Source organism: Bacillus cereus group sp. N12 (genome assembly GCF_016483575.1).
In the GTDB taxonomy this organism is placed as follows: domain Bacteria; phylum Bacillota; class Bacilli; order Bacillales; family Bacillaceae_G; genus Bacillus_A; species Bacillus_A toyonensis.
This window is the reverse complement of sequence record NZ_JAEHBO010000009.1, coordinates 57,672-115,342: the sequence shown is the minus strand read 5'-3', so window position 1 is coordinate 115,342 and position 57,671 is coordinate 57,672. Positions and strand designations below refer to the sequence as shown.

The following is a 57,671-nucleotide window of genomic DNA, read 5'->3' as shown; positions in this document are numbered from 1 at the left end:
AAAACAACTTCAGCAGCCCACAATTCTACACCTAGCTGGCCGCTTATAATAACCCACTCCAAACCATCTTCTACAAAAGCAGTTAATTTACGATGCAGCGCTTTTTTTATGCAGTCTACTCCTGGATGATCCTTTTTAAATATTCCAAGTTCAAATGGCTTATATCCTGTTACAGCAACAACTTTCATATCAACACTCCAATTACAAAAAAAGAACTAGCATTTTGCTAGTTCTAACATATCATTTACTTTTTAAATATTCCACCAACGTTTGGTCCAACATTTGGTCCTACATTCGGTCCTGGTCCAAATGGGGATACATTCGGTCCTGGTCCAAATGGAGATACATTCGGTCCTGGTCCAAATGGAGATACATTCGGCCCTGGTCCAAATGGAGATATTTGATGACCGTGGTGATGGTGACCATGACCACATGGTCCACATCCACCGCCAAATCCTGGATCGATTGGATCTACAACATTTACATTTGAGTTTGTTTGCGGGAAGAAGTTTTGGTTTTTAATTTGTTGATGGTGTACATGTGTCGTATGCGTTGGGAAAATGTGTGGCACCACCGTTGTTGAAAAAGAATGTGTTACACACTGTTTCGTCGGATGAATGACAGGAGCAGTCGTACAAATAGGTCCTACAGGCTTATGCCCTCCAAAACAAGGATGACAATGATGCATAGTTTTTTCTCTCCTCTCTCGTTAAGAAAATCTGATTACACTTTACAATATGAGAAAAGAGGTGAAGCCGTTTGTTATATATACCCATTTGTTTCATGGAAATTTGTCTAGTGCTACACTTCATTCATACTATTTCATTATGGACAACAATCCATCATCACTTACCAAAGAACCCTCCAACCTGCTTAACAATCCCCGTCACTTGATTCATCGCATTCATCATTTGTCCAGCTGTATTCATCATTTTATTCACATCATAGTTACCATCTGAATTTTTAAATTGGGAAACAAAGCTCGAAAACTGACTTGGTTGCTGTTGTTGCTTTTGTTTATTCATCGTCGGATACGGTTGTTTTGGCGGATAAAACATCGCTTGTTGATTTCCATAGGGAGATGGTGGTGGTGGCATATAATATTGTGAGTTCATATAAGGTTGCTGCTGATTCATATAGGATTGTTGCTCTTGTTGCGATTGATTCATATAGGGTTGCTGCTGCTGCTGTTGTTGCTGTTGATTCATAAACGATACTTCAAATGGCTGGTAATAATTTTGATTTCCATAATGAGGCTCGAAAGGATACATATTATACCGTAAATATGTATCCGTATTATATTGGTACATATTTTGCTGTGCATATGGATTTGGTTGCTGATATACGTTAGATTGTTGAAACATGCATTCTCTCCTCCTTCACATAAGTTTCTACATATATAATATGTACTTGTAAAATAATTTGTGTGACGGAGTATCTGTCTATTTTTGTCGGAAGTTTAAATTTTTAAAAAATTAAAAAAGAAAACCCTTCCATGCTATGATAATTAAGAAGAAGATTCTCATGGGGGAGGAATCAACATGGTATTAGGGGATTTAAAACAAGCGTTTTCTCAAAAGAAGGGGTATTACACAGAGAATGTAAATGAATTATTAGACTTTGCGAGACATTGTTATCTCGAAGGAAAAATATGTATAGCGGATTACCGAACATTAATAAAAGAATTAGAAATAAACGGTGCAACAAAACCTACAACAATGACAGAAGCTTAAAAAAACAAGAGGGTTTCCCCTCTTGTTATTTACATTGCTCAACTATATTTTGCAAAGTATACGAAATGGCTTGATGTGTTTCAAAAAAACGTTTACCTTTTCCTTTATTTACAAAACATTGTAACACATTCGTTTGTAAATTATCGTACACTTGATCAATTTGCTGTACATGTATATACTTCGGTTTTTCTTCCTTAATCCACGTATAAGCTAATTCTTTCCACACCTTTAATTCCTCATCTACTATGTCTACAAACGGCTTCATATCCTTATAAAAGTCATATTCAATTATTTCTCTTTTTTTTACATTCGCTTCATTATTATACTGCATGAGTTTTTCTGAAGACTGTATTAATGCTTCATACTCCATTTCATTCCCACCTTATTATGCACTCACTACGATGTTTTGAAACGTCTTCACCCAATTCCCTTTTTCTTCGTGATGCACTAATTTATTTTCCATATGCTCAATATGCATTTCTGTTATTTCTATCTTATTACATATTTTTTCGCTCTTATCCTTCAATGCATGATTTATTCTAATTCCTATATTCATTTCCAGCAAATCGAGAGAACTTAACATTTGATCCATTTTTTTCATTACATCTACTTTCTGAACCATCGCCATATACAAAACGCCCCCTTCTTTGCTTTTCCTTTGTCATGTAATTTCGCCGGATAATTCTTCACTCCTGCACACATGACAAAACTAGTTGTTATTCGTCAAAGAAATCATTTTGAATGTCATTTATAGAAATGGTAACAATACAAAAAGGAGGTGTATGAAGATGGCAAAGAACAAAAACGAAAAAAAGAAAAAACAAAACAAACAACAAAATAAACCCGAGACTGGTAATCCAAAGCTTGATGGCCCAAACTTCCCTGCTACATAAAGTGAAAGTTTAATTAATGGGGCTTTTCCAAACTACTAATTTCTAAATCCCCCTTAATCTTCTACTTTCATTCAGTTTTGAGATTAAAATCTTAACACACTTAGCAGGATTTCTTCACATTAAGAAGTCCCATCTTCATTTATAAAGATGGGACTTCTTTTTTATTATATCATGAACTCGTCTATTCTTTTAACAAAACGATTCACGATAGAAACAGCATAGATCTGCTCCCTCTTTCTTCTATACCATTCCTTTATATTAACTTCATCCTTCGGTTCTTCAAATAAAAACAATGCATTCATTTTCGAATCTTCACAAAACCAATCCCTCATTGTTATTTCCTCATGTGCAACAAGAGAATACACATCTCTTAGTGCTGGTGTATAGGATTTTCTAGTTCCCCTTAAGTAATATTCATAATCTTCTCTAGAGCCAGTATGTGTAGTTTGTAGTGCAAACTTATAAAATAAACGTTTATAAGTCGGATGAAACAATAACCACGCTAATTTTTTTCCAAGCTCTATACGCTTTTGCAACGTTTCAAATTGATAAACTGAAAACCCATACATCCCCCCTTCAATGGTTGGAAAAATAACTGCACTAATATGCAACATGTCTTGAACTTTAAAAAGCGCCGTATGAAATACATGTTTTTTAAAGTAGCTATTCTCAATAACTGGTTTTTGAATTTTATTTTGCTCATTTATAATAAGCGCTGTCATAAGCCTATTCATATCTTTTTTCTCCCAGAAAAATGTCCATTCTTTTTCCATGAAAAGTGATACGTTGAAAAATTGCAACAAATGAAAGAGAGGTATACGTCTCCTCTTGCTTTCTTCATATAGTAGTAACTGAGGAAATGCATCTAAGAAAATAATCCAATTAGCCTGTTCATATATGAGAAACAAATGTTTTTTTACTAATCGAGGCAAAACAGTAGCATAATATCTTCCTTCTAAATCAGTCATATTCCAGCCTGCATTTCTCGAAACCATACTCGCTAAAAAAGACCACCTGATTTCACTATTTCTTACATAAAATTTTTGATACGATTGTGTCCGAGAAATGTTGTCCATATTAGCTATTTCTGTTTTCTTTTTAATAGTGTGAATGATTGCTTTTTCTTCTTTTGTACAAACCATATTTTTACGATATTGTTTCATTTTTTCGTAATCATTCCATGTAAACATAAATAAGTCATCATACCTTTCTTCAAAAAGGTCACATCTTTTTTCATTTTTTGATATAATCACCTTTGTAAGTAATTCTTAACAAGTTGGGAGTGGACACACTATGACCATTCGTTACCCAAATGGAAAAAGGTACAATCAAGCTTCACTACCTCCTAAAACACCAATAAAAAAACATACTTATAGTAATAGAGGTATGTCCCTTGAAGAGGAATTGAATGAAACAAATCAATATTACTTAACCCATAATATTGCATGTGTACATAAAAAACCTACACCTCTTCAAATTGTAAAAGTAGATTACCCCGCTCGAAGTGCTGCAGTGGTAAAAGAAGCGTATTTTAAACAACCTTCTACAACGGATTACAACGGTGTATACAAAGGGAAATACATCGATTTTGAAGCGAAGGAAACAAAAAACAAAACTAGTTTCCCACTTCAAAACTTCCACCTTCATCAAATTGAACATATGAAGCAAGTAATTGCTCATAATGGAGTTGCATTTGTTATTATTAAATTTACACTTTTTGATGAATTTTATTTACTCGATGCGAAACATATTATTGCATTTTGGAACCGTCAAAATAATGGTGGGCGTAAGTCAATTACTAAAGAAGAAATAGAAGCGCATGGATCATTGTTATCATGCGGTTATCACCCTCGGATTGATTATATCCGTGTACTAGACACGGTTTATTTTTCGTGATAGAGTCATCACTAAGGCTCTTTTTTCGACTTTTGAGGGAGAGAATGAAAGGTAGGAGAAAGTATAATGTCAGATAATTATCGTTCTCGTACAGAACGAAATCATGCGAAAAATCAAACGGAAGAAACAAATAAAGAAAAAAAACCAAAGAAAAAAGGCTCCTTTTTTAAGAAGTTCCTTATAGGTTGTCTACTTCTTGGTATCGTTGGTCTCGTAGCTGGCGTTTCCGCTTTCTTTGTTATGGTAAAGGACGCTCCAAAATTAGACAAATCAAAACTTGTTAATCCTTTATCAACAAAGTTCCTTGATAAGGATGGGAAGTTTTTCTATGAATACGGTGCGGAAAAACGAACCCATGTTACTTACGATCAAATTCCAAAAGTAGTTGAAAATGCATTCCTTGCAACTGAGGATTCACGTTTCTATGACCATAATGGAATTGATTTTAAACGAACTACAAAAGCAGTTATGGAAAATGTCACTGGTGGTTTCGGTTCCCAAGGTGGTAGTACGATTACACAACAAGTAGTTAAAAACTATTTTCTAACGATGGAAAAAACCGCAAAACGAAAAGTGCAAGAATGGTACTTATCTTACAAATTAGAGCAACAATACTCTAAACATGAGATTTTAGAAATGTACTTAAATAAGATTAATCTAGGTAATCGCTCTTACGGTATTGCAACAGCGGCTCAAAAATATTATCAAAAAGATTTAAAGGACTTACAATTACATGAAGCTGCTATGCTCGCTGGCTTACCTCAAGGTCCTAACATTTATGATCCAACAAAACCAGAAAATGTTGAACGAGCAACAAATCGTCGTAATATTGTATTAACATTAATGAATCGACACGGCTATATAACAAAAGAAGAAATGAATAACGCAATAAAGATCCCTGTAACTGAGGGTCTAAAAAAATCAGAACTAACTGAAATGAAGTTTCAAGCATTTTTAGATGCTGTCGTAAAAGAAGTTGAAAAAGAATACCCTGATGTAAATATCGGTTCAGATGGTTTAACGATTCATACAACCCTTGATCAAGGTGCTCAAGAGTACGCTGAACAAATTATGGATGGCAATCTCATTAAGTATCCAAACGATCAGTTCCAAGGATCATTTGTATTTATGGATACACAGTCTGGAGAAGTTCGAGCAATTGGTGCTGGGCGTAAAGAAAGTAAGTCTACTTTCAAAGGTCATAATATGGCTGTTGATTTAAAACGCCAAGTTGGTTCAACAATGAAACCAATTTTCGATTATGGTCCTGCAATTGAAAACCTTCAATGGTCTACTTATCATCAATTAAATGACTCTGAATATACTTACTCTGATGGCACAAAGATTAAAAATGCTACCGGTAATTTTAAAGGTGACGTTTCACTTCGTGAAGCATTGAAGAAGTCATTAAACATCCCGGCTTTAAAAACAGCTCAAGCAGTCGGTATTCCTAAGGCAAAAGAGTTTGCTGAAGGTTTAGGCATGACGTTTAAAGATGGGATAGCACATGAATCTACTGCAATCGGTAGTAATGAAAGCTCTCCGTTAGATGTCGCTGGGGCTTATGCAGCATTTGGAAATGACGGTGTATACAATAAACCTCATTTCGTTAAAGAAGTTATTTTCCCAGACGGAAAAAAGAAAAGCTTTAAACCGAAAGAACAACGTGCAATGCACGACCATACAGCTTACATGGTTACTGACGTTCTTCGTGACGTAGTAAAACCTGGTGCCGGCGGTACAGGGCCAACAGCATATGTTTCTGGCTTTGACGTTGCTGGTAAAACAGGAACACAAAACTTTGATGCAAGAGATGTAAAAAAATATGGCATCCCAGCTGATGCTAACAGAGATAGCTGGTTCGCTGGATATACACCACAATATACGATGGCTGTGTGGACTGGTTACGAAAAGAATGGTCCAGAAAATTACATTAGCGATCGTTATACTAAAATTGCGCAACAAATGTTCCAAGTAATGATGAGCAAATTCGCTACAGATAAATCTCGTTTCGAACGCCCTTCTTCTGTACAAGAAATAAACGGCGAGTTATACGTAAAAGGTGCGAAAAAAGATGCAATTAAAGAAATTAAAGTAGATCCACCTAGTGGCCTTAATGTCGCTTTCGATGGCGCTAGTACAGTTACACTAAACTGGTCTGGCCCAACAGCAGTTGATGCTTATGCGGCAACTTATAAAGCTACAGACGGTTCTAGCGGTAGCTTATCAGTTAGCGGTACAACAGCTACTCTTGGTGGTATTAAGCCTGGTGTTACTTACAGCTTCTCTGTAGTAGCGAAAAAAGGTACTGGAACAAGTCCTGCAGTTGGTGCATCCTTCACTGCCCCTGGTGGAACTCCAGACGCTAAGAAAGCTGAGGAAGAGGCAGCCAAAAAGAAAGCCGAAGAAGAATCTAAGAAAAAAGCTGATGAGGAAACTCAGAAAAAAGCTAATGAAGATAAACTAAAACAAGAAGAAGCTCAGAAAAAGGCTGCTGAAGAACAGCGTAAACAACAAGAGCAACAAGAACAACAACGTAAACAACAAGAAGAGACTCAAAAGAAAGCTGAAGAAGAAGCTAAGAAAAAAGCTGAGGAAGAGGCAGCCAAAAAGAAAGCCGAAGAAGAAGCTAAGAAAAAAGCTGAAGAAGAGGCTCAAAAGAAAGCTGAAGAAGAGGCTAAGAAACAACAAAATACAGGTGAAGATACACCTCACGCAGACGGAAATGTTGTTACAACAGAGTCTTAATACAAAAAAAGAAGTCCTTTCTCTTAACGAGGAAAGGACTTCTTTTTTGTTATCATTTTCTTTACATATAACTTTTCTATTTCAATATACAACTGTGCTAACTGAATATAAGAATGATAATTATTTGGTTTCTTTATAATGAACGAATATCGCTCCATAAAATTAACTGGTTGTACTTCCAATTCACTCGTGTAATCTTCCATTTCATTCAAACTATGAACAGGTTGCTCATTTAGCCAATATACAATTGATAACAAATGTGCTGCAAAAAGAATCATCGGGCCTTCAGCTTCTTGTTTCTTTCTGTTTCGAAATAATGTGGCAATGTCTTCATGCTTAGTTTTCCATACATTCAACATTACCGGAATACTGTTTTCAATTTCATTCCACGGCTCATATTGTCTTTCTATATCAAATATAAAGTAAGTATTTTGTATGATTTCTTCAAAAGATTGGTCTGTATGATACTTAATCGAATTTGCGTTTTTTTGAAAAAATGGTAAGTACCGAAATTCTTTCGGTACTCCTATAACTCGCTCCATCCTTTATTTCCCCTTCATTCGCTTCTTTCCTTCGCGACACACTTCTAGCAATCGGCACTCTTCACATTGTGGTCGCTGCGCTTTACAGTGATAACGTCCAAAGAAAATCAAACGGTGATGTGTAACGCCCCATTCATCCATCGGAATTTTCTTCATTAATGTTTTTTCGACTTCTAATACAGAGTCTTTCCATCTACAAATCGCTAATCGTTTGCTCACCCGCTCTACATGCGTATCGACAGCAATTGCCGGTATCCCAAATGCTACCGATACTACAACATTTGCTGTCTTCCGTCCTACACCAGGTAACTTCGTAAGCTCATCTCGATCTTTCGGCACTTCTCCATTGTAATCATCTAATAACATTCGGCACAATTTTTGAATATTTTTTGCTTTATTTCTATACAATCCAATAGAACGTATATCTTGTTGTAACTCTTCTAGAGAAACACTTAAATAATCTTCTGGTGTTTTATATTTTTGAAATAAATTTTTCGTCACTTTATTTACAAGTGCATCTGTACATTGTGCAGATAATGCCACTGCAATTACAAGTTCGAATGGATTATCATGAATCAATTCACAATGTGCTTCTGGATACATATCCGCCATTGTGTCTAAACAATAACGAATTTGCGTTTTATTTAACATATACTTCCTCCTACATTACTGCTCCAACCAATTATAAAAAGGCACTTTCCCAGTAAATTTCGTCTCTTGTGTTGTTACTTGTTGCGCTCGTTGCTGATTTGCTCTAAATTTCCGTCCTTGATTTTGAGCTTGATCTACTGTTTTAATTCCATTCTTTTTCCACTCAAATAAAATACGATCAATATATCGGAAGTTCAGCTTACCGCTCATCACAGCTTCTCGTAGAGCCGCTTGAATTAAATTCGGATGATGTTGATCTTGATCCTCCCACATTCCTAATGTTTCACATTCAAATGGAGAAAGTGGTCTTCCGAATTCTTTTTCAAATACTGTATATAAATTTACTTGCAGTTGTTTTTTTTCTTTTTGTTCTTCCTCTATTGATTCATTCATTAAGAAATGCAATATTTTTTCCCATAGCGGTTGTAAAGAATAACTTTCACACATCATCGCTTCTGATCTTTGTCCACCTTCTAGTGATAAAAAACCTTTTTGAATCAATGTTTGAATTACTTCCATACATTTCATTTCCGCTATTGTCATTCGTTCGGAAATCTCCGACGGAGTCGGAAACGAATTTCCCGATTCTAAAAATGTATGCACATGAAGTAAAACCATAAATTCCGTTTCATTTAACCCTAATTTTTTATAATGCATCATAAGTAATTTTGGAATCGCAATGCTTCCCTGTTCAAACCACTGTAACATCATTTTCTTTTTCATCACCAAACACCTCGTTCTCTAGTATAACACACCTTTCGCTATTTCTTTTTGCCACAATTCGTCAAAAAAACCTCCCTATTATATAGAGAGGTTTTTTATTTTATTAACGAAATATACAATTAAGCTTTCACTTTACTTTTCATAAACGTATGAATGCGTTCTAATGCTTTCTCTACTTGTTCAAGAGATGTCGCATATGATAAACGAACGTTATTTGGAGCCCCAAATCCTGTACCCGGCACAAGAGCAACTTTTTCCTCTTCTAATAAAGCTTTCGCCCACTCATCAACTGTATCATATCCTGATAAAGCTACAGCCTCTTTTACATTAGGAAATAAGTAAAAGGCGCCTTGCGGTTTAATACAAGTAAACCCAGGGATTTGAATTAATTTATCATAAATAATGTTTAATCTCTCTTCAAATGCTTGGCGCATTGTTTCTACAGGTTGTTGTGAGCCTGCATATGCCGCGATTGCGCCGTATTGAGCAATTGAAGTAGGGTTTGACGTACTATGACTCGCTAAGTTCGTCATCGCTTTAATCAGCTGCTTATTTCCAGCTGCATATCCAATACGCCATCCTGTCATAGAATGAGATTTAGATACACCATTAATAATTAGGGTTTGTTCTTTTAATGCATTAGAAAGCTGGGCAATTGAAGTATATTCCGCATCACCATAAATTAACTTCTCATAAATTTCATCTGAAACGATTAAAATGTTATGTTCTAAACATACTTCTCCAAGCTGTTGTAATTCTTCTTTGCTATAAATCATTCCTGTTGGATTGCTCGGTGAATTAATAATAACTGCTTTCGTTTTCTCTGTAATTGCCTCACGCAACTGCTTTGCTGTAATTTTGTACTCATTGTCTTCTAAACCTTCTACATAAACCGGATTACCGCCAGCAAGCTTTACTTGTTCTGGATAGCTTACCCAGTAAGGAGTTGGGATGATAACTTCATCTCCTTCATCAAGCAACACTTGGAATAATGTATATAATGCATGTTTTGCACCATTACATACAATAATTTCAGATGGATCATACTGAACTCCTTGATCGCGCGTAAATTTCTTCACAATTTCTTGTTTTAACGATTGTAATCCACCTGTTGGCGTATATTTCGTATGTCCTTCTAACATCGCTTTATGCGCAGCTTCCATAATATGCTCTGGTGTATTAAAGTCAGGTTCTCCTGCCCCTAATGCAATTACATCATGACCTTCTGCCTTTAACGCTTGTGCCTTTGCTGTAATTTCTAAAGTTGAAGACGGTGTTAAAGCAGCTACTCGCTTTGCTAATTTCATTTGTAGTTCCCCCTACATCTATTTTTGAGCGCTATATCGTCTTAAAAACGACCCATCTTTAAATTCAAGATAGTAGTAATTATAACGATTGTCATAATCAATATATGTAACTTCCCATAATGGTACTTCTACTGGTACACCATCTCTAATACCTTTTTCAAAGCCTAATTTCACTTTCAGAATTTCTTTCGGCTTTCTTTTTGATTCTTTATCGCCGACTTGTTCTATTGTTCTTTGTATAGCCTCTTTTTCGGAAATACCTTCACTCTTTTTCCTTACTACGGTATCCCCTTTTTTCTCAGGCACCCAAACGATAAGATGTTCTCCCTTTTCATCTGTACCCTGTACGACTGTACATGCAGCTTTTCCGTTGTAATAATCAACAGATGTCACTTTTGTAAGCTTTGCTTTTTCTTTAGCAATTTCTACAGATTTCGACTCTTTGGGAATTTTCTTATCCATCGCTTTATTATAAACATACGCCCCATATATTCCGCTAGCAACGATAACGATAATGATTGCAAAGATCCACTTTTTCATTGTATCACTACGTTCTGTAAATCGTAAATACAGCTGTTTCTTTGTCTTTTTCGTCTAATGCTAATCCGAACATGAGGTCCTGCTCTTTTAACGTACGATTCAAACTATCAACAATTTTATACAAATCTGACGAATATTTAATACGCGTCGTTGATAGTACTTCGATTTTCTTCTCCATGAAAAAACTCCTCCGTTACACAAAAATTTCTAATTATAGAAGAACGCAATGCGGTTACAATAAGAGTACATTCTTTACAACCCCTGCTTCATCACCCATCTATTATAGCAGGACATGTACAGCAAAAAAAGGTTTCAAGTCGAAAACCAATACATTTTGTATACAAGAAGTAAGAAAAATAAAATTCCTCCTACCCACATTTTTTACGCCTGAAGTTCATAAGTACTTCAGGCGTATTTTTCTTCCAATTTTTATTCATTTGACGGTTCTTCTAATTGCACCAACAACTCTTCTAACGGTCCTTCATAAAGAGGTACATTAGGAATTGATTGTAAAAATCTTTTTCCATAGGAAGAACTCGTCAATCGACGGTCTAACACTACTACCGTCCCCGTATCAGTATTCGTTCGAATCAAACGCCCAAATCCTTGTTTGAAACGTAATATTGCTTGCGGGAGCGCTAATTTTGCGAATACGTCCTCACCTTGATTTTTTAGCCATTCACCTTTCGCTTCCATCATCGGCTGATGAGGAGGTGTAAAAGGAAGACGGACAATGACAAGGCAACTCAAGGCATCTCCTGGAATATCGATTCCTTCCCAAAAACTGCTCGTGCCTAACAATATTGACTTGTCGAACTCTTGAAACTTTCGAATTAAGCGACTTCGACTCCTATTGTTTACACTTTGTGTTAATAATAGATAGCCTTCTAATTCATCATTGCTTTTCAAATTCGCATACGCTTCTTTCAGCATTTCATACGAAGTGAATAAAACGAGCATTCTCCCTTTTGTAACTTTTGCTATCTTGGCAATATGTTCCGATACAGATTCAATATATTCCTCATTACTTACTCGCTTAATAAACGGTACATCCGTTGAAACCATTAATTTCATTTGTTTCTCATAATGGAATGGCGATTGAACCTGTAAAGTATTTGGAGCAAAATCATGTAAGCCAAGCTCTTCTTTTATATAGTCAAATGTATCGTTAACTGTTAATGTTGCAGATGTAAAGATAACACTCTTTTTTTCTGTTAAAAATTCATCAGCAAACCTTTCACCAATATGAACTGGTTGCGCGTATAAAATGGTTGAATGAATCGTTCCTTTCGTCTCCGTCTCCATCCAAGTTACATATGCATTTTTTTCCAATATGAGCAACTGTAATGATTCTGCCATCTTTCTCAGTAACCCACTTAAATGCATAAATTCACCCGTAACAACATGCATTTCCCACTCTAACTTACTTTGCAATATATCTACTTGTTTCTCAAATATGGTCACTATTCTTCTTAATTCATATACAAAACGATTTGTTAACTCAACAATACTATCCCACAACTTACCTTGCTCTACTTCCGTGTTATATCGATAAATGAGCGGCATATTGTTTGTTCCTTGTTCTTGCTTTGTTTGTTTAAATATAAAAGTACGTAACATTTGGAATAGTTCATCCGCATCAAATTTAAGTTCCTTCAAACTATGGCTTATCATACGGAAAGTAGAACGAGATGCTTGCTCTGATTTTTTCATCATTTTATATACTTTAGAAAGCACATCATCCGTTTCTAGTGTACCAAGTCGAGATAAAATCAATTGAAAATACATACAAGAGAACTGCTCACCTAGTGTTCTACTCGCAGCTTCTTCAATATGATGAGCTTCATCAAAAATTATATGTTCACATGAAGAAAACAGTGGTTCTTCACTTGAAAAATCTTGAAATAATAATGCATGATTTGTAATAACGATATCTGCAAATAAAGCTTTATTTTTCGCTCGCTGATAAAAGCATCGACTAAACCAATTACTTTGCATACCGCCCGGACTATACGCATCACTACAAATACGATTCCAAAGTAACTTTCCGCCCTCTGGAATATTTAATTCATCTCGGTCACCTGTTTCAGTTTTTAATAACCAAACTAAAATTTTCGCCTTCGTAAGTGCCATATCGTAATTTTTTTCTTCCTCTTGCAAAGCATATTCAAATTTATGTAAGCAAAGATAATGCTTTCTCCCTTTTAGAAGAGCTGTCTCAAATGAAAATGGCATTATTTTTTGCAATAACGGAATTTCTTTTTCAAGTATTTGTTGTTGAAGTTGTACCGTTTGTGTACTGATAACGACAGGTTCTTCTTTTTTATTCGCAAAATAAAGACTAGGAAGTAAATAAGCAAGAGTCTTTCCCGTCCCTGTACCTGCTTCAATAAGAGAAAAACGAGAATCTCTTAACGCCGTATATATCTCTTTCATCATCATTTGCTGACTTTCTCTTCTTTCAAACTTCGGCATATGTAATTCCAGTTTATCCATCGTTTTATTCAAGAAAGCATCAAATTTTAATGAATATGTTTCTCCAAGACTTAAGGAATAGTTCCGTTTTCTCAGTGCAATATTGCGATACACTTCATATTCCGCTTTTATTTCTTTACCATGCATTACTTTCTTTAAAATATTTTCAGAAAGCACATCAGCTATATCACTTTGGAAAACATCACTCAATTCATAAAGTGATTGTAATGTAACAAGTGGTAATTTTTCAATTTCATTTAAAAATTGTAAAAACAACTCTGCTGTCGCAAGAGCATCACTATCCGCACGATGTGGTTGATCGTGTTCGAGTTCATGTTTCTTAGCTAAATCACGTAATTTATAACTATCGGCTGTTGGCAAAAGAATTTGTGCCAATTCAACCGTATCGATTTTAGGACAATGTATTTCTGTATATCCAGCCTGCCTTAATTCTTCGTTTAAAAAATTCCAATCAAAGTGAACATTATGCGCAACGAAAGCGGCACCTTGTAATAGCTCAACAATCATCGGGGCTACATCTTGAAATAACGGGGCTTGTTTTACAAGACTTTCATCAATCCCTGTTAATTCTGTAATAAATACGGGAATCTCTCTCTTTGGGTTAACAAAAGATGAAAAAATTTCCAATATCTCTCCATCTTCTACTACAACAGCTGCAATTTGGGTAATTTTATCTTTCCCGTCTTTCCAGGAGTTTCCTGTCGTCTCTAAATCAACAACGACATAACGTTTACTCATATATGTAACACCTCAATTTCTTACCTTTCAAACAACAATAATTCATATAATGTTACTATACCACGTTTTATCTCATCTTAATGAAAAGATGCACAAAAAAGCTATCTCCTGATATAGAGATAGCTTTCCTCTTTTATAATATTGTACCAGCCTTTTCAGCACCTAACATTTCAACAATTTGATTTTGATCGTCTAACACTGCAATTTTTGGTTCTTGTTTATGAACCTCTTCTTCCGTAACTAAGCCATAACAAATTATAATTACTTTATCTCCCGGTTGTACAAGCCTTGCTGCAGCACCGTTTAAACAAATAACACCGCTACCGCGTTCGCCTTTAATAACATATGTCTCTAAGCGCGCACCGTTATTATTATTTACAATTTGAACTTTTTCGTTCTCTACAATATTTACTGCATCCATTAAATCTTCATCTATTGTAATACTACCTACATAGTTTAAATTTGCCTCCGTTACAGTTGCACGATGTAACTTTGCTCTCATCATTGTGCGAAACATAGATGCTCCCCCTTATTTAACCGTTAATGTTATATTGTCAATTAATCTTACATTTTCAAACTTAACTGCAATAGCTAAAATGATTCTTCCTTCCATTTTCCCTACTATTGCCAATGACGGATATGCATATAAATCCGCATAATCTACAGTACCTTTCGTATACGTCTCAATATGTTCTTTCACAAGATTTGTAATGATTTCTGAATTACGTTCGCCTGCCTCAATTCTTTCTTTCGCTATACATAGACTGCGGTATAAATGAGAAGCCTCTTCACGTTCTTCTTGTGATAAATACACATTACGAGAACTTTTTGCTAATCCATCTTCTTCTCTTACAATATCAACTGGTACGATCGTTACTGGAATATTGAAATCAGTTACAAATCCTTCAATTACAGCAACTTGTTGTGCATCTTTCATACCGAAATAAGCACGATTTGGCATTACAATATTAAATAATTTCATTAGTACAGTCGCAACTCCAGAAAAGTGACCAGGTCTTTGTTTTCCACATAATACGTCAGTACGCTTTACAACTTCTACTGTTGTTGTTTGTTCTGCCGGATACATTTCTTCTACACTCGGATAAAATAAATAATCCACACCGTTTTCTTTTGCTACACTTTCATCTCTCTCAATATCACGAGGGTATCGCTCTAAATCTTCGTTCGGCCCAAACTGTAGTGGGTTTACAAACACACTTAAAACTACAATTTCATTTTCTTCTCTTGCCTTGCATAATAAAGTAGCATGCCCTTCATGTAAATACCCCATCGTTGGAACAAAACCAATATTCTTTCCACTTGTACGAAGTTCGCTCGTAATTTGCTGCATCTCTTGCACTGTAGTTATGATTTTCATTACTGTTTTCCCCCGTATAACGCTAAGCATTCTTCTTCTTTCATTGTGAACGAATGTTTCTCTTCAGGAAATTGCCCTGTCTTCACTTCAGCAACATATTGAGAAATCCCACGTACAATTTCCTCTTGAACAGACGTATACTGTTTTACGAATTTCGGAACACGATTTACCCCATATGAGATGAGATCATGATATACAAGAACTTGCCCATCTACTTTTTGTCCCGCTCCAATCCCTATTATTGGAATTGTTAATTGCTTCGAAATTAATTCTGCTAACTGCATTGGCACACATTCTAACACAAGTGCTATCGCACCAGCTTCCTCACATTTCTTTGCATCGTCTATTAATTTCTTTGCACTTTCAGCATCTTTTCCTTGCACTTTATATCCACCCAATACTCCCACAGATTGAGGAGTTAAACCTAAATGCGCTACGACAGGAATTCCTGCATTCGTTAAATAATGAATCGTTGATATAACTTCTCCAGCACCTTCTACTTTTAGTGCATGTGCTCCGCTCTCTTGAACGATGCGGCGTGCATTCACCATCGTTTCTTGTAACGATATGTGATAAGACATAAACGGCATATCAGTTACAATAAATGTTTCTTTCGCTCCGCGGCGTACAGCTTTCGTATGATGAATCATATCCTCTACTGTTACAGGTACTGTTGAATCATATCCGAGTACAACCATCCCAAGAGAATCTCCAACTAAAATCATATCGACTTCAGCTTCTTCTGCTAATTTAGCAGAAGGATAATCATACGCCGTTAGCATCGTAATCGGCTCACCTTGCTCTTTCATCTTCAAAAAATCTGTTTTTGTTTTCAAAAACTACTCCTCCTTTATACAGGAGAGAGGCGATGGCCGAAATCATATAAAAAACCCCTCTGGCCATAAAAGGGCAGAAGGGTTGTGTGTTAGTCGGCATTATTCATCCCTCTGTCCCAGTCCGTTATTGGATCAAGGCAGAATCCAAGTTATTATTTTTTGTACTGCTTCGAATCATGGTGCAGTTCGCTCTGATACTGCCCACATTCGAACTAATTATAGCAAACTACAAAAAGAAATTACTACATTTTTTTGAAAAAATAATTTTTTATTTCCATTACGGTATGTGAAATTTAATTAGATAGTGTATATGCTATCTAGTTTTCACAGAGAATTCAGTCCTAAAAAATAAGTGGGTGTGTTTCTCATACATACCTTACAACTCCAAGTTAATTTCTTTTGTAATCCATTTAAATGCGAAAAATTGATTTAAAGATACTGATATTTTATTTGACTGTATAGTATAAGCCTAAAACTAATGATGCAGATTAATTGAAGAAAAGCACTTAGAAAAGGAGAATTGCGAATGTCTATGAACAAGTGGTTATTTCCATTACTCGGTTTGTTTGTAATGATTGTGAGTGTGATAACTTTAGACTCCATCAACGTAGTTGCCTCAGCTAACGTCGTAACACAACCTATTGAGTCAACGAAAGTGATTGAAGTCGAACTGAACGATGATTACTTTAATCCGAATGTCATCACTATTCCGATTGAAGAAACAACAACATTGTTATTAAAAAATAAAGGTAAGAACGAGCACACCTTTACAGTGAAAAAACTCGGAATTGACGTCGTAGTTGAGTCAGGAAAAGAAAAAAACATTACCATAAAACCTAAAAATACTGGTACATATGAATTAATATGTAGATACCATCTCCTTAAAGGAATGGAAGGAAAAGTAATAATCAAATAATAAGCAGCGCTAATCGAACGTTACTCTACATACAACTTAAGTTGTAAAAAGTATATTGTCACATTACAAAGCCTACTCAAAAATGTTGAAATAAAAAAGAAGTTCCAAAAAAGGAACTTCTTTTACTTCATTTCGATATCCGCAGAATGAATATGATGTATTTTCCCTTCATGGTCCTCCAGAAGCAATACACCCTCTTCTGTAATCCCTTTTGCTAGCCCCGTAATCGTCTGTCTCATCGTTCGGGCAGTAATTTCTTTCCCGATGCTCACAGCGTAACTTTCCCAAAGAATTTTAATTACAGAGAAACCATTTTGTAAATACTCTTCATATAATTTTTCTAGTTGTAAAAAGATTTGTTGCATAAGTTCCGCACGAACAATTGGCTTACCTGATTCAATCGCTAAAGAAGTGGCAATTTGCTGAATTTCCTCATCAAAATGTTCTTGTTTTTGATTCGCATTAATACCAATTCCCATAATGACAGCATTGATTTTATCAGGATCCGCTTGCATTTCTGTTAATATACCTACAGCCTTTTTACCTTGAATTAAAATATCATTCGGCCATTTAATTCCTACATTTACACCTGTGCATTTTTCAATTGCTTGTGCAACGCTAACAGCCGCTAGCAGAGTGAGCTGCGGGGCATGATGAACCGGGATCGATGGACGCAAAATAATACTCATCCAAATTCCTGTTCCTTTTGGCGAATGCCACTTTCTACTTAAACGGCCTCTACCTGCAGTTTGCTCTTCCGCAACGACAATTGTTCCCTCTTCTACTCCTTCATAAGCAAGTTTTGCTGCAATATGCTGAGTAGATTCAACTGATTCTTCAAAATAAACCGTTCTACCGATACGCTCTGTTTGTAATCCTAACTGAATTTCATTAGCAGTTACTTTGTCTGGCTTACCCGCAATGCGGTAACCTAATCGACGCACAGCTTCAAGTTCATATCCCTCATTCCGAAGGTCCTCCATATGTTTCCACACAGCGGTTCTTGAACAACCAAGTTTATCACTAATTGTTTGGCCAGATACAAACTCTCCATCCGCTTCAGAAAAAACTTGCAACAACTGCTTTCTTATAGTAGATTGCATCTTTGCAGCCACTCCCTTATACTCTCTTTCTCATTAACTACATTTCCTTGTACGATCGCTTCTTCGATTTTTTGAAGCATTTCAGCAACCCACGGACCAGGCTTTTTATTCGCCCAGTTTAATAGATCATTCCCACTCACATTCATTTCTTGACGACCCTTGATTGGCAATGCATGAAACATTGATTGTACTCGTTTAACAGATGTAGGGTTATAGTTTTCAATCATCGCTTCATATACTCTCTCTGCCATTTCAGCGATATGAATTCCCGTTTTATAAAGAAGGACTGTATCCCAATCCTTCTCCTTTCTCGTACGAATTGTTAATAAAACTGCGACAATATCTTTTATTTTTTTATTCGAAAACTTCCATTGACGTAAAAATACAGATGGATGCTCTTCTCCGATACAATATAAGAAAAATGCCCATGCCTCAATGTCTGTTTCAAAAGAATCCCATTTATACTGCGTAGCTTTTAACAGTCTCTCTTCTGACATTTGTAAATAGGGCAAATGAGAAAATAACTTCGTCTCTACTAATTCTTTGAGGCCCTTCACACAATAGGTACCAGTTAACAGTTTCTCAAACTCTACTGTGATGCGCTCAATTGCTATATGTTCTAGCAAGTGTCCATACGTTTCAATCGCTTGCTTCGTTTTTGTTTCTAAAGAAAACCCTAACGTACTTACAAACCGAATGCCACGTATCATTCTTAGTGCGTCTTCTTGAAAACGATTCGCTGCATTTCCAACTGTTACAATTTCTCTCTTTTGAATCGCTTCCTGCCCAGCAAATAAATCCACTATTTCGCCTTCTTCTGTCATAGCAATCGCATTCATTGTGAAATCACGACGTTTTAAATCCTCTTCTAATGAACGAACAAATTGAACACTACTAGGTCTTCGAAAATCTTCATATTCGCTTTCTGTTCGAAAAGTGGTTACCTCATAAGGTTCACCATTTTCTACAACAATTACAGTTCCATGCTCAAGACCAACAGGAACATGTCTTGGGAATATATCCATTACTTCTTCTGGTAAAGCAGATGTCGCAATATCAATATCTCCAATCGGCCTATCGATAATAAGATCTCGTACGCTCCCACCAACAAAATAAGCCTCATGTCCTTGTTGTTTTAATATCTCAATAATAGAACTAGCTTTTTTAAATCTTTCCATTTTTGTCATCCCTTAGTATGTCATAGTAAATTGCTTCATATTGTGAGACGATTTTTTCTGAGCGGAACTGCTCATAAACACTTTCTCTTGCTCGCTCTCCCATATTACGGTGAAGCTCTTCATTCTTTAATAGCTGAATGGCTTGATTGGCCACACCTGTTGTATCGCCAACTTCACATAAATATCCTGTTTCACCATGTTGAATGACTTCTGGAATACCTCCAACCCTTGTTCCGATACAAGGTACACCACACGCCATCGCTTCTAATAAAACAAGACCAAAACTTTCCTTCTCTGATAGAAGCAACATTAAATCACTCATCGCAAGCAGTTCTGCAACATTATCTTGCTTCCCTAGGAATAAAACGCGATCTTCAATATGTAAATTCTTCACTATCTGTAAAATTGTACAAAATTCTGGTCCGTCTCCAACAAGAAGCAATTTCGCATCAACTTCTTTAGCAACTTTAGCAAATGCCTGAACAACATCCTGCACACGTTTCACTTTACGGAAATTTGAAATGTGAATAAGTACCTTTTCACTCTCACTTATACCGTATTCTTTCTTTAATTGAGACATATTACGCTTGAAATATACACGTTCGTCTATAAAGTTATATACCGTTTGAATGTCTTTATTTGGTTTTACAAGCTCATGCGTTTCGTCAATTAATGAATGCGAGACAGCAGTAACAACATCAGACTGCTCAATACCAAAACGAATTAAATTATTTAACGAAGGGTCGGAACCTAACACAGTAATATCTGTTCCATGCAAGGTTGTAACAATTTTAATACGCTCACCAATCATTTGTTTCGCTAAATAAGCACAAATTGCATGCGGTATTGCGTAATGCACATGTAAAATATCAAGACTTTCTCTTTGTGCAACCTCTGCCATTTTACTCGCTAACGCTAAATCATATGGTGGATATTGAAATACAGAGTATTGATTCACCGTCACTTCATGAAAATAAATGTTTGGATACACTTTATTTAATCGAAATGGTAAACCCGATGTAATAAAATGAATTTCATGCCCGCGTTCCGCCAATTGCTTTCCTAATTCTGTTCCAACAACTCCAGAACCACCTACAGAAGGATAACATGTAATACCTATTTTTAATTTCATTTACATCCCCCTATTAAATCAGCATGTAATAAAACCGGTTTCTTACTCATAAATCCTTCGGCATACAAGACTCCAACTTCTTTCCCAAACATCTTCTCACGAGCGACCACAGTTTCAACGTAACCTTCTGTTAACGGCGTCTTAACACCATCACTCCCTGTTGAAAACTGACTTTCATACGCTTCTAATGCTTCCACTTTTTGCGATAGGTACTCACTAATATCTATACAAAAATTCGGTTTATGAAAACCATTAATCATATAATTATAAAAAGACTCCACACGATGTGGTGGAAGTTCTGGCATATATTTACGGATTCCTGCTGAAAAAATAGCCTCTTCCACAAGCTTTGCACAATTTGCATGATCTGGATGACGATCTTCATCGTATGGTGCAAAAACGAGTTTTGGTTTATATGTACGGATCACCTTTACAATTTCACGTATAAACTCTTCTTTCATATACAAACCACGATCTGGCATCGCTAAATTCAGTCTCGTTTTTACTCCCATTATACGAGCTGCGATCTTTGCTTCTTCTTTTCTCAACTCTATCGTTCCATTTGAAGAAAGGTCAGCTTCTGTTAAATCACAAATACCTACTTCAAACCCTTGCTTCGTATATTTTGCAATGGTACCTGCCATGCCGATTTCAACATCATCAGCATGAGCACCAAACGCTAATATATGTAATCCACTCATAATTGTTCCCCTCATTTTCTTAACTTGCGATAATCTAAATCCCCTCGTTCTAATGCGTGCATTAACATTTCAGCACTTGCCATGTTCGTTGCAAGTGGAATCGCATATACATCACATAAACGAAGTAATGCATTTACATCTGGCTCATGCGGCTGAGCAGTTAGTGGATCTCGGAAAAAAATCACCATATCCATATCGTTTTTTGCAATCATGGCACCGATTTCTTGATCGCCACCAAGAGGACCCGACTGATATCTTGTTACAACTAAGCCAGTTGCCTCCATAATGCGAAGTCCTGTCGTTCCTGTTGCAAACAATTCATGTTTTTCAAAAATTGGTTTATATGCGTACGCAAACGAAACCATGTCATTTTTCTTTTTGTCATGTGCGATTAAGGCAATTTTCATCCGTTGTCTCCCCTTTAGTCGATAATGTTTTCTAAACCGTACACAAGATGATCAATGTTCATTACTGTTTCAATTGATAATTTTACACCTGACATAAATGATGCACGATTGAATGAATCATGGCGAACCGTTAACATTTGTCCATCCCCGCCGAACATTACTTCTTGGTGTGCAATAAGTCCCGGTAAACGTACACTATGAATGTGAATACCGTCTACATTTGCACCACGAGCACCTTCTAGTTGCTCTACTTCGTTTGGATGACCTTGCTGCTTTGATTCACGATTTTGACGAATTAATTCTACTGTTTTGACAGCTGTACCAGATGGTGCATCTAATTTTTGATCATGGTGTAATTCAATTACTTCAACATCTTGGAAGTACTTCGCTGCCATTTGTGAAAATTTCATCATAAGAACTGCACCAATTGCAAAGTTTGGAGCGATAATTGTTCCTACTTTATTATCTTTTGCATTTTCTGTTAATTGCTTTAGTTCTTCTTCCGTAAATCCAGTTGTACCAATAACAGATCGAAGTCCACGTTCAACTGCAAGTGTCACATGTTTCTTTCCAACTTCTGGTGTTGTTAAATCTAATAATACATCTGCTTCCACTTCATCTAAACAAGTATGTAAATCTGCGTAAATCGGTGTATCTAACATCGGCATACCAGGTAAGTCTGAAATCTTTTCTCCACCGTGCTTATAGTCTACTGCTGCTACTAAATTGAAATGTTCTGTTCTTTCCATAAGAAGGACTGCTTCATGTCCCATACGCCCTCTTGGTCCAGCGATAATTACTTTAATTTCTTTCATTATTCTTTCTCTCCCTCATCAATGCGTGTCCAGCGATCTTTATCACGTGTATTAAATTTTTCCATTACAATGTTATGCGCTGTTTCTAAATCAATATTTAAACTATTTGCCATACAAATCATAACAAACAATACATCTCCAAGCTCTTCTTCAATACTACGTTCTGTTTCAGTTGTTTTCTTCGGTTTCTCACCGTAGTAATGGTTTACTTCCCTCGCAAGCTCTCCCATTTCTTCCGTTAAACGAGCCATCATTGCAAGCGGACTGAAATAACCTTCTTTAAACTGACCAATATATGCATCTACTTCTTTCTGCATATCTTTCATCGTTTTTGCTTCCATACTAATCACCTCTAATCCTTCCTCTTTCATGTTAGCCAATTCATCGCGATTTGACAAATATTATTCCCCGCCAAACACCTATTTGCGACCCTTTTTTGGATAGACTATAATGAAGTGAAACTTTCTTTTGCGGTTTTGGCAAAAAATCAGCTAAAATCAATTGTTTTTTTATAGCCTTCGCTATTTTTATTAACAACTAGAAATTACTTATCATTATGTTTTACCGTTTCAGCGGAGCAATGCAATCTACATAATTAGGGGGATTTCTATATGACATCGAGTTTGAAGATTCGAAATATCATTTTCATTTTAATCGGTTCCGCTATTTTTTCTTTCGGTATTGTGAATATCAATATTGAAAATCACCTTGCAGAAGGTGGATTTACCGGTATTACACTATTATTGTATTTTCTATTTAAGTTTGACCCTTCTTATTCAAACTTAATTTTAAATATCCCTATATTTTTTATTGGTTGGAAGTTACTCGGAAGAACGACATTTATCTATACACTAATCGGCACATTCAGCGTATCTTTATTTCTATGGATTTTTCAGCGTTACGACGTTCTTAACTTACATTTAAACTTACAAAATGATATGACACTCGCGGCTTTATTCGCCGGGGCATTTATCGGTATCGGTCTTGGCATAATATTTAAATATGGGGGGACTACTGGCGGTGTAGATATTATCGCAAGACTCGCTCATAAATATGTTGGCTGGAGTATGGGGAAAACAATGTTTATGTTTGATGCTATCGTCATTATCGTCTCTATTCTTACCTATTTATCATACCGCGAAGGCATGTATACGTTAGTTGCTGTTTTTATCGGAGCGAAAGTCATTGACTTTATGCAAGAAGGAGCCTATGCGGCAAAAGGAGCAACTATTATCTCAGATAAAAACGATGAAATTGCTGCCCAAATTTTATCTGACATGGAGCGCGGAGCAACCTTTTTAAAAGCTGTTGGATCGTATACGAAAGTGGAACGGAACGTATTGTATTGCGTTGTCGCTAAAAATGAAATCGTGAAATTAAAAAATATTATTACTTCTGTAGATCCTCATGCCTTTGTTGCTGTAAGTGACGTACATGATGTAGTTGGTGAAGGTTTTACATTAGATGAAAATAAAAATCCGTTACATAATTAAATTCAACTAGAAAAGCTCTTTAGCTTTTCTAGTTTTTTATTACATATCTTTTAAGCTTCTCCCAATCCTCATAAATAAGCTCCAACAAACTCCGATTATAAAAAATAGAAGCTGGATGAAAGGTCGGAAAAATAGAATATTCTTTTTCTGTCCATACAAATTCTGTACAGCAACTATCTTTCAATTGTTGCACGGGTTGTTTTAACAATTCTCCATGAACATCTGTAATTTTATGATTTTTACCGACTAAACGCTGTAATGCAATATTACCAAGCGTAACGATAACAGGAGGGTCTATATATTCCAACTCATAATCTAATAAAGGTGCATGAGCAAGTATTTCTCCTTGATTTGGTGTTCTATTATACTTTTTCTGTATTTTTTCGCCATTTCGTTCTTTTTTCTCTCGCCATTTATATGGCCTACTCCGGACCGCACTCGTAATATATACTTCTTCCCTTGTAACATGAATACGTTCTAAAAACTCCATTAAATGTTTTCCAGCTCTACCGCTAAACGGAATCCCATTATGAATTTCTGTTTCACCAGGTGCTTCACCAACGAGCATAATTTTGGGGTTTCCAGGGCCTTGTCCACTTAGAAAACCTTCTAGCTGATACGAAGCACTACGCTCTTTCACTTGCTTTACTATATAGTCTGGATATTCCATTATCTCCCCCCTCATCGTATGCTACTTAATTATGATTTCCCTACAATATTTCTTTCATTTTATCCTGTCCATTTATTACAGATAATAAAAAAAGACTATCAAAATTGATAGTCTTTAGTCGTCGCTACGCTGCATACCAGTATATATTAATACAAGACGTAATAATTCAAATACCGCTACAGCTGCAGCTGCTACATATGTTAATGCTGCCGCATTTAATACTTTACGAGCTTGGCCGTACTCATCTGTCGATACGATACCAAGTGCTTCAATTTGTTGCATTGCGCGTTTTGATGCATCAAACTCAACTGGTAATGTAACAAGTTGAAAAACAACACCTGCTGCCATCAAAATAATTCCTAGCAACAATAAACCAGACATTTGTGCAAACACACCAATTAAGACGAAAACCCAAGACATATTCGAGCCAAAATTAGCAACTGGCACTAATGAATGACGAACACGCATGAAATTATAATCTTTTGCATCTTGAATCGCATGCCCTACTTCGTGTGCTGCTACTGCTGTACCAGCAACTGAATGGCCATAATAGTTATCTGTTGATAATCGAACTGTTTTGGCAGTTGGATCATAATGGTCTGATAAATGACCTGGCGTTTCTTCTACAGCTACGTTGTATAATCCGTTTTCATCTAAAATTTTCCGAGCCACTTCTGCTCCTGTCATACCTGATGTTGAATAAACTTGTGAATACTTGCTATAGGCACTACGTACTTTTGACTGTGCATACAACGGTATGATCAAAATGATCGCGAAGTAAATTAAATAAAACATCATGAACCTCCATTGAAGTTTTAATTATAGTACTTCTCATTCTATTTTTTTCTGCCACCATTGTCAATGAATAAACCTTACAATCCGTATCTTTATTTATCCCGCTATTTGTAGACAGTTAGACTCCCACCTCAAAATTCTGCTGGAGCAAAGAAGTTAGGCGGTATATCCACTGCCCGTAAACGCCCGATTGATGAGGGCTAATAATCAATGAGGGATGAACCTCCCCACTGAGTAAAGTTTCACTTTATCGCATTATCTATTTTTAGAATGTACATTACTTTTTCTTTTCTCTCGCTCGCCTTTATACTTTCTCCATCCAACATAAGTTAATGTGAATAAAATAAGTCCTCCAGTAATTGTCATAAACCAAATGAGAGAGGGGGCAATTTCATCTTTTTTTACTGTGTGAAATATCTTTTGCAAATCTCCTTTAATGATTCCTAATTGCATTTGGCCACCTTTCGTTTTTAACATAACGTTACGAAATTCATCCAAATAAGATAAATGAGCATTTACACGTTGCACCTCGTTTTCTGGCAAAGCAATCATTAGGCTTGGGTAAATAATATTAAATTCATTTAAGAATGTATTTAACGTTTGCTGAAACTGTCCAGTATCTTCTTTTTTCATCGCTTTTTCCATTTGAGAAAAAGCATCCATTACTTTCCCTTCTCTTTCCATCCAAAGCGGTTGATATTTCGATACTTGCGCATCAACAGCAAGTTGTAATGCTATCACATTATCAATTTTAACTTGCTTACCTAAATCTTCTTCCGAGAGAGATTGTTTCGCTTTGTCGTAAGCTAAAGAAATGACTCTAATTTGATCTGGTGTTACTTCTTGCTTCTTTTCATTCCCCTTCACTAAAAACTGCTCCGAGAAATATTGTAATACTTGTACTGCTTTTTCATCTTCATTACGCTTCACTAACTGTAACGAGTCGTCTAGCAACCCCGTTAGTTCACTCCACTCTTCAGCATATATACGTAACGGAAACATTATAATTAGAAATGCTATCAATCCAATTAATGTTCTCTTCATCCCGGTCCCCCCTATAACTACTAGTACAAAATATGTGGAATTGGACAAGAATAGAACAGAACTGTCCCGAAAAATATATTATCGTTTTACAAACAAAAAAATTCTCTTTAAGCAGAGAATTTTTCCTTTGAAATCCTTTTCTTTTTTACGAAATATCTATACAAGCTGTAACAAAGTACACTACCACCTAAAATGAATAATAAAATAGCACACGCCGCATGCATAAAAAATTCTTCTGGTAGCATTAAAATAATCGGATCCGATTCAATATCAAACATCCAATAATCGTTACTGAATAACAGCTTATGGAATAATACAAAACTCTTTTCAAAATTAATAGCGATTGGCAACACCAGTGCTATCGGAAATATAATTGTTACAATCGATCCATGCAGTAAAAATTTTTCGTTTTTTCTTTTTAATAAATAAACGCCGCCTATCACTACAATCATAATTGTCGCATACATCACATATTGAATCTTTACTATAATATTTTTAACATCTACAAAATGAATACGACCATTTGTAGACATATCTAATGTCGGTAAATGTAATGCTCCGTCATAAAACGGAGATAAATATGTAATTAGCACATCATAATTTCTCTTAATTTCATCTTTTGTCATATCCGCTAAATCTGGAATGTTTAAAAAATCAATTTCAAAATAATACAGCCATTTTCCATATACAACTGCCATTGTTGCAAGTGCAAAAATAGAAAATGCTATGCTATATGAAACAACTAACGTAATCAATCGATCCAATATTTTTCCACTCTTACTTCTCTTCATTTTCTCCCCCTAAATGTTCACACCATCATAAAGAAAACTGTTTTCGGCGCTCACGTAAGCAATAATAGTATGTGATGCACAGTACGACAATACTTAACCAAAATGTAAAATAACCAATTTTCTCTACAAACAAATGCATAATTCCGTATCTCGGCATTTGCCAAAATAAATAATCAATTGCGTCATTATGTAATGTCCATATACCTGCTACTACAAAATGCCATTTTTTTATACGGTAAAACGGAGCATATAACACTCCCTGCACTGCCATTGCAAAATGCGATAGCATTAACATATACCCCATCAGGCCAATAGGACCTTTTACATAAATCATAACCCCATTTACAACAACAGCCCATACACCATATTTTATTAAAGTTACAATTGCCAGCGCCTCTATTAATCCCCAGTTTCGCTTTACCAAGAAAGCAATTAAAACAAAGACAAAAAAGAGAGTCGCCATAGGACTATCTGGTACAAACGGCCAAAATATAGGTGACGTTTCTTTTAATTGATTTCCATACCATATAAATCCGTAAATTGTACCTAGTATGTTAACAATCAATAAAAATAATAATACTGAGCGTTGTCTTAACATTGCATACAAGTAAACCAAGCTGTATGTCCAACACCTTTCATTCTTTCCTCAAACTCTACTCTATTATATAGTAAACTTTCTGTCATCAAAATAAAAAGCTGACCACAAAATTTGTAGTCAGCTTTTCTATTACTTTTTATTATACTTTGCAACGAATTCCGAAAGCTTTTTCAGTTCTTCATCCGTACCTTTAAATACACCTTTAGGCATGGAACCTTTTCCATCTTTCGCAATTTTAGCGATTTCTTCAGGTTTTAAAGTTAAGTTCTGCAAAGCTGGTGCTGCCGCCCCGCCTTGTAAATTATCACCATGACACGTTAAACAAGTATTTTTTTGCATTAACTTATAGCCGTCATCATTTTTATCAACTGGTGCTGTTTTTACAATTGCGCCTTGTTTCTTTGCGGCTTCCCAGTCGTGGTGTGCTACAGATTCCCAAGTTAAAAAGATAATCGATGCAATTGCTAAAAGCATAAATCCAGTTGCTACAGGACGCTTCAACGGGCGTCTTTCTGGACCTCGATCGAGAAATGGAGCTAACAGTAATGCTCCAAACGCAATCCCTGGCATAATAAACGCTCCAATTACAGTAAATGAACCAGAAGCATAAGAATACTTTAGTAACTGATACAAAAATAAGAAATACCAATCTGGAAGTGGTATATATCCGGCATCTGTCGGATCCGCCATTCTCTCAAGCGGTGACGGATGTGCCACTGTTAAACATAAATAACCGATTAAAAAAACTGCACCAACCATCCATTCTTTTAACAAGAAGTTCGGCCAAAATGCTTCTGTTTTTCCTGGGTATTCAGAATAATCTTTTGGAATATTTGGTTTCCGAGCTACTGGTACTCGAGAATCTCCTACAAATTTCATTCCTTTGCCGCGATGCATAATCTCCCTCCTTTAGTTCTTTCCCCTTTAATTTAGCAATCTCTTATAGTGGACCGGAAATACCTTGTTTGCGAATCATGATGAAGTGGAAGGCCATTAAACCTAGAAGTGCTGCTGGTAAGAAGAAGACATGAATAGCAAAGAAGCGAGTTAATGTTTGAGCGCCAACAATTTCGGAATGACCAGCGAGTAATGTTTTAATATAAGGACCAATGAGCGGCGTTTGCTCTGCGATTTGAATCCCTACTTTCGTAGCAAATAACGCTTTCATATCCCACGGTAATAAATATCCGGTAAAACCAAGACCTAACATAACAAAGAAAATAAGAACACCAACAATCCAGTTTAACTCACGAGGTTTTTTATACGCACCTTGGAAGAAAACTCTGAGTGTATGTAAAAACATCATTACAATTACGAGACTAGCACCCCAGTGGTGCATGCCACGAACAATTTGCCCGTACGCAACTTCATTTTGTAAATAGTAAACAGATTCCCACGCATTTTTAATATCAGGCACATAATACATCGTCAAAAACATTCCAGATAAAATTTGAATTACAGTAACGAAAAAGGTAAGTCCTCCAAAGCAATAAACGAATGCAGAAAAGTGATGTGCCGGGTTTACATGTTCAGGTACTTCATGATCAGCGATATCGCGCCATATCGGTGTAATATCTAAACGTTCATCTACCCAATCATAAATTTTATTTAGCATCTACTTTGCACCCCCTTTTGGCTTCGCTTTTCCTAAATACAGCGTTCCATCTTTCACTTTAGACTCGTACACATCAAGCGGAGCAAGTGGCGGTGTGCCTTTAATGTTCATACCATCTTTTGTATAACGTCCTCCGTGACACGGGCAAAAGAATTGATTCGGATGTGCTTTGTCCGAATTCCAGTTCACTGTACACCCTAAATGTTTACACACTGGAGAAAATGCAACGATGTCTCCGCTTTCATCTTTATGCACCCAAGCAGATTTTGGCTCTTCAGACTTGTACCATCCGTCAACCTGTTTCACCTTAAAGTCGAAACGCTTCGGCTCTGTTGTAATATCCTTTACTTGCGCAACAGCAACCATATCTGTTCCCGCTTCTTTTCTTAACACCGGATCAAGCGCAAATCGCGTCATCGGCATTAAAATACCCGCTGCCATAAAGCCTCCTACTCCTGTAAGTGTGTAATTTAAAAACTGTCTTCTTGACACACGATGTTCTTTCTCGCTCACGAAAATTTCCCCCCTCTATCAGAAATTGTCCCCTCGTGAAAAATAATATAAAAAATAAATACTAGGACACTATCATGATATAATACCCTCATGCACAGGTCAATATCATACTACTCATAATAATAAGAACTTTCTGTTTATTGCTATTTTCCCCATTTTTCTTCTAACATTACCATTATATTTTTTATATGAGCGTGAATGACTTCTCTCTTCGCTTGATCACTAAATTGTTCTAACGCTAATGAGGGTAACCAAAATAAATCCCCCTGTAACTCTTGCATATCTTCTTTCCATGAAAAATCACTTGTAACATAAGCAATATGTTTAAAGCCTTGACTTTGTAAATGATCTGTCCATTCTTGCAAACGAGCTTTTTCATTCTTTTGACTTTCTACTAAATACGTAAATGCAGGTAGTAACAGCACTCTTCCTTTATATTCTCTTTCCAACTCCATACTCAACAATTCAATAAATTCACCTTGTTCTACTACCGTTTTCATTTCTTTTGCTGCTGAAATTGACAAAAGAGGTATTACCCCTGTATCTACATACTCCCTTGCTTGCTCAAACTGTTCCACGTCTTTTACAATCCATTTCACATTTCTTCCCTCCCTCCAGCTAAAATGACAGAACTTTCACTTTATATATATTAAACCATACTAAAAGGGGTAAAAAAAGAAAAACTACCCAAGATAGGTAGTTTTTCTTAAAAAAGTCCGAAATTTGTAAAAATTTAATAATTCAAATAAATCCTATAAAGTCTTTAACTCCGCTGTTAACCTATGAAACGCTTCCTTATCTTGCTTATCCAACGCTTCATCAATTTGTTTCAAAAGACGTTCTCTTCTAAATGAAAATACACTCTCTTCTAAAAATCTCTCTGCAAGTAAACGATCTTTTTCATTTACTTCAATATGCTTTGGTAAATATGGATTGTCTTCTAATACAGCTACATAGTTTGCGTTTTGGAACGATGATTTAAAGTTGAGTTGAATATAAATATCCTCATCTCGATTTAAACGAATATCATGAAACGATTTTTCAGCATCTGTGGTCATAACATTTTGTTTAAAAAAGTGAAACGGTGTGTCTTTCACGCAATTTGCTGACATCACTAAGCCACGCGGACAATATTTTGCATGCTCTACGAAGTGGACTTTATGCATTAATTGGTCGTGACTCATTAAATAATTCAAAATCCATACACATTCACGCTGTTTCAGTTGGTAATTATTCAAAAACCATTTTACAAAATCCTTCTTCTCGTTTACAGAAACAGGGGTATTCATAGCAATTAAGTCCCTCCTCTGTCTTTCTCTTTTCTTTTTAGATTCAAGAAGCGGCATTCAGTTTCCTTCCAACTTATGAAAAATCCTCTAAATTATATAACAACTCTTCAATATGAATTTGTGTCGGGTCTAGTTGTAATAACTGAGTAAACACTTCTTTGGCCTCTTTTCGCATTCCTTCTTCCAATAAGAAATAACCGTACTCTTCCAAGAAGTCTGGATGATTCTTAAAAGAAGTATATGCACTTTCATAGTGCTTTAATGCATCCGAATACATTTCTAATTGTTTTTTTGCAAACGCAAGATCCCAAAGTAGTTGTGTATCTGGCTCTCCGCTATCAATAGCACGCTCTACAACTGTGATTAACTCTTCATACTTTTCTTGTCCTTTTAAAATATATGCATATTTTAATATTGCACCTAAATGTCCTGGATCTAACTCAAGCGCTTTTTGAAGCACTTCCTCTGCCTCTGCTACTTTTCCTAATTTAGCTGCAATGCTCGCTAATTCTACATAAAACGGAACAGCAAGCTCATCTATTTTAATTCCTTCTTGAAGTGTTTCATAGCTTTCTTGCAGCATTCCTTCTTTTTCATAGCTTTTCGCTAAATACATGTATAGTGATGCGTACTCAGGATCTAATTCTTTTAGTTCTTGCCAAGCACCAATTGCTCTTTGATATTCTTCTCCTTGATATAATGTGAAAGCATATCCAAATAAGGAGTGAATATCTTTTTGCTCCTCTAAGCCTGCTTCATAGTAAGAGATCGCTTCTTCCCAGTTTCCAATTGCACTTAACGTTTCTGCGAGACGAAGTGCAATGACAACACCCCCCATTACTTTATGTTCCGCTAATAGCGACTCGTAATAAGTAATTGCCTTTTGTTCTTCACCTTTACTACTATATAATTCTGCTAATCCAAACGTAATAACAGGTTCGTCAGGCATCAATTCTTTCGCCTTTAATAGTTTTTGCTCTGCTACATCATCAAAACCTTGCATTTGGAATAAATCTGCAACAAGCAATAACGATTGAACATATAAATCATCATTTTCTGGAATATCATGAAGTACTTCAATCGCTTCATCTTCTTTATCTAAATCAATATATAATTCTGCTAAAAATACCGTAAATTCACTCTCTTCTGGATATAGCAAGCGTAAATCTTCTGTTATTACTAGCGCCTCATCCGTAAACCCAAGTGTATGATAGTAGCGAGCGATATCATACTTCTCTTCATCATTCGCAACTTGTAATTGTTCTTTTAATAATTGTAATCCTTTTTCCGCTTCACCATTTTCAATATATGACACAGCTTGTTCAAACTTTTGCATAAACGTCTCCTTTAATTCTAAAAAATATTCTCTTCTGTTCATTTACCCCGCTATTAACGGGCAGTAAGACCGCCACCTCAAAATTCAGCTAAGGCAAAGAAGTTAGTTTTGGGATCAACTGCCCGTAAAAGCTCGATTGGTTCAACTAATAATTAGCGGGGGATAAACATCCCCCACTGATTAAAGTTTCACTTTATCATAAGCAACGCACTGTTATAACGCAACCTTTAGAATGAGCATGCTCCTTCTTGTACTTTTTCTTATAGCGTAGCTACTTGTTCAAAAAGTTCGGATGTGACACCGATCCCTCACTACTTTCTATTGTACCGTTTTCTTTCATGACCGTGCAAATAACTTCCCTTATTAATTATGAAGCAACACCAACCAAGCTTTTAGGAGCTGTTCATGCGGGATAAAAAAGACTCCTATAAAAGGAGCCTTCACAATTTCTTAAGAATAGGTTTCTTCTTTCTTAACTTGCTCATTTACAAGCTCTTTCAGTAATTCTATAATTTCATCATTTTCTTCTTTCAATCCGACGGTAATACGAATGCCATCATGTATTCCAAATGCAGCACCAGAACGAACAATATATCCTTTCTTCATTAATCGTTCGAAAGCTTCATTACCAGAAATACCAAGTTTTAAGAAAATGAAATTTGTTTGAGACGGATAATAGAATACGTTATATTCCTTACAAAATGCATAGTATTGATTTAACCCTTCAGCATTTTTTTGCACACAGTCTTGTAAAAATGTTTGATCTTCTAATGCAGCTATTGCTACAGCTTGGGCTACAGTCGATGTATTGAACGGTAACCTTGCTACTTCCAACTGCCCGATTAACTTCGCATCACCAATCGCATATCCAATTCGAAAAGCAGCTAAGCCATATGCTTTTGAAAATGTACGTAATACCATAAGATTTTCATATTTTTCAAGAAGTGGCAATGTTTGCGGATAGTCTTTTGCTTCCGCATATTCATAATATGCTTCATCCATAATAACGAGCGCTGACTTAGGTACTGATTCTAAAAATGAAAGTAATTTTTGTTTCTCTACATATGTACCTGTCGGGTTATTCGGATTACAAATCCACACAATCTTCGTTTTATCATCTACTTGTTGTAACATTGCATCTAAATCGTGAATGCCATCTTTAAGTGATACTTCACGAACTTCTGCCCCTTCAATAACAGCATGGTGATGGTATTGCGAGAATGTAGGATTCGCCATTACAACATTTGTTCCTTCATGTAGTAAGGCACGGCTAATCATTTGAATAACTTCATCTAACCCACTACCAAATAACAGTTGTTCCGCTTTTACACCTAAATGATCAGCTACTTTTGTCCGAAGTTCAAAAGCATATCCATCTGGATAAAGAGCGTATTGACTCACTAATGATGTTAACGCTTCTGTCACATTTGTAGAACAACCGAATGGATTTTCGTTCGATGCTAATTTCACAATTTTTGATAATCCATATTCTCTTTTTACTTCTTCAATATTTTTCCCAGGTACATATGCTCTCAAAGTTAACAATTGCTCTTTCACTCTCATTTTTCTTCCCCCAGTCATTTTATTGAATTCGATTACAGTAAGTGATTATAATCCCTTACTGTAATCTTTTATCATAACCGTCACTATTACGAAAACATCTCTAAATAAGCACTTCATAACTGTTCCCTATATTTTTAAGCCATATCCTTTTGAAATGCTTCTAACGCAATATGAACAGTCTCATCAGGAATAGATACGACGTTCACCACCCCATATTCCTGCATAAGTACCATATGAATTGTTCCAGCATTTGCTTTCTTATCTTGTTTCATCAGTTGAACGAGGCGCTCTACATTCAAATCGCTTGGCATTTTTGGATAGCCGTATTGCAAGAACCACTGCTTTATCTCTTCATAAGCAAGATCAACTTTATACACTTGCTCACTTAAAAATAAAGCAAATAACATCCCAACTGCTACTCCGTCACCGTGAGTAATATTTCCATATCCAATCTCTTTTTCAAGAGCATGCCCTAGCGTATGTCCAAAGTTCAAATGAGCACGTACACCTTTTTCTGTTTCATCTTGCGATACAATATTTGCTTTTATAGGAATCGCCTTCATTAATATGTGAATTAACTTCTCATCACGAAGATCCGCCAATGTTTGCACTTCTTCTTTTAACCAATGATACAGTTCAACATCACCAATCAAAGCATGTTTTATCACTTCTGCAAAACCTGAACGCCATTCTTTTTCAGGAAGAGAGTATAAAAATGGTGTATGATATACAACCGCTTCTGGCTGATGGAATGCACCAATCATATTCTTCCCTAACGGATGGTTAATTGCTACTTTCCCGCCTACTGCACTATCGTGAGCTAATAAAGTCGTTGGAACTTGGACAAAGCGAATGCCACGCATAAACGACGCAGCAACAAAACCAGCCAAATCTCCAATCATTCCGCCTCCAAGTGCGATAATTAAAGAATTTCTATCTAATTTATTTTCAAGAGCTGACGTATGAGCCGCATAGAAATTTTCAAAAGACTTCTCTTTTTCACCACTCGGTACAACGAATGAAAATACTTCTTGCTCTACTTGCAATGCATTCACAACTGTCTGTAAATGTAAAGATGCAACAACTTCATCTGAAATGATCATTACGTTAGATACAACTGGCTGCATATTTTGAACAAATGTTGTCAAATGTAATAATGCCTCTTTCCCAACATGTACATCATATTCTTTTGATTTCGTTTGAATATGTATGTTTTCCATTAAAATCCCCTCGCATATTCATTATGTTTCTCCATATTTTCACGAATAAGATCCATACGATCTAATCCAAATTGTTCTATTAAAGCCGTCGCTAATTCCCAAGCCACAACAGCTTCTGCAACGACACTAGCTGCTGGTACAGCACAACTATCTGAACGTTCAATGCTTGCTGTAAAAGGTTCTTTCGTATCAATATCCACACTTTGAAGAGGTTTATATAGTGTAGGTATCGGTTTCATCACACCGCGCACAACAATTGGCATTCCAGTCGTCATACCGCCTTCTAATCCACCTGCATGATTCGTTCTTCGTGTATATCCACGTGCTTCATTCCACAGAATTTCATCATGAACTTCACTTCCGGGTCTATGCGCTGCTTCAAAACCAATTCCAATCTCAACACCTTTAAAGGCATTAATGCTCATAATCGCGGCTGCTAATTTCGCATCCAGTTTTCGATCATAATGCACATAACTTCCTACTCCAATTGGCATTCCTTCCACAATTACTTCAACGATGCCACCGATTGAATCACCATTTGCTTTCGCATCATCAATTGCTTTTATCATTTGGTTGCCAGCTTCTTCATCTAAACAACGTACAGGTGATGCTTCTGTAATACTTTTTAATTCTTCAATTGAACGATACGTAATCTCCTTAGCTTGTACACCGCCAATTTCAATTACATGGCCTGCCACTGTAATACCAAGTTCCGCTAACACTTTTTTAGCAACCGCACCAGCAGCAACACGCACTGTCGTTTCGCGTGCTGAAGAACGTTCAAGTACATTTCTCATATCTCTATGACCATATTTAATCGCACCATTTAAATCAGCATGTCCAGGTCTTGGTTTTGTTACTTTCCTCTTCATTTCTTTTTCTTCTTGTTCCGTTAACGACTCTGCACCCATAATTTTTGTCCAGTGTGCAAAATCACGATTTTCAACAACAAGTGCAATTGGAGAACCTAATGTCTCTCCATGTCTAACACCACTTGCAATTTGCACTTGATCTGTTTCAATTTGCATGCGTCTACCACGCCCATATCCCTTTTGCCTTCTAGCTAACTCTTCATTTATATCATCCGCTACTAAAGGCAGTCCTGCTGGAATACCTTCTATAATCGTTGTAAGTTGTGGACCATGAGATTCACCAGCTGTAATATATCGCATACGTTATTCCTCTTTTCGTATATGTATTTATCTCGCTATATTAAGCAATGATATTATCTTTCATTACTCTAAAAATATGAAAGAAATTATATGATTGATCAGCCATTCGCTTATTCTCCGATAGGCCTTTTACTTTACATATCAATATATCATAACCGCTCTAACTTCGTAACTAATCCAAATAAAAAAAGTGCAAGAAGAATACCCCTATTCTTCTTGCACTTTTTACTATTATCACAGTGATTAAAGCGTTTACAAATTATTTCAAAATAATTAGTAAATCCATTCATTCATTAATTTTGAGTAGTCTACCAATTCTTCTTCTTTAAAGAAAATAGCAATCTCGCGCTCTGCGCTTTCTAAAGAATCAGAACCGTGGATAATGTTTTTCGCAACAGTTACACCGAAATCTCCACGAATTGTTCCAGGAGCCGCTTCATGTGGTCTTGTTTTACCCATCATATTACGAGCTGTATCTACTACACCTTCACCTTGCCATACCATTGCAAATACAGGTCCAGATGTAATAAAGTCTACTAATTCACCAAAGAAAGGTTTTTCCTTATGCTCACCGTAGTGTTGTCCAGCAATTTCCGGAGTGACTTGCATTAATTTTGCACCAACTAATTGAAAGCCCTTTTTCTCAAAACGAGCTACAATTTCCCCAATGAAGGCACGTTGTACACCGTCTGGTTTTACCATTAGAAATGTTTTTTCCATAAAAAATCTCTCCACTTCTGAATTATGTATGTAATTGTATATCCCCACACACATATTAACACCCTTATCACAATTGTGCAATAGTTTTGAAATAGAGAGATTATTTTATTTTTTAGAATAAACACTAAAATTTTCGTTTTCCAATATACTTTGCAACATTTTGTAATGCATACTTTGCTTGCCCACGTGGGAGTGGTTTTATTATTTCCAATGCTTTATGTAAATAACGTTCGCTAAACGCAAATGCTTGATCAATAGCTGTACTATTTTTTACAGCATCAATAATTTCTTTCATTTCACTTGCTGTTGTATTTTCATGTACAGAAGTGATTTTCTTGCGGAGTATTGGATCTTCCATCGCATATAAAGCAGGCAGCGTAATATTTCCTTGTAGTAAGTCACCACCAGCAGGTTTTCCAAGTTTCTCTTCTGTTGAAACGAAATCTAAAATGTCATCAATAATTTGATAAGACATTCCTACGAAATACCCATACCAAAACAAACGATTTACCATATCACGATTAGCACCAGCAGCAATCGCCCCTAGCTGACAACTCGCAGCAATTAATAATGCTGTTTTTCGCTTTATCCTTCTTAAATACGTTCGTAAATTTTGGTCATAGTTATATTTATCTTTAATTTGTTCAATTTCACCTTTACATACTTCTAAAATTGTATGCGACAGTGCCTGATGCGCCTCTGGAATTTCGATATTTGTTACACATTCAAGAGACTTAGCAAACAGATAATCTCCTGTATACATTGCAATACGATCTCCCCATTTCGCATTCACAGTCGCACTACCGCGTCGTAAAAACGCTGCATCAATAACGTCATCGTGAACGAGAGAAGCCATATGAATAAGTTCCAACGCAACAGCGACGTGCTTAATTGCGTCTAACTTATAATCCCCGAATTTCCCTGCAAGCAACACGAATACAGGACGAATTCGCTTCCCACCAGCTTCAATGAGTTGTAATGCCGCCTCTTCTACTAATGGCTGTTCAGAAGCAACTGTCTTTTTTAATTCTTTTTCTATTACATTAATATCCGATCGTAAAAAAGAGTACATAAGTTGTAACTTCATATTGTTCACCTTAACCTAAAACTTCTTTTTTCTATTTTGATTCTGGTTTCATACCTAAATGCATCGCTGCTACTCCAAAAGTAAATGGTTTCACTTGTACACGTTCAAGTCCAGCTTCCTCAAACATTTGAGCCAATTCTTTCATCCCTGGGAATGTACTAGCGGATTCTTGAAGCCATGAATATTCTTTATAGCTTTTCGCAAACATCTTTCCAAATAACGGCATGATATATTTAAAGTATAAAATATACCCTTGTCGAAAACCAATCATTGTTGGTTGCGATGTTTCTAGGCAGATTACTTTACCACCTGGTTTTACTACACGTGTCATTTCTTTTAATACGTGTAAATAATCTGGTACGTTACGTAAACCAAATCCAATCGTTACATAATCAAATGTATGATCTTCAAATGGAAGTTCCATTGCATTTCCATGTAGAAGTTCTACTTGTTTTAATTGTAACGCCTCTACCTTTTGTTTACCGACAGATAACATGTTTTCACTGAAGTCTAGGCCAACAACCTTCCCCTGCTCACCTACAGCTCCTGCTAGCGCAATTGTCCAATCCGCTGTCCCGCAGCACACATCAAGCGCTTTACTGCCAGGTTTTACATCCATAATACGCATCGTCTCTTTACGCCATGCTTTATGTCTTTGAAAACTAATTACAGAATTCATCACATCGTATTTATCTGAAATTTTCTCAAATACATCATGTACTCTTTCTTCTTTTGATTGTTGCATGCTCGTACCTTCTTCCAATGTAAAATTGCTTATGTCTTCGATTTATCTCTTAACACAGAATTTATTTCACTTATGTCTGTGTGATCTTCTAAAAATTGATCTTCTTTCTTTCGTAATTCCATCATCCATTCATTAATAACTGTTTCTGCATCAGCTTTATCCCCTAAAGCCTCTTGCACTGCTTGAAAAACAGGTGAATGTTGTTTATCAGCATACAGTTGACATTCTTTTTGGAGACGATTTTTCCCTAATACATACGTTATAAATGGTTTCCAATGTGATAAATGGAAATGATCACATGTTTTTTGAAGGAGCGCAGATTCAATCGTTACTACACTCTCCATTATGTTATCCATCTTGTCATGCGCTTTTTGGTATAGCATAATTTTATGTTCATTAATCTCTTTAATTCCTTCAGCAAGCGCGCGAATTAAAACAATATCACGATTCATAGACAATAAGTAATAATATAGCCCACTATAGTAATCACCTGCAAGTACTGTTAACTGGCGGCGTTTATGCGATTCAATCGCTTCTTCCCCCGCTTTGTTTGATACTCTTTCATGTGTATCAAGCGCAATTTGCACAAGCATAATCGTTACTACATAATGCTCAATTTGTTCTATATGTAAATTTTCACTTTTTAAAGCTCCATATAACAATGCTATTTTCTCTTCATCAATACATGGTTCTTCAATATAGTTTATAAAATAAGGATGGCGTAATTTCTCCATCAATTTCTCTTTTATACCCGCATACCCTCCGTAGATGTCACACACAAAAAATCACCCTTGTTTTCTAATTCATAAAACTTATTATAACACATACATTCTATTTTCTATAACCAAAACTTGGCTACACCTTCCATTGATGTAAGCAATCTTTCTATTCTCACTCTGCCCAACTAACACTATATCATTTATTTACTTGTAAAAAAAAGAAAAGCAGTTTCCCGCTTTTCTTTACTTCGTTTTAATAAAAGATAAAATTTCACTACGCGCTGCAGCATCATTTTCAAGCACACCACGTACTGCCGTCGTTATCGTTTTCGCACCTGGTTTTTTCACACCACGCATCGTCATACACATATGTTCTGCTTCTACTACTACCATTACACCATGCGGCTCTAGTACTTCCATGATAGAATTAGCCACTGTTGATGTAATACGTTCTTGTAGTTGTGGACGACGTGCAATTGTATCTACAGTACGAGCTAATTTACTTAACCCCGTCACCTTTCCGCCTTGCGGAATATATGCAACGTGAGCAACTCCATAGAATGGAACTAGATGATGCTCACACATCGAATAAAATGGTATATCTTTTACTAGTACAAGCTCTTCGTGATCTTCTCCGAATACTTTATGCAAATGCTCTTTTGGATCTTCATGCATCCCCGAGAACACTTCTGCGTACATTTTTGCAACGCGCTTCGGTGTATCAAGTACTCCCTCACGATTTGGGTCATCTCCGATTGCCTCTAAAATAAGGCGTACTGCGTGTTCAATTTGTTCTAAATTAACTTTTGCCATCCGCTAGCCCTCCCGAAAACCTAAAAGTGATACGAACACATTCTAGCATATTTATGTTTTTAAAAGCAAAAAGAAGAGTTCCCAAAAAGGAAACTCTTCTTCCCTGTTAATATGTAAGGATTATTTAACCGCATCTTTTAACGCTTTACCAGGTTTGAATGCAGGTACTTTACTTGCAGCGATTTCAATCTCCTCACCTGTTTGTGGGTTACGACCTTTACGAGCCGCACGCTCACGAACTTCGAAGTTACCGAATCCGATCAATTGTACTTTATCACCTTGTTTTAAAGCTTCTAAGATAGAATCAAAAACAGCGTCTACTGCTTTTGTTGCGTCCTTTTTAGAAAGGGAACTTGCTTCTGCAACAGCATTGATTAAATCTGTCTTGTTCATGCCATTCACCTCCTCCCAAAGATAAGACTGTATAATGATCATAAAATGAGTCTTACTTTCATTTGTAGGCAATTTTTACAAATTCTATACTACAAAGATGTAGATAAATCATTATCAACGCCTATATTATACGATTCTCCTTTATAATTCAATATTTTTAAGGAAATTGTTACTCTTAAAATGTGAAAATCTGATGAAACTTGACAATTTACAACAATGTATTAGATAATGACTGTTTATTTTTCTATTCCATACGTAAAAAATAAAAAAATCCCTCTACAATGAGAGGGATTTTTTCTTATAATATAATCGCAATTAATCCGCCAGATCCTTCATTAATAATTCTTTCTAGTGTTTCTTTTAATTTATATCTAGCATTTTCTGGCATTAAAGATAGTTTTGCTTGAATTCCTTCTCGAACAATAGAGCTAAGCGAACGTCCGAATATATCGGAATTCCAAATTGATAATGGATCATCTTCAAAATCTTGCATTAAATAACGAACTAATTCTTCGCTTTGCTTTTCAGTACCAATAATCGGCTCAAACGTCGATTCAACATCTACTTTAATCATATGAATAGATGGAGCTACCGCTTTTAATTTCACACCAAACCTTGAACCGTGACGTATGATTTCCGGCTCATCTAAGCTCATATCAGCTAGTGCAGGTGCTGCTACACCATATCCTGTTTGCTTTACCATACGCAGGGCATCCGCCACTTGATCATATTCTATTTTCGCATGAGATAAGTCGAGCATAAGCTTCAGTAAATGATCTTTCCCTCGAATTTCTACCCCTACTACTTCTTTTAAAATTTGATCGTACAATTCATCTGGCGCATATAAATCAATCTCTGCCACACCTTGCCCCATATCAATGCCAGCTAGACTTGCCCGATCAATAAATTCATATTGACTAAACTGCCAAACGACACGGTCCACATCACGAAGACGTTTTATATCCTTCACAGTCTCTTGAACTGCTTCTTGATAACTTTTGCGTAACCAATGCCCTTCATTTAGCACCATTACCCAACTAGGAAGGTTTACATTCACCTCTAATACTGGGAACTCAAATAACGCTTCTCGAAGTACATTATATACATCTGTTTCTCTTAAACTCTCTACACTCATCGCAATTACTGGTATATCATATTCTTCAGATAAACTTTGGCGTAATTGCTCTGTATCCGGATGATACGGCTGTACAGTATTGATAATCATAATGAAAGGCTTTCCAACTTCTTTTAACTCATTTACAACGCGTTCTTCTGCCTCTATATAATCTCTTCTTGGTATTTCGCCAATCGTTCCATCCGTTGTAATTACAACACCAATTGTTGAATGTTCTTGAATTACTTTGCGCGTGCCAATTTCTGCAGCTTCATGGAATGGAATAGGCTCTTCATACCAAGGAGTATTAATCATACGCGGGCCATTCTCATCTTCATAGCCTTTTGCTCCTGGAACCGTATATCCAACACAATCTACTAATCGAATATTTACTTCAAGTCCTTCATCTACTTCGATAGAAACCGCTTGGTTTGGAACAAACTTCGGTTCCGTCGTCATGATTGTACGACCAGCAGCACTTTGAGGCAGTTCATCCTGCGCTCTTTGGCGGTCAGATTCATTCTCAATGTTCGGAATAACAACAAGTTCCATAAATTTTTTAATGAATGTTGATTTCCCTGTTCGAACAGCTCCTACAACTCCAAAATAAATATCACCGCCTGTGCGTTCCGCAATATCTTTAAAAATATCTACCTTTTCCAAGTGATTCCCTCCCTCAAAATTTTTGGGAATAATTCCGCGTATATAGTCAACTAATACCTTCTCTAACGTTGCCTATAATATCTGATATAATATAATGGTATTCTAGAAGTTCGGACAATATATCAAATAATTTTGTCCAATTTCATATGACTATTTAAAAAATACTTTTTGTTTGCATCACAAGTTGTATAACATAAAAAACCTTTCTTCTAGAACTTATTCGCTAAAAGAAAGGTTCATGACTTATGATTTAAAAAAAATTGGTTCTCCGTCCTTCACCGTATACGGTAAAGAATATGCGGGAACAAATGGGGAGTCTTTCGATAGTATATTTCGAATATCTTCTCCTTCCTTAAATTGCCCTTCATTTTTTTTCAACACTTCATATAAGTCGATTCTGTAGTCAACAAATACTTCTCCTTTTTCATTGATTACAAAAGGAAGTCCTTTACCAGAATACGGACTTGTCACTTGCGGTACATCTTTATATCCTAGTTTTTTGTAATCCAATTCATATACCCCGTCTGAAATTACTTTTTTAAACGGTGGATATCTATGTTCATCACGGTACATCCTCAATTTTAATGATAATTCCTGAATTTGTTCAACCATCCTTATATCAATTAACTTTACGGTCGGATTTGTTTCAACATCTATTAATACGTATTGGTATACCCCTCCACTTTCATACGCATTCCCTGGTGCTTCTTGTATGTAGCGCGGAGCAATTTTTTGAAAATCGATTGGATACTTTTGATAAATAGGTGTACTCATATCACGCGTTTTAATTGGCAATATCCCACCATTTTGTTCCTTATATGTCGTAATAGCTTTTTGAACAACTTGTAACTGATCTTCATAAGGAACAGCATTTTGTTTCATATTTTCTTTCGGATACATACACCCTGTTAAAACGCTGATGCAACAAAATATTAAAATAATATGGATTTTTTTCACTAACAATCACCTTTTCACGCTAGTATAACTTACTCCTTATGTAACATTTTGAGATACACTCCTCTTACTGCTCCACAGGTCCACTAAATACAACAAGAAAAATAACAATACCCGACACAATCATGAGGGTGTACGCTACTAACGCTGTAATCCCTTTCAGAAATTTATTTTTCATTTTATGCCTACTTAATAAAATAAAAACTACTGCAACAAACATAAATCCCATTGCCCCTAAGGAAAACCACATTTTTATAAGCCCTTCTGACATATATACACCCCTTTACTTTCAATCTATTTTTATACTATTTTAACAAATTAAAATCTTTAAACAAATACAATTCATCATTTTAATGCAAATTAACAAAATTTATGTACAAAAATAAAACCGAAGCGCATTATTTTGCGCTTCGGTTGACCAAATATGCCCTTACCAGCTCTATTCCCATTCTTTCATGGCTATCATATGCAATCTACAATCTCTTTGTTTCTCATAATTTATTTTTTAAACATTTTGCTTAACGAGCCAAAATCTGCTGGCATATTATTGTTAATAATCGCTTTTACAATTTGATCCTCTTGCTCTTTCGGCACCTCACGTCCTGCCATAAGAGCTACTTGATGAATCAATTGACGAAGCACAGTTTCATCACGTAAATTCGCATTTTGTACAGATGACGCTAATTTAAAAATATCCTCTTTGTTCACTTTCGCTTCCTTCTCAATATTATTAAAAATGTTATTATCCATTCTTTTCACCCTCTCCTCAAGTTACACTTCATCCTATGCAAAAATAAAAAAATGGTGAAAAGACCCAATCAAAAAATAAAAAAGCGACAGGAGTACAAATTGTACTTCTGTCGCTTTTATTTAAAGTAAATCAGGTATAGCTTCCACTTCATGTTTTCGAACGCGTCCCATCAATGAGCCTACTGCATCCTTTACATCATTCCCATTGAACAACACGTCATATAAAGCAGCTGTAATCGGCATTTCAACTTCCATCTTCTCTGCCAATTCATGAGCAGCTTTCGTTGTTCTTACGCCTTCTACAACCATCCCCATACTTTCTAACACTTCTTCTAAAGAGTGCCCTTTTCCGAGCATATTTCCAGCACGCCAATTTCGGCTATGAACACTTGTACAAGTTACTATCAAGTCTCCCATACCAGTTAGACCAGCGAACGTTAAAGGATTTCCGCCCATTTTTCTTCCTAAACGAGCAATTTCCGTTAAACCACGTGTCATTAATGCCGCTTTCGCATTATCACCTAATCCAAGACCATCCGTTATCCCTGCAGCTAATGCGATAATATTTTTTAACGCACCACCAAGCTCAACTCCAACAATATCAGGATTTGTGTATACACGGAAGTAGCTATTCATAAACAAATCTTGTACTTCCTCAGCCGCTTCCATACGCTTCGCTGCCGATGTAACAGTTGTCGCTTGACGTAAGCCGACTTCTTCAGCATGACTCGGTCCAGACAGTACAACAACATCTTTAATCAAGTTCTCTGGAATTTCTTCCTCAATCACTTCCGAAATACGTTTTGACGTACCTGGTTCGATCCCTTTACTTGCATGAATCCACGTAACTGGTTCTGTAACAATTTCTTTCATCTCTTGTAATACATCTCTGTACGCTTTCGTCGGTACTACTAACAGTACTGTATTTACATCTACTAATGCTTCTTCTAAAGAAGAGTAGGCTACGATTGTGCTTGGCAATGTAATTCCTGGAAGATATCGACTATTCTCATGTTTCGCATTAATCTCATCCATAAGTTCAGAACGATTTCCCCAAATACGTACATCATGTCCATTGTCAGCTAATACCATCGCTAACGCTGTTCCCCAGCTACCTGCTCCTATTACTGTGATTTTTGTCATAAAATCACATCCTCTCCATTAGTCTCTTGCTCTAGCGATAATGTGAATCGGTGTTCCTACAAAACCGAACGCTTCACGTAAACGATTCTTTAAGAAGCGCTCATATGAAAAGTGCATTAATTCTGTATCGTTTACAAACACAACAAATGTCGGTGGTTTTACCGCAACCTGTGTCGCATAGAAGATCTTCAGACGGCTACCATTATGAGTCGGCGTTGGATTCATCGCTACAGCATCCATAATTACATCATTTAATACATTCGTTTGTACACGGATACTATGACTTTCATTTACTTCATTAATAACTGGTAACAATGTTTGTGTACGTTTTTTCGTTTTCGCAGATAAGAATACAATCGGTGCATAGTCCAAGAATTGGAAATGAGCACGAATATTTTCTTCAAATGCTTTCATTGTTTTCTCATCTTTTTTCACTGCATCCCATTTGTTTACAACGATAATAACAGCTCGTCCTGAATCATGAGCATATCCAGCAATTTTTTTATCCTGTTCAATAATTCCTTCTTCTCCGTCTAAAACGACTAAAACAACGTCAGAACGTTCAATCGCTCTAAGCGCACGAAGTACACTATATTTTTCTGTGCTTTCGTATACTTTCCCTTTTTTACGCATACCAGCTGTATCGATAATTACATAATCTTGGCCATCTTTGCTATATGGTGTATCGACAGCATCACGTGTCGTTCCTGCTATATTACTTACAATTACACGTTCTTGACCAAGAAGTGCATTTACAAGTGATGATTTCCCTACGTTTGGACGTCCAATTAAAGAGAAACGGATTGTTTCATCGTCATACGCTTCTTCTTCAATCTTCGGAAAATGATTTGCAGCTTCATCTAACAAATCACCAAGTCCTAAACCGTGTGTACCTGAAATCGGGAATGGCTCACCGAATCCTAATGCATAGAAATCATAAATGTCACTACGCATTTCTGGATTATCAACCTTATTTACCGCAAGTACAATAGGTTTTTTAGAACGATATAAAATTTTAGCAACTTCTTCATCTGCTGCAGTTACACCATCGCGACCATTCGTCATAAAAATGATAACATCTGCTTCATCAATCGCTACTTCCGCCTGTTGACGAATTTGTGTCAAGAACGGCTCGTCTCCAATATCAATTCCACCTGTATCAATAATGTTAAACTCATGATTTAACCATTCTCCCGCACTATAAATACGGTCTCGCGTTATACCTGGTATATCTTCTACGATTGAAACTCTTTCTCCAACAATTCTATTGAAAATAGTAGATTTTCCTACGTTCGGGCGGCCTACTATTGCTATTACTGGTTTCGGCATATACTTTCATCCTTTCAACTTGCTTCTGTTTATTATGTAAAAAACCCTTCTTTGTGCAAGAAGGGATTTGCATTCCAGAATATTTCTCAACGTATCAAAACACCTCATATTATAACACACGTTGCTAATGTTTCACAATAATATATACATTCTCTTGTAAGCGATGCGCAATACCATCTAATATCGCCTCTAAATTATTTGCAACAAATTCTAGTTCCTCTTTCGTCTCACAAGTAAATAACGGAGCCCCGCCTGCAAACTTTTCCGGTGTCGTTGTAATTACTGCGAGAATAACACTTTCTAACATCATCTTTTATCTCCCCTTCCTTTCGGGGCTTCCGATGACATATGAACGGCACTTTCTAGCGTTGGCACATTCCCTATGACACCTATCGCTTTCTCGGCATCTTGGTCTTGCGGCAAGACAAAGATGCCAACTCTTCCATCTTCTAAATCACGCTTTGCTAACGGTACAAGTGCTGGTGTACCTGAATCCCTATATATCCCTAGAGCAACAGAGACATCATGTAAAATAGCTTGCCGTTGTCCTAAATTTGCAATTGTAACCATCGCATCAATTGATTTCGGTTTTAAAATAAAACCCATTCCATATTTCATAATTTCTTCTTGCCTTGCCGGCAATCCAATATTCATAATATAAATATTATCAATATAAAGCCCCGCTCCTTCAAAGCGAAGCGGTACATGCTCGATATCAACAAGATCATGTAACCTTTTGCCTGACATTAATTTTTTCGCAATAAAAAATGCTATTATAGCCATAATTACTCCAGCAATCCATGAATGGAACCCTATATACGCAAACGTCGTTGCAAACGACGTTAACATCGCCAAATAGTTGCGACTTTCAAAAACTAATGCAATTCCTTCAATGTATGTATTTCCACGCGGTACGAGCTCATATCCATCTAATTGTTGAAGCGTATTTCTTTCCATATTACGCACATCACGAAATTGCGTCGCTGCTAACGTAAGAAATGTAATGGCAGAAAAATCTTTTTTCAAAATAGACGGGATTGCAATCGCTCCTAAGGCTGCGGCAATTAACCCCATCGCAATATGAATAATTTTCCCATGAAGCCTCGTTGGATATTGCCGCGTATCCGTGCGAAGCATTAACACTCTCGTTACCGTCCCTGCTATTACGCCACATAAAATGGCTGGTGTATATTCAGTCATGTATTACCCTCGCCCTTCTTTTACGTGTTTTCCGCTTAAACTGTTCCATGTATACTGATACTTTTGCAATCCAAAATAAAATTGTCATAAACAATGTAGAAACGGCGATGATATCAAAAAACGCTAAACTACCGTAATCATAAGGGAAGTTTAGTTTCCGAAAAATAAGTGTCACTAACAACTCTCCTTGCAACATCCCTATATATAAAGAACATAATCGCAGGAAACGATCTCCATGCAATAAAACTGATGCATACACAAGGGCACCACTTAACAGAAACAACCTATCCACCACAATCCAAATCGGGTCATATACTTCTAACAAATGAAAACTTGTATATAACATTGCAATAATAAGCGCCGAAAGTAAGGTATATATTTTTTTCCAAATAGAATATAGCGTAATCCCTATAAAAGAAATAATACAAAGTAAAAGAGCATTTATTGATACCGTGAATGAAGCAATCGTTATATGTAACGGAGAGCAAATTATAAAAATCAATATACAAGCACTTAACTTCCATCGAATAGATTCCTTTTTCATAAAGAAAGTTACGATAACCCACCCTATCCAAGCTACAAAATAAAAAGTACTCCCATCCATCATTTCACCTCCTATGTTTTCCATTATGGGAACTTTTTATGAAAGTTAATCCCCCTTTCTTTACGCATAGTTTTTTCATATAACAGCAACACTTTTAATAAGGAGGTGCTATTCACAATGGGTAAAGATCGCCAAGAACGAAAACTAAGAGAATCACGCCGCGTTGAATCGGATCGCGACCAATCACTTCAATATCCTGGTGCAACAAGTCTTGATACACCGGAGCAAGCTCGCAAGCAAAATCAGCACTAAACATACAAAAAGACGGTTTCGACATTGTCCGAAACCGTCTTTTTTCATAATTATTTTAATGATTTTTATTTATATTGAAATAATATTTTATATGCTAATCTTCTCATGACATAATTTCACCTTCACCTATTTCCCATAGGAAATTTAAGCTCTCTCTAATAATTCAGCATCACCTCTTCTATATTTTTTCATTTTTGCAACCTCTTTTTCAATTGCAAATTCCGCCGAATAATATTTTTATATACAATTAATCTTATTAAACGTCTGTTTTTTATAGAATACTAATTCCGTTCCCTACTTTATATTACAAAAAAGAATAGAAAACAAAAAACCAACCGTTCGGTTGGTTTTTTATCTCCTACTATAATGCGTTGTATCAATACCACGCTGCATTAACCAATGATACGTTTCGCCCTTTACAACAAGAGGTACAGATTGCAACTCTTCTATCGTCTTCGCACCAAGAGCTGTCATAATAAATTTTAAATCTGTATGTAAAAGATCAATTTCATCCACTAACTTCTCGATACCATCTTGCATTAAAATACGTAAAAAGTATCCAGCAAATGCGGTTGTATTCGCCCCTAATGCGATTGCCTTCGCCACGTCAAGCGCTGTTTGTATGCCCCCAGATGCAATAAAAGAGAGGTTGTTATTTGTAGAGGTTGCTTCAATAATCGAGGTAGTTGTTTGTATGCCCCAGTTATTAAAATAAGAAAGCATTCGCTGTCTTCTTTCATTTTCAACAGCAGCAAAATTTGTACCACCTTGTCCACCAATATCAATTGCCGTTACACCTATACTCACTAACTGTTGCACTGTTTCCTTACTCATCCCAAATCCAACTTCTTTTACAATGACAGGAATTTTACTCTTTAAAACAATTTGTTCAATCCGCTGAAGTACCCCCGTAAAATCACGATCTCCTTCAGGCATCGTTAACTCTTGTATAACGTTTAAATGAATTTGTAGTGCGTTTGCTTCAATCATATCAACGGCACGCTCTGCCTGTTCGACAGTTGCCTCACTACCTAAATTCGCAAAGAAAATCCCATTTGGATTTATCTTTCTAACGACCTTATAAGAAGCCGCCTCACGCTCATCTTTTAACGCTGCCATTTGCGAACCTACAGCCATAGCGAGATTATGATGTTTCGCTACATATGCTAGTTGCTCATTAATATGTAACGTTTGCTCTCCTCCACCACCAGTCATCGCATTGATAAAAATCGGCGAACTTAGTGAAAGTTCGCCGATTTTTGTTTCACATGTTATAGTATCATAACTTGAATTTGGCAAGCTTTGATGCACAAAATCAATATCATGAAAGCCATGCGTACGAGACTGACCAGTAGAAAGAGCATATTCAATATGATCTAATTTACGTTTTGCCCTTACCACTCGTACCCCTCTTTATTTCTTTAATTTTTTCAGTTGTTCACCAATAATATCACTTAATTGGAAAGTAGCAGAATCAGCATTTGGCTCATATTTGCTATAATCTTCTGTTACATTATTTTCTTCAAGTGCTTCTTTTATACTTAAAGAAATACGTTTTTCCGCTACATGTACTTCAAGTACTTTCACTTTTACTTCTTGTCCCATTTCCAATACTTCATTTGGATTTTTCACGTGACGATTTGCAATTTGAGATACGTGCACAAGCCCTTCAACGCCAGGTAAAATTTCAACGAAAGCACCGAATGTAACTAGACGTTTTACTACTCCCTCACGAATATCACCAGCTTTTATTTCACCAGCAACATTTTCCCAAGGTCCCGGCTGAGCTGCTTTAATTGATAAAGAGATACGTTGCGTATCAGCATCAACAGATAGCACCTTTACCTTTACCTTTTGACCTTGCTCTAGCACTTCAGATGGTTGCTCCACACGTTCGTGTGAAATTTGCGAAATGTGAACTAAACCGTCCACACCACCAACGTTAACGAAAGCACCAAAATCCGTTAATCGTTGTACTGTTCCTTCAACAATATCCCCTTCTTTTAACGAAGAGATTGCTTCTTTTTTCTTAGAATCTAGTTCTAATTCTACTACCGCTTTATGCGAAAGGATTACACGATTTTTTTCGCGGTCTAATTCAACAATTTTTACCGCTAATGTTTTTCCTTTATAGTCAGAAAAGTCTTCTACATAATGTACTTCTACAAGTGAAGCTGGGATAAAACCACGAACGCCTAGGTCCACAACTAATCCACCATTCACGATATCTTTTACAGTAACATCAAATACATGACCAGAAGTAAATTTCTCTTGCAATTCTACCCATGCTTTTTCTGCATCAACAGCACGTTTAGATAAAACAAGATCATCTTCTTCTAATTTAATAATTTTCAATTCTAGTGTTTGATCTAATTCTACAACATCGCTTGCTTTTTCAATATGAACGTTAGCTAATTCACTAATTGGAATTACGCCATCTGTTTTGTATCCAACATTTACAAGCACTTGTTTTTCTTCAACCTTCGTTACAGAACCTGTAACAACGTCACCAACTTGTAATTCTTTTGAATCCATAACTTCTTCATTCATTTTCTCTACCATGGAAATACCTCCCTACAGAATTGACAAAGCATTTTTATGTATATACGAAATGAAAACAAATGTTTTCATTTGCATGTTTAAGAATTTATCATCACATACTCTTTTTCAATAGCATTCATAAGAAAATATATTAATCCTATATAAATAGTATACAGCAAAATCATCTTGAAGAAAGTATGTTTTGAAATATAATAGCGAATATATTCTGACAGTTTTATTCCTCTTTAACTAACTTCTTATAAATCGGCTCATTTGTCAAGGAAAGAGACTCACAATTCACGTATCCTTTACATTTCTATACAAACAAAAAAAGAAAGAGGATAATCCCCTTTCTTTATTTCGCAAATACTCCTGAAACAATACCCATAATTTTTTGGACGACTTCTTCAATTGATAAAGAAGTTGTATCTAATTCCAATGCATCATCAGCCTTTTTTAGAGGAGAAACTTCGCGTTCTGAATCCAATTTATCACGCTGAGCAATTTCTTCTTGTAACTGCTCTAAATTAGAATCGAAACCTTTATTTATATTTTCTAAATGTCTTCTTTCCGCTCTTTCTTCTACAGAAGCAAGCATAAAGATTTTCACTTCAGCATCTGGTAACACATGTGTACCAATATCACGGCCATCCATTACAACGCCGCCTTTTTCCGCTAATTCTTGTTGACGACGAACCATTTCTTCACGAACAAGACGATGCTTTGCCACAATAGATACTCGATTCGTCACATCAGGCGTACGAATAACTTCCGAAACATCTTGTCCATTTAAAAATACAAGTTGTGTATTTTCTCCTTGTTGAAATTCAATATTCACATTTTTTACAACTTCCATTAGCTTTTCTTCATTTTCAATATCCACTTTTTGTTCAAGGGCTGCATATGTAATAGCACGGTACATTGCGCCTGTATCAATATAAACGTAAGAAAGCTTCTTTGCCACAACTTTTGCAACTGTACTTTTCCCAGCAGCCGCTGGACCATCTATAGCAATTGAAATTCGTTTATCCATTGTAACACCTCATTTTTTCACTTATAAAACAAAACGAAAAGCAGGTATTCATCCCTGCTTCTTCTCATTTGCTTCACGTCATTAAATCCTCAATTATTGTAGCATAATCCTTCCTAGAAGAAAACGAAAACTACCTACTCACCTGTAAGATTTCTTCTTTATTTTTCGCGACGACACCTTCATAATAAACAATTTTAGATAGATATTTTATTGATGACTTATGTATAAATAACAATTGCACAATACAAAGACAAATAAATTGAATTATTAATATACGAATGATAATTTTCTCCACCTTCTTCAAGATATCCACTCCTTCCCACCATATACTTACACATTACATTTCATGATTTTATACAACGTACATAGCGCAATTAAATTTATTGTCATATTCCAAGCATGCTTTTATACATTTCCATTGTCGAATTTACTCAAAACATGTTATGTTCTAAATGTATTTTTCAACTTGAAAGGGGTATAAGCATTGAAAAGAATCCTAGTTTTACACACAGGTGGAACAATTGCAATGGAGGAAGATAAAGAAACTGGGGTCGTACAACCAGGAGAAAAAAATCCTCTTTTAAAATTCATTCCTGATTTAGAAGGCGATGTTGATTTAATCGTTGAAGATGTGTTCCATCTACCATCTCCTCATATGACACCAAGCGAGATGTTACAATTACAAGTCATCATTGATGAAAGAGTAAAACAAGACAACATTCATGGCGTAGTCATTACGCATGGTACGGATACATTAGAAGAAACCGCATATTTCCTAGATTTAACAGTCAAAGCAACTATTCCAATCGTAGTAACAGGCGCAATGCGTTCTAGTAATGAATTAGGTGCTGATGGTCTATATAACTTCTTATCAGCTGTAAAAGTAGCTAGCAGTAATGAAGCTGCAGAAAAAGGTGTTCTAGTCGTATTAAACGACGAAATTCATTGCGCTACAAATGTAACGAAAACACATACAAGTAATGTTGCAACATTCCAGAGTCCACAATATGGACCAATTGGAATGGTAACAAAACGTGGTGTTGTCTTCCATCACGCTTTAGTACATCATGAAACGTATACAGTAAATAACATCTCTAAAAACGTAGTTGTTCTAAAAGCATATGCTGGTATGGATGATACATTGTTAGCAGCAATTGAAAACCTTCCAGTTGACGGAATTGTCATTGAAGCGCTTGGACAAGGTAATTTGCCTCCACGTACACTCCCTAGTTTAGAACGATTAATAAGCAAAGGAATTCCAGTCGTATTAGTTTCACGTTGCTTCAATGGTATCGTTCAAGACGTATATTCATATGAAGGTGGCGGCAAACAATTAAAAGATATGGGCGTTATATTCACATACGGCTTAAACGCTCAAAAAGCACGTATTAAATTACTAGTCGCATTAGAGAATACAAAATCACATGAAACAATCCAAAATATGTTTATGCACGAATAAAAAAAGCTGTCGAATTTTTCGACAGCTTCTTTTTATTTTTCTCTCGACGCAATGGTTTGCGCAATCGCATCTCCATGAAATCTACCGTTCTCGATAAATATTTCATTTGCATTATTCCCAGCGGCAATTACACCTGCAATGAAAATATTTTCAGTGTTTGTTTCCATTCTATCCTCTGTATAAATCGGACGCCCAGTTTCTTCATCAATTCGAACGCCCATCTCCGTTAAGAAACTATGATCAGGATGGTAACCCGTCATCGCAAATACAAAATCATTTTGGATTGTAAATGCCCCGTCATCAACGGTATACGTTAATGTATGTTCAGTAATTTCTTTCACATGAGCCCCAAAATGCATTTGAATTGTACCGTTTCGTACTAACGCCTCAAATTCCGGTAAAATCCACGGCTTAATGCTCGGCGAGTACTCACTTCCACGATACAGTACCGTTACACGCGCTCCTGCTTTAACAAGTTCCAACGCAGCGTCTATACTTGAGTTTTTTCCACCTATAACTACTACATCTCGATCAAAATAAGGATGTCCTTCTTTAAAATAGTGAGCTACTTTCTTCAGTTCCTCACCTGGAACATTCATATAATTTGGATTGTCATAATATCCAGTGGCTACAACAATATATTTCGCTATATATATTTCTTTATGTCCGTCACGTTTCGTCGTCTCAACCTTAAAAACTTCTCCATCTTTTTGAACTTTCTCTACTCGTTCGAAAGCATTTATGCGTACAGATTTACGCTTTACTACTTCGCGATAATACGCAAGTGCTTGATTTCGAACTGGCTTACGGTTTTCGGTAATAAAAGCTACTTCACCAATTTCTAATTTTTCACTAGAGGAGAAAAATGTTTGATGAGTTGGATAATTATAAATCGCATTTACAATGTTTCCTTTTTCAATTACTAACGGATTAATTCCTACCTTTTGCAACGAAATTGCTGCTGCTAATCCGCACGGACCGCCTCCAATTATGATAGCTGTTTCTTTCTGCATACTCGGTTCACTCCTAGTCTTCTACCTCTGCACTATTTATAAAAACAAGAAAAAACCTACTTACAACAGTAGGCACCTATCTTTATTGTATTCATTTTTCATACGTTTGTCATCTAAACGAAACGTACATCCGATAGACATCTGCTAAAAACTGTTGAAATTTAATACCTTGTTTCCCTAATACATTTTCAGGATCAATCTTTCTAGCTGGATCAAGTGTTTTATGTGATACGATATCTTTTTTCGGATTCAAGCCAAAGTTTTGACATAAATAAGCATGATACCATGTAAAACGCGTATACGCTTCCCAAAAGTTAACATCACCGCCATAACAAAGTTCCACACCAATGGCAGCCTTATTCGCATCATAACCATATAAGTCATTATCCGTCGACACACCATATCGAACATGATACGCAACTTCATTTATAGGAACAATTTCCAATATTGTTTTGTCATCTATAAATGTATGCGCCGAAGCTTTCGGTTGTATTTCATTAAAGTAATCCCGATTTCCTATTGCATTGCTACCAGGATTCCCTGTATCATGACTTACAATAAACCTTACTTTAGAAAGAGGAATTCCCGGTCGTGAACTTCCATATCCAATATAGTTACGCTCTATAGGAAACATCGCCATTACTACCAACTCCCGCTTTAGAAAATTACCTTCCTTCCTTATATATGTATTCGGTAGCAATGTCCTTATCGCATATTTCTTACACGAAGAGAAAATCGAAAATATTTGATGTGAACACCATAAATAACAAAATACTTACAGCGACTCCATAAAAACCGTAAAACCAAACACAATCTTCTTTCGTATCTAAGCCGAAAAATTCATTTACTGATTGTAATAATGTGCCACGCTTACTTTGTTTGTTTCGTAATACTTCCACTCGTTCTACAACATCTGCTGGCATCATAAATCTTTGGTCTACTGTCATTTTCATCATTTATCTCTCCTTAAAATCATTTCCGTTTTGTTTATCTAAGGAGAGTATAGCACGTTTGTTCGTACGGAACAAGCGTTCTTTTATTTTTTTATTTTATTTTTCAACAAGCCAAGTAATAATCGTGAATATAACAGCGATAATCGGCCCTACTATAACCACACCAAATATTAAAAACAATAAGCCTTCTCCGAACATCCGAACGACACTTGTTTTTCGGGCTTTCATCGTTCTTGAGAGTTCTCCCTCTAACCTCTTAACCTTTTCTTCTAATTGTTCTACTCGTTCCATCATTTCATTTTCCATATACAACACCTCACACTAATACTCCAACAAAAAAACGTGATTCCCTCGAAAGGAATCACGTTTTTTCATGATATAATATTATACCCAACCTCTGAAGCGACTTGCTTCAGCCATTTTACGAACACCAACCATATAAGCTGCTAAGCGCATGTTCACTTTACGAACGTGTGCTGTTTCATAAATAGAATCAAATGATCTTACCATTACTTTTTCTAAGCGTTGTTCTACTTCTTCTTCTGTCCAGTAGTAACCTTGGTTATTTTGTACCCACTCAAAGTAAGATACTGTAACTCCACCAGCACTTGCTAATACGTCTGGAACAAGTAAAATTCCGCGATCTGTTAAAATTTTAGTTGCTTCTAAAGTTGTTGGACCATTTGCAGCTTCAACAACAATTTTTGCTTTAATATTATTAGCATTTTCTTCTGTAATTTGATTCTCAATTGCAGCTGGAACTAAAATATCGCAATCAAGTTCTAACAATTCTTTGTTTGAAATTGTATTATTAAATAGTTTTGTTACTGTACCAAAGCTATCACGACGGTCTAATAAATAATCAATATCTAATCCATTTGGATCATGTAATGCACCGTAAGCATCTGAAATTGCAATTACTTTCGCACCTGCATCATGCATAAATTTAGCTAAGAAGCTACCCGCATTACCGAACCCTTGAACAACAACACGCGCACCTTTAATATCAATGTCGCGTTTTTTTGCAGCTTCGCGAATACAAATTGTTACACCTTTCGCTGTTGCTGTTTCACGTCCGTGTGATCCACCTAATACAAGTGGCTTACCTGTAATAAATCCTGGTGAATTAAATTCATCAATACGGCTATACTCATCCATCATCCATGCCATAATTTGAGAGTTTGTAAATACGTCTGGAGCCGGAATATCTTTTGTAGGACCAACGATTTGGCTAATTGCTCGTACATAACCGCGGCTTAGTCTTTCTAATTCACGGAATGACATTTCACGTGGGTCACAGATAATTCCACCTTTACCTCCACCATACGGTAAATCAACAATACCACATTTTAAA

68 protein-coding genes (2 of these 68 cut by a window edge) are annotated in these 57,671 nt (G+C 36.2%); 7 read left to right on the top strand and 61 right to left on the bottom strand.

Annotated elements, in window-relative coordinates; all coding sequences use genetic code 11:
• The 3 genes from JDS92_RS07590 to JDS92_RS07580 all read right to left on the bottom strand — a co-directional run.
• On the bottom strand, positions 1–188 hold the start of the coding sequence (locus tag JDS92_RS07590) for an SLOG family protein (protein ID WP_000869384.1). The gene continues 367 nt to the left of window position 1, outside the view; only the first 188 of its 555 coding nucleotides appear in the window; its start codon is at positions 186–188; its stop codon lies off the left edge, out of view.
• A gap of 56 nt (positions 189–244) precedes the next feature.
• A complete protein-coding gene (locus JDS92_RS07585) occupies positions 245–688 on the bottom strand; it encodes a spore coat protein (protein ID WP_000546286.1) in 444 nt (147 codons plus the stop codon).
• Between the two features lie 157 nt (positions 689–845).
• Positions 846–1,364, bottom strand: coding sequence for a YppG family protein (locus tag JDS92_RS07580; RefSeq protein WP_199631741.1), 519 nt, complete (start codon positions 1,362–1,364; stop codon positions 846–848).
• A gap of 177 nt (positions 1,365–1,541) precedes the next feature.
• Here JDS92_RS07580 and JDS92_RS07575 point away from each other — a divergent pair, with 177 nt between their 5' ends.
• Positions 1,542–1,733 (top strand): YppF family protein, encoded by a 192-nt coding sequence (locus tag JDS92_RS07575; protein WP_199631740.1) that lies wholly within the window; start codon positions 1,542–1,544, stop codon positions 1,731–1,733.
• A gap of 25 nt (positions 1,734–1,758) precedes the next feature.
• On the opposite strand, the gene JDS92_RS07570 is transcribed toward JDS92_RS07575, so the two are convergent.
• From JDS92_RS07570 to JDS92_RS07560, 3 genes are all read right to left on the bottom strand, one after another.
• Positions 1,759–2,103, bottom strand: a complete 345-nt coding sequence (locus tag JDS92_RS07570) for a YppE family protein (protein ID WP_000455491.1) — start codon at positions 2,101–2,103, stop codon at positions 1,759–1,761.
• Between the two features lie 15 nt (positions 2,104–2,118).
• Entirely contained in the window at positions 2,119–2,361 is a 243-nt protein-coding gene (locus JDS92_RS07565) for a hypothetical protein (RefSeq protein WP_001252045.1), read from the bottom strand.
• 429 nt (positions 2,362–2,790) lie between these two features.
• Complete coding sequence (locus JDS92_RS07560) at positions 2,791–3,816, bottom strand: DUF2515 domain-containing protein (protein ID WP_002156334.1); 1,026 nt, start codon at positions 3,814–3,816, stop codon at positions 2,791–2,793.
• Positions 3,817–3,919: 103 nt separating this feature from the next.
• Here JDS92_RS07560 and recU point away from each other — a divergent pair, with 103 nt between their 5' ends.
• Positions 3,920–4,522, top strand: a complete 603-nt coding sequence (gene recU / locus JDS92_RS07555; RefSeq protein ID WP_000155587.1) for a Holliday junction resolvase RecU — start codon at positions 3,920–3,922, stop codon at positions 4,520–4,522.
• A gap of 66 nt (positions 4,523–4,588) precedes the next feature.
• Positions 4,589–7,270 carry a PBP1A family penicillin-binding protein gene (locus tag JDS92_RS07550; protein ID WP_199631739.1) on the top strand — a complete coding sequence of 894 codons (2,682 nt, stop codon included), beginning with the start codon at positions 4,589–4,591 and terminating at the stop codon, positions 7,268–7,270.
• 23 nt (positions 7,271–7,293) lie between these two features.
• On the opposite strand, the gene JDS92_RS07545 is transcribed toward JDS92_RS07550, so the two are convergent.
• The 10 genes from JDS92_RS07545 to panB form a co-directional block, all read right to left on the bottom strand.
• Positions 7,294–7,812, bottom strand: a complete 519-nt coding sequence (locus JDS92_RS07545; RefSeq protein ID WP_070172937.1) for a YpoC family protein — start codon at positions 7,810–7,812, stop codon at positions 7,294–7,296.
• A 3-nt stretch (positions 7,813–7,815) separates the two neighbouring features.
• Positions 7,816–8,463, bottom strand: a complete 648-nt coding sequence (nth, locus tag JDS92_RS07540) for an endonuclease III (RefSeq protein ID WP_000933024.1) — start codon at positions 8,461–8,463, stop codon at positions 7,816–7,818.
• 15 nt (positions 8,464–8,478) lie between these two features.
• Positions 8,479–9,186 (bottom strand): DNA replication protein DnaD, encoded by a 708-nt coding sequence (dnaD, locus tag JDS92_RS07535; RefSeq protein WP_000728536.1) that lies wholly within the window; start codon positions 9,184–9,186, stop codon positions 8,479–8,481.
• A 119-nt stretch (positions 9,187–9,305) separates the two neighbouring features.
• Complete coding sequence (gene aspB, locus JDS92_RS07530) at positions 9,306–10,493, bottom strand: aspartate transaminase AspB (protein ID WP_199631738.1); 1,188 nt, start codon at positions 10,491–10,493, stop codon at positions 9,306–9,308.
• A gap of 18 nt (positions 10,494–10,511) precedes the next feature.
• Positions 10,512–11,033 (bottom strand): cell wall elongation regulator TseB-like domain-containing protein, encoded by a 522-nt coding sequence (locus JDS92_RS07525; RefSeq protein WP_199631737.1) that lies wholly within the window; start codon positions 11,031–11,033, stop codon positions 10,512–10,514.
• 7 nt (positions 11,034–11,040) lie between these two features.
• Positions 11,041–11,211, bottom strand: coding sequence for a YpmA family protein (locus JDS92_RS07520; protein WP_000412179.1), 171 nt, complete (start codon positions 11,209–11,211; stop codon positions 11,041–11,043).
• Between the two features lie 251 nt (positions 11,212–11,462).
• Positions 11,463–14,267 carry an ATP-dependent DNA helicase DinG gene (gene dinG, locus JDS92_RS07515; RefSeq protein ID WP_000044972.1) on the bottom strand — a complete coding sequence of 935 codons (2,805 nt, stop codon included), beginning with the start codon at positions 14,265–14,267 and terminating at the stop codon, positions 11,463–11,465.
• A 133-nt stretch (positions 14,268–14,400) separates the two neighbouring features.
• Positions 14,401–14,784, bottom strand: a complete 384-nt coding sequence (panD, locus tag JDS92_RS07510) for an aspartate 1-decarboxylase (RefSeq protein WP_000490175.1) — start codon at positions 14,782–14,784, stop codon at positions 14,401–14,403.
• 12 nt (positions 14,785–14,796) lie between these two features.
• Positions 14,797–15,645 (bottom strand): pantoate--beta-alanine ligase, encoded by an 849-nt coding sequence (gene panC, locus JDS92_RS07505; protein WP_199631736.1) that lies wholly within the window; start codon positions 15,643–15,645, stop codon positions 14,797–14,799.
• Entirely contained in the window at positions 15,645–16,481 is an 837-nt protein-coding gene (panB, locus tag JDS92_RS07500) for a 3-methyl-2-oxobutanoate hydroxymethyltransferase (protein ID WP_000851101.1), read from the bottom strand. The genes panC and panB overlap by 1 nt, the downstream gene beginning before the upstream one ends.
• Positions 16,482–17,007: 526 nt before the next feature.
• Here panB and JDS92_RS07495 point away from each other — a divergent pair.
• Complete coding sequence (locus JDS92_RS07495) at positions 17,008–17,397, top strand: cupredoxin domain-containing protein (protein ID WP_052943515.1); 390 nt, start codon at positions 17,008–17,010, stop codon at positions 17,395–17,397.
• 122 nt (positions 17,398–17,519) lie between these two features.
• Here JDS92_RS07495 and JDS92_RS07490 read toward each other — a convergent pair whose 3' ends face one another.
• The 7 genes from JDS92_RS07490 to JDS92_RS07460 are packed head-to-tail and all read right to left on the bottom strand — an operon-like array spanning position 17,520 to position 23,074.
• A complete protein-coding gene (locus tag JDS92_RS07490; RefSeq protein WP_001192037.1) occupies positions 17,520–18,500 on the bottom strand; it encodes a biotin--[acetyl-CoA-carboxylase] ligase in 981 nt (326 codons plus the stop codon).
• Positions 18,485–19,678, bottom strand: coding sequence for a CCA tRNA nucleotidyltransferase (locus tag JDS92_RS07485; RefSeq protein WP_199631735.1), 1,194 nt, complete (start codon positions 19,676–19,678; stop codon positions 18,485–18,487). Before JDS92_RS07485 ends, JDS92_RS07490 begins: the two co-directional genes overlap by 16 nt.
• A complete protein-coding gene (gene bshA, locus JDS92_RS07480) occupies positions 19,665–20,810 on the bottom strand; it encodes an N-acetyl-alpha-D-glucosaminyl L-malate synthase BshA (protein WP_000768312.1) in 1,146 nt (381 codons plus the stop codon). The genes JDS92_RS07485 and bshA overlap by 14 nt, the downstream gene beginning before the upstream one ends.
• On the bottom strand, positions 20,807–21,511 hold the full coding sequence (gene bshB1, locus JDS92_RS07475) for a bacillithiol biosynthesis deacetylase BshB1 (protein WP_000015657.1): 705 nt from the start codon (positions 21,509–21,511) through the stop codon (positions 20,807–20,809). The genes bshA and bshB1 overlap by 4 nt, the downstream gene beginning before the upstream one ends.
• An 11-nt stretch (positions 21,512–21,522) precedes the next feature.
• Positions 21,523–21,918: a methylglyoxal synthase gene (mgsA, locus tag JDS92_RS07470; protein WP_000684760.1), complete on the bottom strand. Its 396-nt coding sequence runs from the start codon at positions 21,916–21,918 to the stop codon at positions 21,523–21,525.
• A gap of 14 nt (positions 21,919–21,932) precedes the next feature.
• Entirely contained in the window at positions 21,933–22,733 is an 801-nt protein-coding gene (dapB, locus tag JDS92_RS07465) for a dihydrodipicolinate reductase (RefSeq protein ID WP_000658815.1), read from the bottom strand.
• The gene (locus tag JDS92_RS07460; RefSeq protein ID WP_044810165.1) at positions 22,733–23,074 is read right to left on the bottom strand and encodes a nucleotide pyrophosphohydrolase; all 342 of its coding nucleotides are present in this window, start codon (positions 23,072–23,074) and stop codon (positions 22,733–22,735) included. Before JDS92_RS07460 ends, dapB begins: the two co-directional genes overlap by 1 nt.
• A 270-nt stretch (positions 23,075–23,344) precedes the next feature.
• On the opposite strand from JDS92_RS07460, the gene JDS92_RS07455 reads away from it, so the two are divergent.
• A complete protein-coding gene (locus JDS92_RS07455; protein ID WP_000204285.1) occupies positions 23,345–24,226 on the top strand; it encodes a YitT family protein in 882 nt (293 codons plus the stop codon).
• A gap of 28 nt (positions 24,227–24,254) precedes the next feature.
• Here JDS92_RS07455 and JDS92_RS07450 read toward each other — a convergent pair whose 3' ends face one another.
• The 29 genes from JDS92_RS07450 to JDS92_RS07310 form a co-directional block, all read right to left on the bottom strand.
• Complete coding sequence (locus tag JDS92_RS07450) at positions 24,255–24,896, bottom strand: uracil-DNA glycosylase (RefSeq protein ID WP_097957069.1); 642 nt, start codon at positions 24,894–24,896, stop codon at positions 24,255–24,257.
• 114 nt (positions 24,897–25,010) lie between these two features.
• Positions 25,011–25,691 (bottom strand): zinc metallopeptidase, encoded by a 681-nt coding sequence (locus tag JDS92_RS07445; RefSeq protein WP_000499539.1) that lies wholly within the window; start codon positions 25,689–25,691, stop codon positions 25,011–25,013.
• A gap of 255 nt (positions 25,692–25,946) precedes the next feature.
• A complete protein-coding gene (ypjB, locus tag JDS92_RS07440; RefSeq protein WP_000831603.1) occupies positions 25,947–26,735 on the bottom strand; it encodes a sporulation protein YpjB in 789 nt (262 codons plus the stop codon).
• Positions 26,736–26,842: 107 nt separating this feature from the next.
• The gene (gene lit, locus JDS92_RS07435; RefSeq protein ID WP_199631734.1) at positions 26,843–27,526 is read right to left on the bottom strand and encodes a lipoprotein intramolecular transacylase Lit; all 684 of its coding nucleotides are present in this window, start codon (positions 27,524–27,526) and stop codon (positions 26,843–26,845) included.
• Positions 27,527–27,551: 25 nt separating this feature from the next.
• Positions 27,552–28,142: a lipoprotein heptaprenylglyceryl N-acetyltransferase LhaT gene (lhaT, locus tag JDS92_RS07430; RefSeq protein ID WP_106080500.1), complete on the bottom strand. Its 591-nt coding sequence runs from the start codon at positions 28,140–28,142 to the stop codon at positions 27,552–27,554.
• A gap of 111 nt (positions 28,143–28,253) precedes the next feature.
• Positions 28,254–29,021 carry a menaquinol-cytochrome c reductase cytochrome b/c subunit gene (gene qcrC / locus JDS92_RS07425; protein WP_000554601.1) on the bottom strand — a complete coding sequence of 256 codons (768 nt, stop codon included), beginning with the start codon at positions 29,019–29,021 and terminating at the stop codon, positions 28,254–28,256.
• A 43-nt stretch (positions 29,022–29,064) separates the two neighbouring features.
• Positions 29,065–29,739, bottom strand: coding sequence for a menaquinol-cytochrome c reductase cytochrome b subunit (qcrB, locus tag JDS92_RS07420; RefSeq protein ID WP_000932700.1), 675 nt, complete (start codon positions 29,737–29,739; stop codon positions 29,065–29,067).
• Positions 29,740–30,252 carry a menaquinol-cytochrome c reductase iron-sulfur subunit gene (gene qcrA, locus JDS92_RS07415; protein ID WP_001290419.1) on the bottom strand — a complete coding sequence of 171 codons (513 nt, stop codon included), beginning with the start codon at positions 30,250–30,252 and terminating at the stop codon, positions 29,740–29,742.
• A 143-nt stretch (positions 30,253–30,395) separates the two neighbouring features.
• Positions 30,396–30,851, bottom strand: coding sequence for a YpiF family protein (locus tag JDS92_RS07410; RefSeq protein ID WP_000871316.1), 456 nt, complete (start codon positions 30,849–30,851; stop codon positions 30,396–30,398).
• 153 nt (positions 30,852–31,004) lie between these two features.
• Positions 31,005–31,541: a ReoY family proteolytic degradation factor gene (locus JDS92_RS07405; RefSeq protein WP_001095919.1), complete on the bottom strand. Its 537-nt coding sequence runs from the start codon at positions 31,539–31,541 to the stop codon at positions 31,005–31,007.
• 73 nt (positions 31,542–31,614) lie between these two features.
• Positions 31,615–32,877: a tetratricopeptide repeat protein gene (locus tag JDS92_RS07400; protein WP_087970169.1), complete on the bottom strand. Its 1,263-nt coding sequence runs from the start codon at positions 32,875–32,877 to the stop codon at positions 31,615–31,617.
• A gap of 450 nt (positions 32,878–33,327) precedes the next feature.
• On the bottom strand, positions 33,328–34,440 hold the full coding sequence (hisC, locus tag JDS92_RS07395; RefSeq protein WP_001264040.1) for a histidinol-phosphate transaminase: 1,113 nt from the start codon (positions 34,438–34,440) through the stop codon (positions 33,328–33,330).
• A 134-nt stretch (positions 34,441–34,574) separates the two neighbouring features.
• A complete protein-coding gene (gene aroB, locus JDS92_RS07390; protein WP_000427688.1) occupies positions 34,575–35,660 on the bottom strand; it encodes a 3-dehydroquinate synthase in 1,086 nt (361 codons plus the stop codon).
• The gene (gene aroC, locus JDS92_RS07385; protein ID WP_001269353.1) at positions 35,660–36,832 is read right to left on the bottom strand and encodes a chorismate synthase; all 1,173 of its coding nucleotides are present in this window, start codon (positions 36,830–36,832) and stop codon (positions 35,660–35,662) included. Before aroC ends, aroB begins: the two co-directional genes overlap by 1 nt.
• A 273-nt stretch (positions 36,833–37,105) precedes the next feature.
• Complete coding sequence (ndk, locus tag JDS92_RS07380; RefSeq protein WP_000415890.1) at positions 37,106–37,552, bottom strand: nucleoside-diphosphate kinase; 447 nt, start codon at positions 37,550–37,552, stop codon at positions 37,106–37,108.
• A gap of 124 nt (positions 37,553–37,676) precedes the next feature.
• The gene (hepT, locus tag JDS92_RS07375) at positions 37,677–38,639 is read right to left on the bottom strand and encodes a heptaprenyl diphosphate synthase component II (RefSeq protein WP_000776088.1); all 963 of its coding nucleotides are present in this window, start codon (positions 38,637–38,639) and stop codon (positions 37,677–37,679) included.
• 31 nt (positions 38,640–38,670) lie between these two features.
• Entirely contained in the window at positions 38,671–39,384 is a 714-nt protein-coding gene (menG, locus tag JDS92_RS07370; protein WP_001187664.1) for a 2-heptaprenyl-1,4-naphthoquinone methyltransferase, read from the bottom strand.
• Positions 39,385–39,413: 29 nt separating this feature from the next.
• Entirely contained in the window at positions 39,414–40,163 is a 750-nt protein-coding gene (locus tag JDS92_RS07365; protein ID WP_000332836.1) for a heptaprenyl diphosphate synthase component 1, read from the bottom strand.
• Between the two features lie 183 nt (positions 40,164–40,346).
• A complete protein-coding gene (folE, locus tag JDS92_RS07360) occupies positions 40,347–40,916 on the bottom strand; it encodes a GTP cyclohydrolase I FolE (protein WP_001151479.1) in 570 nt (189 codons plus the stop codon).
• A gap of 120 nt (positions 40,917–41,036) precedes the next feature.
• A complete protein-coding gene (locus JDS92_RS07355) occupies positions 41,037–41,309 on the bottom strand; it encodes an HU family DNA-binding protein (RefSeq protein ID WP_001043860.1) in 273 nt (90 codons plus the stop codon).
• A gap of 298 nt (positions 41,310–41,607) precedes the next feature.
• Complete coding sequence (gene spoIVA, locus JDS92_RS07350) at positions 41,608–43,086, bottom strand: stage IV sporulation protein A (protein ID WP_000416518.1); 1,479 nt, start codon at positions 43,084–43,086, stop codon at positions 41,608–41,610.
• A gap of 243 nt (positions 43,087–43,329) precedes the next feature.
• Complete coding sequence (locus tag JDS92_RS07345) at positions 43,330–44,043, bottom strand: hypothetical protein (protein ID WP_000719829.1); 714 nt, start codon at positions 44,041–44,043, stop codon at positions 43,330–43,332.
• A 64-nt stretch (positions 44,044–44,107) separates the two neighbouring features.
• Positions 44,108–44,311 (bottom strand): DUF2768 domain-containing protein, encoded by a 204-nt coding sequence (locus JDS92_RS07340; protein WP_001289001.1) that lies wholly within the window; start codon positions 44,309–44,311, stop codon positions 44,108–44,110.
• 227 nt (positions 44,312–44,538) lie between these two features.
• On the bottom strand, positions 44,539–44,790 hold the full coding sequence (locus tag JDS92_RS07335; RefSeq protein WP_000369753.1) for a stage VI sporulation protein F: 252 nt from the start codon (positions 44,788–44,790) through the stop codon (positions 44,539–44,541).
• 120 nt (positions 44,791–44,910) lie between these two features.
• Complete coding sequence (locus JDS92_RS07330) at positions 44,911–45,933, bottom strand: NAD(P)H-dependent glycerol-3-phosphate dehydrogenase (RefSeq protein ID WP_000161758.1); 1,023 nt, start codon at positions 45,931–45,933, stop codon at positions 44,911–44,913.
• An 18-nt stretch (positions 45,934–45,951) separates the two neighbouring features.
• Entirely contained in the window at positions 45,952–47,262 is a 1,311-nt protein-coding gene (gene der / locus JDS92_RS07325) for a ribosome biogenesis GTPase Der (protein WP_001125887.1), read from the bottom strand.
• Between the two features lie 124 nt (positions 47,263–47,386).
• Positions 47,387–47,572, bottom strand: a complete 186-nt coding sequence (locus JDS92_RS07320) for a capping complex subunit for YIEGIA (RefSeq protein WP_000979055.1) — start codon at positions 47,570–47,572, stop codon at positions 47,387–47,389.
• Positions 47,569–48,462, bottom strand: a complete 894-nt coding sequence (locus tag JDS92_RS07315; protein WP_000141591.1) for a YIEGIA family protein — start codon at positions 48,460–48,462, stop codon at positions 47,569–47,571. The genes JDS92_RS07320 and JDS92_RS07315 overlap by 4 nt, the downstream gene beginning before the upstream one ends.
• Positions 48,455–49,066 (bottom strand): YphA family membrane protein, encoded by a 612-nt coding sequence (locus JDS92_RS07310; protein ID WP_098911347.1) that lies wholly within the window; start codon positions 49,064–49,066, stop codon positions 48,455–48,457. Before JDS92_RS07310 ends, JDS92_RS07315 begins: the two co-directional genes overlap by 8 nt.
• 117 nt (positions 49,067–49,183) lie before the next feature.
• Here JDS92_RS07310 and JDS92_RS07305 point away from each other — a divergent pair, with 117 nt between their 5' ends.
• Positions 49,184–49,318 carry a YpzI family protein gene (locus JDS92_RS07305; RefSeq protein ID WP_000513901.1) on the top strand — a complete coding sequence of 45 codons (135 nt, stop codon included), beginning with the start codon at positions 49,184–49,186 and terminating at the stop codon, positions 49,316–49,318.
• Positions 49,319–49,669: 351 nt separating this feature from the next.
• On the opposite strand, the gene JDS92_RS07300 is transcribed toward JDS92_RS07305, so the two are convergent.
• The 4 genes from JDS92_RS07300 to JDS92_RS07285 all read right to left on the bottom strand — a co-directional run bounded on the left by JDS92_RS07300 (position 49,670) and on the right by JDS92_RS07285 (position 53,196).
• Positions 49,670–50,719: a type 2 isopentenyl-diphosphate Delta-isomerase gene (locus JDS92_RS07300; protein WP_000251049.1), complete on the bottom strand. Its 1,050-nt coding sequence runs from the start codon at positions 50,717–50,719 to the stop codon at positions 49,670–49,672.
• Between the two features lie 12 nt (positions 50,720–50,731).
• Positions 50,732–51,880 (bottom strand): 30S ribosomal protein S1, encoded by a 1,149-nt coding sequence (rpsA, locus tag JDS92_RS07295; RefSeq protein WP_000229553.1) that lies wholly within the window; start codon positions 51,878–51,880, stop codon positions 50,732–50,734.
• A gap of 334 nt (positions 51,881–52,214) precedes the next feature.
• Positions 52,215–52,892, bottom strand: coding sequence for a (d)CMP kinase (gene cmk / locus JDS92_RS07290; RefSeq protein WP_000361259.1), 678 nt, complete (start codon positions 52,890–52,892; stop codon positions 52,215–52,217).
• 130 nt (positions 52,893–53,022) lie between these two features.
• A complete protein-coding gene (locus JDS92_RS07285; RefSeq protein WP_000754949.1) occupies positions 53,023–53,196 on the bottom strand; it encodes a DUF5359 family protein in 174 nt (57 codons plus the stop codon).
• A gap of 180 nt (positions 53,197–53,376) precedes the next feature.
• Here JDS92_RS07285 and ansA point away from each other — a divergent pair, with 180 nt between their 5' ends.
• Positions 53,377–54,351: an asparaginase gene (gene ansA / locus JDS92_RS07280; RefSeq protein WP_000822002.1), complete on the top strand. Its 975-nt coding sequence runs from the start codon at positions 53,377–53,379 to the stop codon at positions 54,349–54,351.
• 32 nt (positions 54,352–54,383) lie between these two features.
• Here ansA and JDS92_RS07275 read toward each other — a convergent pair whose 3' ends face one another.
• From JDS92_RS07275 to gudB, 5 genes are all read right to left on the bottom strand, one after another.
• On the bottom strand, positions 54,384–55,364 hold the full coding sequence (locus JDS92_RS07275) for a YpdA family putative bacillithiol disulfide reductase (RefSeq protein WP_001168501.1): 981 nt from the start codon (positions 55,362–55,364) through the stop codon (positions 54,384–54,386).
• A 109-nt stretch (positions 55,365–55,473) separates the two neighbouring features.
• Positions 55,474–56,004, bottom strand: a complete 531-nt coding sequence (locus tag JDS92_RS07270; RefSeq protein ID WP_001240651.1) for a peptidoglycan recognition protein family protein — start codon at positions 56,002–56,004, stop codon at positions 55,474–55,476.
• A 79-nt stretch (positions 56,005–56,083) separates the two neighbouring features.
• Positions 56,084–56,320 carry a DUF3961 domain-containing protein gene (locus tag JDS92_RS07265; RefSeq protein ID WP_015000291.1) on the bottom strand — a complete coding sequence of 79 codons (237 nt, stop codon included), beginning with the start codon at positions 56,318–56,320 and terminating at the stop codon, positions 56,084–56,086.
• Between the two features lie 93 nt (positions 56,321–56,413).
• Entirely contained in the window at positions 56,414–56,623 is a 210-nt protein-coding gene (locus tag JDS92_RS07260; protein WP_199631733.1) for a hypothetical protein, read from the bottom strand.
• A gap of 78 nt (positions 56,624–56,701) precedes the next feature.
• On the bottom strand, positions 56,702–57,671 hold the 3' portion of the coding sequence (gudB, locus tag JDS92_RS07255; RefSeq protein WP_199631732.1) for an NAD-specific glutamate dehydrogenase. It continues 317 nt past the right edge of the window; 970 of the gene's 1,287 nt are visible here — the last part of the coding sequence; the start codon falls outside the window, past its right edge; it ends in the stop codon at positions 56,702–56,704.

Coding starts and splice junctions, on each gene's coding strand:
- JDS92_RS07585 (WP_000546286.1), bottom strand. CDS start 688: ATGCATCATTGTCATCCTTGTTTTGGAGGGCATAAGCCTGTAGGACCT.
- JDS92_RS07580 (WP_199631741.1), bottom strand. CDS start 1,364: ATGTTTCAACAATCTAACGTATATCAGCAACCAAATCCATATGCACAG.
- JDS92_RS07575 (WP_199631740.1), top strand. CDS start 1,542: ATGGTATTAGGGGATTTAAAACAAGCGTTTTCTCAAAAGAAGGGGTAT.
- JDS92_RS07570 (WP_000455491.1), bottom strand. CDS start 2,103: ATGGAGTATGAAGCATTAATACAGTCTTCAGAAAAACTCATGCAGTAT.
- JDS92_RS07565 (WP_001252045.1), bottom strand. CDS start 2,361: ATGGCGATGGTTCAGAAAGTAGATGTAATGAAAAAAATGGATCAAATG.
- JDS92_RS07560 (WP_002156334.1), bottom strand. CDS start 3,816: ATGTTTACATGGAATGATTACGAAAAAATGAAACAATATCGTAAAAAT.
- recU (WP_000155587.1), top strand. CDS start 3,920: ATGACCATTCGTTACCCAAATGGAAAAAGGTACAATCAAGCTTCACTA.
- JDS92_RS07550 (WP_199631739.1), top strand. CDS start 4,589: ATGTCAGATAATTATCGTTCTCGTACAGAACGAAATCATGCGAAAAAT.
- JDS92_RS07545 (WP_070172937.1), bottom strand. CDS start 7,812: ATGGAGCGAGTTATAGGAGTACCGAAAGAATTTCGGTACTTACCATTT.
- nth (WP_000933024.1), bottom strand. CDS start 8,463: ATGTTAAATAAAACGCAAATTCGTTATTGTTTAGACACAATGGCGGAT.
- dnaD (WP_000728536.1), bottom strand. CDS start 9,186: ATGAAAAAGAAAATGATGTTACAGTGGTTTGAACAGGGAAGCATTGCG.
- aspB (WP_199631738.1), bottom strand. CDS start 10,493: ATGAAATTAGCAAAGCGAGTAGCTGCTTTAACACCGTCTTCAACTTTA.
- JDS92_RS07525 (WP_199631737.1), bottom strand. CDS start 11,033: ATGAAAAAGTGGATCTTTGCAATCATTATCGTTATCGTTGCTAGCGGA.
- JDS92_RS07520 (WP_000412179.1), bottom strand. CDS start 11,211: ATGGAGAAGAAAATCGAAGTACTATCAACGACGCGTATTAAATATTCG.
- dinG (WP_000044972.1), bottom strand. CDS start 14,267: ATGAGTAAACGTTATGTCGTTGTTGATTTAGAGACGACAGGAAACTCC.
- panD (WP_000490175.1), bottom strand. CDS start 14,784: ATGTTTCGCACAATGATGAGAGCAAAGTTACATCGTGCAACTGTAACG.
- panC (WP_199631736.1), bottom strand. CDS start 15,645: ATGAAAATCATAACTACAGTGCAAGAGATGCAGCAAATTACGAGCGAA.
- JDS92_RS07495 (WP_052943515.1), top strand. CDS start 17,008: ATGTCTATGAACAAGTGGTTATTTCCATTACTCGGTTTGTTTGTAATG.
- JDS92_RS07490 (WP_001192037.1), bottom strand. CDS start 18,500: ATGCAATCTACTATAAGAAAGCAGTTGTTGCAAGTTTTTTCTGAAGCG.
- JDS92_RS07485 (WP_199631735.1), bottom strand. CDS start 19,678: ATGGAAAGATTTAAAAAAGCTAGTTCTATTATTGAGATATTAAAACAA.
- bshA (WP_000768312.1), bottom strand. CDS start 20,810: ATGAAATTAAAAATAGGTATTACATGTTATCCTTCTGTAGGTGGTTCT.
- bshB1 (WP_000015657.1), bottom strand. CDS start 21,511: ATGAGTGGATTACATATATTAGCGTTTGGTGCTCATGCTGATGATGTT.
- mgsA (WP_000684760.1), bottom strand. CDS start 21,918: ATGAAAATTGCCTTAATCGCACATGACAAAAAGAAAAATGACATGGTT.
- dapB (WP_000658815.1), bottom strand. CDS start 22,733: ATGAAAGAAATTAAAGTAATTATCGCTGGACCAAGAGGGCGTATGGGA.
- JDS92_RS07460 (WP_044810165.1), bottom strand. CDS start 23,074: ATGGAAGCAAAAACGATGAAAGATATGCAGAAAGAAGTAGATGCATAT.
- JDS92_RS07455 (WP_000204285.1), top strand. CDS start 23,345: ATGACATCGAGTTTGAAGATTCGAAATATCATTTTCATTTTAATCGGT.
- JDS92_RS07450 (WP_097957069.1), bottom strand. CDS start 24,896: ATGGAATATCCAGACTATATAGTAAAGCAAGTGAAAGAGCGTAGTGCT.
- JDS92_RS07445 (WP_000499539.1), bottom strand. CDS start 25,691: ATGTTTTATTTAATTTACTTCGCGATCATTTTGATCATACCGTTGTAT.
- ypjB (WP_000831603.1), bottom strand. CDS start 26,735: ATGAAGAGAACATTAATTGGATTGATAGCATTTCTAATTATAATGTTT.
- lit (WP_199631734.1), bottom strand. CDS start 27,526: ATGAAGAGAAGTAAGAGTGGAAAAATATTGGATCGATTGATTACGTTA.
- qcrC (WP_000554601.1), bottom strand. CDS start 29,021: ATGCATCGCGGCAAAGGAATGAAATTTGTAGGAGATTCTCGAGTACCA.
- qcrB (WP_000932700.1), bottom strand. CDS start 29,739: ATGCTAAATAAAATTTATGATTGGGTAGATGAACGTTTAGATATTACA.
- JDS92_RS07405 (WP_001095919.1), bottom strand. CDS start 31,541: ATGAATACCCCTGTTTCTGTAAACGAGAAGAAGGATTTTGTAAAATGG.
- JDS92_RS07400 (WP_087970169.1), bottom strand. CDS start 32,877: ATGCAAAAGTTTGAACAAGCTGTGTCATATATTGAAAATGGTGAAGCG.
- hisC (WP_001264040.1), bottom strand. CDS start 34,440: ATGAGAGTGAAAGAGCAATTGTTAACTTTGAGAGCATATGTACCTGGG.
- aroB (WP_000427688.1), bottom strand. CDS start 35,660: ATGGAAAACATACATATTCAAACGAAATCAAAAGAATATGATGTACAT.
- aroC (WP_001269353.1), bottom strand. CDS start 36,832: ATGCGATATATTACAGCTGGTGAATCTCATGGTCCACAACTTACAACG.
- ndk (WP_000415890.1), bottom strand. CDS start 37,552: ATGGAAAAAACATTTCTAATGGTAAAACCAGACGGTGTACAACGTGCC.
- hepT (WP_000776088.1), bottom strand. CDS start 38,639: ATGAAGTTACAACTTATGTACTCTTTTTTACGATCGGATATTAATGTA.
- menG (WP_001187664.1), bottom strand. CDS start 39,384: ATGCAACAATCAAAAGAAGAAAGAGTACATGATGTATTTGAGAAAATT.
- folE (WP_001151479.1), bottom strand. CDS start 40,916: ATGGCAAAAGTTAATTTAGAACAAATTGAACACGCAGTACGCCTTATT.
- JDS92_RS07355 (WP_001043860.1), bottom strand. CDS start 41,309: ATGAACAAGACAGATTTAATCAATGCTGTTGCAGAAGCAAGTTCCCTT.
- JDS92_RS07340 (WP_001289001.1), bottom strand. CDS start 44,311: ATGTCAGAAGGGCTTATAAAAATGTGGTTTTCCTTAGGGGCAATGGGA.
- JDS92_RS07335 (WP_000369753.1), bottom strand. CDS start 44,790: ATGGATAATAACATTTTTAATAATATTGAGAAGGAAGCGAAAGTGAAC.
- JDS92_RS07330 (WP_000161758.1), bottom strand. CDS start 45,933: ATGACAAAAATCACAGTAATAGGAGCAGGTAGCTGGGGAACAGCGTTA.
- der (WP_001125887.1), bottom strand. CDS start 47,262: ATGCCGAAACCAGTAATAGCAATAGTAGGCCGCCCGAACGTAGGAAAA.
- JDS92_RS07320 (WP_000979055.1), bottom strand. CDS start 47,572: ATGATGTTAGAAAGTGTTATTCTCGCAGTAATTACAACGACACCGGAA.
- JDS92_RS07315 (WP_000141591.1), bottom strand. CDS start 48,462: ATGACTGAATATACACCAGCCATTTTATGTGGCGTAATAGCAGGGACG.
- JDS92_RS07310 (WP_098911347.1), bottom strand. CDS start 49,066: ATGGATGGGAGTACTTTTTATTTTGTAGCTTGGATAGGGTGGGTTATC.
- JDS92_RS07305 (WP_000513901.1), top strand. CDS start 49,184: ATGGGTAAAGATCGCCAAGAACGAAAACTAAGAGAATCACGCCGCGTT.
- rpsA (WP_000229553.1), bottom strand. CDS start 51,880: ATGGTAGAGAAAATGAATGAAGAAGTTATGGATTCAAAAGAATTACAA.
- cmk (WP_000361259.1), bottom strand. CDS start 52,892: ATGGATAAACGAATTTCAATTGCTATAGATGGTCCAGCGGCTGCTGGG.
- JDS92_RS07275 (WP_001168501.1), bottom strand. CDS start 55,364: ATGCAGAAAGAAACAGCTATCATAATTGGAGGCGGTCCGTGCGGATTA.
- JDS92_RS07270 (WP_001240651.1), bottom strand. CDS start 56,004: ATGGCGATGTTTCCTATAGAGCGTAACTATATTGGATATGGAAGTTCA.
- JDS92_RS07265 (WP_015000291.1), bottom strand. CDS start 56,320: ATGATGAAAATGACAGTAGACCAAAGATTTATGATGCCAGCAGATGTT.
- JDS92_RS07260 (WP_199631733.1), bottom strand. CDS start 56,623: ATGGAAAATGAAATGATGGAACGAGTAGAACAATTAGAAGAAAAGGTT.